This is a genomic window from Aquabacterium sp. (assembly GCF_049274795.1).
In the GTDB taxonomy this organism is placed as follows: Bacteria; Pseudomonadota; Gammaproteobacteria; order Burkholderiales; family Burkholderiaceae_C; genus Aquabacterium.
In genome coordinates, this window is sequence record NZ_JBASTH010000095.1 from 1 (window position 1) to 56,556 (window position 56,556).

51 protein-coding genes and 1 other RNA gene (1 of these 52 only partly in view) are annotated in these 56,556 nt (G+C 65.1%); 28 read left to right on the forward strand and 24 right to left on the reverse strand.

All coding sequences use genetic code 11. From position 1 onward, the window contains the following. From WAQ08_RS15490 to WAQ08_RS15515, 6 genes are all read left to right on the forward strand, one after another. A partial coding sequence (locus WAQ08_RS15490) for a hypothetical protein (RefSeq protein WP_422192696.1) occupies positions 1-2,032 on the forward strand: 2,032 nt, incomplete at its 5' end. A gap of 66 nt (positions 2,033-2,098) precedes the next feature. Continuing rightward, positions 2,099-2,560: an acyl-CoA thioesterase gene (locus WAQ08_RS15495; RefSeq protein ID WP_422192697.1), complete on the forward strand. Its 462-nt coding sequence runs from the start codon at positions 2,099-2,101 to the stop codon at positions 2,558-2,560. Between the two features lie 169 nt (positions 2,561-2,729). Further along, entirely contained in the window at positions 2,730-3,029 is a 300-nt protein-coding gene (locus tag WAQ08_RS15500; RefSeq protein ID WP_422192698.1) for a hypothetical protein, read from the forward strand. Between the two features lie 18 nt (positions 3,030-3,047). After that, on the forward strand, positions 3,048-3,677 hold the full coding sequence (locus WAQ08_RS15505; RefSeq protein WP_422192699.1) for a pectin acetylesterase-family hydrolase: 630 nt from the start codon (positions 3,048-3,050) through the stop codon (positions 3,675-3,677). Next, on the forward strand, positions 3,674-3,937 hold the full coding sequence (locus WAQ08_RS15510) for a hypothetical protein (protein ID WP_422192700.1): 264 nt from the start codon (positions 3,674-3,676) through the stop codon (positions 3,935-3,937). Before WAQ08_RS15505 ends, WAQ08_RS15510 begins: the two co-directional genes overlap by 4 nt. Before the next feature lie 91 nt (positions 3,938-4,028). Continuing rightward, complete coding sequence (locus WAQ08_RS15515) at positions 4,029-4,502, forward strand: glycine zipper family protein (protein WP_422192702.1); 474 nt, start codon at positions 4,029-4,031, stop codon at positions 4,500-4,502. Positions 4,503-4,527: 25 nt separating this feature from the next. Here WAQ08_RS15515 and WAQ08_RS15520 read toward each other — a convergent pair whose 3' ends face one another. The 3 genes from WAQ08_RS15520 to WAQ08_RS15530 form a co-directional block, all read right to left on the reverse strand. Continuing rightward, positions 4,528-4,857 carry a hypothetical protein gene (locus tag WAQ08_RS15520; RefSeq protein WP_422192703.1) on the reverse strand — a complete coding sequence of 110 codons (330 nt, stop codon included), beginning with the start codon at positions 4,855-4,857 and terminating at the stop codon, positions 4,528-4,530. 128 nt (positions 4,858-4,985) lie between these two features. Beyond that, the gene (locus WAQ08_RS15525) at positions 4,986-7,211 is read right to left on the reverse strand and encodes an ATP-binding protein (RefSeq protein WP_422192704.1); all 2,226 of its coding nucleotides are present in this window, start codon (positions 7,209-7,211) and stop codon (positions 4,986-4,988) included. 71 nt (positions 7,212-7,282) lie between these two features. Next, positions 7,283-7,873 (reverse strand): superoxide dismutase family protein, encoded by a 591-nt coding sequence (locus tag WAQ08_RS15530; protein WP_422192706.1) that lies wholly within the window; start codon positions 7,871-7,873, stop codon positions 7,283-7,285. A gap of 107 nt (positions 7,874-7,980) precedes the next feature. Here WAQ08_RS15530 and WAQ08_RS15535 point away from each other — a divergent pair, with 107 nt between their 5' ends. The 3 genes from WAQ08_RS15535 to WAQ08_RS15545 all read left to right on the forward strand — a co-directional run bounded on the left by WAQ08_RS15535 (position 7,981) and on the right by WAQ08_RS15545 (position 10,237). Next, entirely contained in the window at positions 7,981-8,442 is a 462-nt protein-coding gene (locus tag WAQ08_RS15535) for a DUF2127 domain-containing protein (protein ID WP_422192707.1), read from the forward strand. 63 nt (positions 8,443-8,505) lie between these two features. Further along, the gene (locus tag WAQ08_RS15540) at positions 8,506-8,784 is read left to right on the forward strand and encodes a YkvA family protein (RefSeq protein WP_422192708.1); all 279 of its coding nucleotides are present in this window, start codon (positions 8,506-8,508) and stop codon (positions 8,782-8,784) included. Between the two features lie 127 nt (positions 8,785-8,911). Beyond that, complete coding sequence (locus WAQ08_RS15545) at positions 8,912-10,237, forward strand: MFS transporter (RefSeq protein ID WP_422192710.1); 1,326 nt, start codon at positions 8,912-8,914, stop codon at positions 10,235-10,237. Here the strand turns inward: WAQ08_RS15545 and WAQ08_RS15550 are convergent. The 3 genes from WAQ08_RS15550 to WAQ08_RS15560 all read right to left on the reverse strand — a co-directional run bounded on the left by WAQ08_RS15550 (position 10,156) and on the right by WAQ08_RS15560 (position 14,772). After that, positions 10,156-11,901 (reverse strand): methyl-accepting chemotaxis protein, encoded by a 1,746-nt coding sequence (locus WAQ08_RS15550; protein ID WP_422192712.1) that lies wholly within the window; start codon positions 11,899-11,901, stop codon positions 10,156-10,158. The two genes, WAQ08_RS15545 and WAQ08_RS15550, sit on opposite strands and share 82 nt — an antisense overlap. Before the next feature lie 238 nt (positions 11,902-12,139). Then, the gene (locus WAQ08_RS15555) at positions 12,140-14,317 is read right to left on the reverse strand and encodes an ATP-binding protein (protein WP_422192714.1); all 2,178 of its coding nucleotides are present in this window, start codon (positions 14,315-14,317) and stop codon (positions 12,140-12,142) included. A 47-nt stretch (positions 14,318-14,364) separates the two neighbouring features. Further along, the gene (locus WAQ08_RS15560; protein ID WP_422192716.1) at positions 14,365-14,772 is read right to left on the reverse strand and encodes a chemotaxis protein; all 408 of its coding nucleotides are present in this window, start codon (positions 14,770-14,772) and stop codon (positions 14,365-14,367) included. A gap of 175 nt (positions 14,773-14,947) precedes the next feature. Here WAQ08_RS15560 and WAQ08_RS15565 point away from each other — a divergent pair, with 175 nt between their 5' ends. Continuing rightward, positions 14,948-16,798, forward strand: a complete 1,851-nt coding sequence (locus WAQ08_RS15565) for a putative bifunctional diguanylate cyclase/phosphodiesterase (RefSeq protein ID WP_422192718.1) — start codon at positions 14,948-14,950, stop codon at positions 16,796-16,798. A 64-nt stretch (positions 16,799-16,862) separates the two neighbouring features. Here the strand turns inward: WAQ08_RS15565 and WAQ08_RS15570 are convergent, their stop codons facing one another. Then, positions 16,863-19,076, reverse strand: a complete 2,214-nt coding sequence (locus tag WAQ08_RS15570) for a TonB-dependent siderophore receptor (protein WP_422192720.1) — start codon at positions 19,074-19,076, stop codon at positions 16,863-16,865. Between the two features lie 518 nt (positions 19,077-19,594). Here WAQ08_RS15570 and WAQ08_RS15575 point away from each other — a divergent pair. The 5 genes from WAQ08_RS15575 (at position 19,595) to WAQ08_RS15595 (ending at position 24,761) form a co-directional block, all read left to right on the forward strand. Continuing rightward, positions 19,595-21,118 carry a choice-of-anchor I family protein gene (locus WAQ08_RS15575; protein ID WP_422192721.1) on the forward strand — a complete coding sequence of 508 codons (1,524 nt, stop codon included), beginning with the start codon at positions 19,595-19,597 and terminating at the stop codon, positions 21,116-21,118. Positions 21,119-21,244: 126 nt separating this feature from the next. Further along, positions 21,245-21,874 carry a hypothetical protein gene (locus WAQ08_RS15580; protein WP_422192723.1) on the forward strand — a complete coding sequence of 210 codons (630 nt, stop codon included), beginning with the start codon at positions 21,245-21,247 and terminating at the stop codon, positions 21,872-21,874. 50 nt (positions 21,875-21,924) lie between these two features. Next, positions 21,925-22,851 (forward strand): metal-dependent hydrolase, encoded by a 927-nt coding sequence (locus WAQ08_RS15585; protein ID WP_422192725.1) that lies wholly within the window; start codon positions 21,925-21,927, stop codon positions 22,849-22,851. Positions 22,852-23,143: 292 nt separating this feature from the next. Then, positions 23,144-24,292, forward strand: coding sequence for a helix-turn-helix domain-containing protein (locus WAQ08_RS15590; RefSeq protein WP_422192726.1), 1,149 nt, complete (start codon positions 23,144-23,146; stop codon positions 24,290-24,292). After that, the gene (locus tag WAQ08_RS15595; RefSeq protein WP_422192728.1) at positions 24,279-24,761 is read left to right on the forward strand and encodes a DUF4411 family protein; all 483 of its coding nucleotides are present in this window, start codon (positions 24,279-24,281) and stop codon (positions 24,759-24,761) included. Before WAQ08_RS15590 ends, WAQ08_RS15595 begins: the two co-directional genes overlap by 14 nt. 22 nt (positions 24,762-24,783) lie before the next feature. Here WAQ08_RS15595 and WAQ08_RS15600 read toward each other — a convergent pair whose 3' ends face one another. From WAQ08_RS15600 to secA, 14 genes are all read right to left on the reverse strand, one after another. Then, positions 24,784-25,362 (reverse strand): hypothetical protein, encoded by a 579-nt coding sequence (locus WAQ08_RS15600; RefSeq protein WP_422192729.1) that lies wholly within the window; start codon positions 25,360-25,362, stop codon positions 24,784-24,786. A 338-nt stretch (positions 25,363-25,700) separates the two neighbouring features. Further along, positions 25,701-26,159: a hypothetical protein gene (locus WAQ08_RS15605; RefSeq protein ID WP_422192731.1), complete on the reverse strand. Its 459-nt coding sequence runs from the start codon at positions 26,157-26,159 to the stop codon at positions 25,701-25,703. A 217-nt stretch (positions 26,160-26,376) separates the two neighbouring features. Beyond that, a complete protein-coding gene (locus WAQ08_RS15610; RefSeq protein WP_422192732.1) occupies positions 26,377-26,673 on the reverse strand; it encodes a helix-turn-helix domain-containing protein in 297 nt (98 codons plus the stop codon). A gap of 8 nt (positions 26,674-26,681) precedes the next feature. Then, complete coding sequence (locus WAQ08_RS15615) at positions 26,682-26,924, reverse strand: helix-turn-helix transcriptional regulator (RefSeq protein ID WP_422192734.1); 243 nt, start codon at positions 26,922-26,924, stop codon at positions 26,682-26,684. 151 nt (positions 26,925-27,075) lie between these two features. After that, a complete protein-coding gene (locus WAQ08_RS15620; RefSeq protein WP_422192735.1) occupies positions 27,076-27,990 on the reverse strand; it encodes a hypothetical protein in 915 nt (304 codons plus the stop codon). A 114-nt stretch (positions 27,991-28,104) separates the two neighbouring features. Next, complete coding sequence (locus tag WAQ08_RS15625; RefSeq protein ID WP_422192737.1) at positions 28,105-28,377, reverse strand: hypothetical protein; 273 nt, start codon at positions 28,375-28,377, stop codon at positions 28,105-28,107. A gap of 803 nt (positions 28,378-29,180) precedes the next feature. Further along, positions 29,181-29,741, reverse strand: a complete 561-nt coding sequence (locus tag WAQ08_RS15630; RefSeq protein WP_422192738.1) for a hypothetical protein — start codon at positions 29,739-29,741, stop codon at positions 29,181-29,183. Between the two features lie 259 nt (positions 29,742-30,000). Next, positions 30,001-31,254, reverse strand: coding sequence for a tyrosine-type recombinase/integrase (locus tag WAQ08_RS15635; RefSeq protein WP_422192739.1), 1,254 nt, complete (start codon positions 31,252-31,254; stop codon positions 30,001-30,003). Positions 31,255-31,427: 173 nt separating this feature from the next. After that, positions 31,428-31,799, reverse strand: a transfer-messenger RNA (tmRNA) gene (gene ssrA / locus WAQ08_RS15640). Between the two features lie 89 nt (positions 31,800-31,888). After that, positions 31,889-33,118 carry a bifunctional glutamate N-acetyltransferase/amino-acid acetyltransferase ArgJ gene (gene argJ, locus WAQ08_RS15645; RefSeq protein ID WP_422192741.1) on the reverse strand — a complete coding sequence of 410 codons (1,230 nt, stop codon included), beginning with the start codon at positions 33,116-33,118 and terminating at the stop codon, positions 31,889-31,891. 72 nt (positions 33,119-33,190) lie between these two features. Beyond that, complete coding sequence (locus WAQ08_RS15650; RefSeq protein ID WP_422192743.1) at positions 33,191-34,000, reverse strand: LytR/AlgR family response regulator transcription factor; 810 nt, start codon at positions 33,998-34,000, stop codon at positions 33,191-33,193. Continuing rightward, positions 33,997-35,274, reverse strand: a complete 1,278-nt coding sequence (locus tag WAQ08_RS15655; protein ID WP_422192745.1) for a sensor histidine kinase — start codon at positions 35,272-35,274, stop codon at positions 33,997-33,999. Before WAQ08_RS15655 ends, WAQ08_RS15650 begins: the two co-directional genes overlap by 4 nt. A gap of 36 nt (positions 35,275-35,310) precedes the next feature. After that, positions 35,311-37,485 (reverse strand): TRAP transporter large permease subunit, encoded by a 2,175-nt coding sequence (locus tag WAQ08_RS15660; RefSeq protein ID WP_422192746.1) that lies wholly within the window; start codon positions 37,483-37,485, stop codon positions 35,311-35,313. 317 nt (positions 37,486-37,802) lie between these two features. Beyond that, on the reverse strand, positions 37,803-40,550 hold the full coding sequence (secA, locus tag WAQ08_RS15665; RefSeq protein WP_422192748.1) for a preprotein translocase subunit SecA: 2,748 nt from the start codon (positions 40,548-40,550) through the stop codon (positions 37,803-37,805). 163 nt (positions 40,551-40,713) lie between these two features. Between secA and WAQ08_RS15670 the strand changes: the two genes are divergently transcribed. The 3 genes from WAQ08_RS15670 to WAQ08_RS15680 all read left to right on the forward strand — a co-directional run bounded on the left by WAQ08_RS15670 (position 40,714) and on the right by WAQ08_RS15680 (position 43,836). Then, complete coding sequence (locus WAQ08_RS15670) at positions 40,714-41,151, forward strand: hypothetical protein (protein ID WP_422192750.1); 438 nt, start codon at positions 40,714-40,716, stop codon at positions 41,149-41,151. Between the two features lie 109 nt (positions 41,152-41,260). Then, complete coding sequence (locus tag WAQ08_RS15675) at positions 41,261-43,303, forward strand: TonB-dependent receptor (protein WP_422192752.1); 2,043 nt, start codon at positions 41,261-41,263, stop codon at positions 43,301-43,303. Between the two features lie 59 nt (positions 43,304-43,362). Then, positions 43,363-43,836, forward strand: coding sequence for a hypothetical protein (locus WAQ08_RS15680; RefSeq protein ID WP_422192753.1), 474 nt, complete (start codon positions 43,363-43,365; stop codon positions 43,834-43,836). 16 nt (positions 43,837-43,852) lie between these two features. On the opposite strand, the gene WAQ08_RS15685 is transcribed toward WAQ08_RS15680, so the two are convergent. Beyond that, a complete protein-coding gene (locus WAQ08_RS15685; RefSeq protein WP_422192755.1) occupies positions 43,853-44,839 on the reverse strand; it encodes a M23 family metallopeptidase in 987 nt (328 codons plus the stop codon). An 18-nt stretch (positions 44,840-44,857) separates the two neighbouring features. Here WAQ08_RS15685 and WAQ08_RS15690 point away from each other — a divergent pair, with 18 nt between their 5' ends. Then, the gene (locus WAQ08_RS15690) at positions 44,858-45,196 is read left to right on the forward strand and encodes a DciA family protein (RefSeq protein ID WP_422192756.1); all 339 of its coding nucleotides are present in this window, start codon (positions 44,858-44,860) and stop codon (positions 45,194-45,196) included. Positions 45,197-45,254: 58 nt separating this feature from the next. Here the strand turns inward: WAQ08_RS15690 and WAQ08_RS15695 are convergent, their stop codons facing one another. Continuing rightward, the gene (locus tag WAQ08_RS15695; protein WP_422192758.1) at positions 45,255-46,439 is read right to left on the reverse strand and encodes an NAD(P)/FAD-dependent oxidoreductase; all 1,185 of its coding nucleotides are present in this window, start codon (positions 46,437-46,439) and stop codon (positions 45,255-45,257) included. A 14-nt stretch (positions 46,440-46,453) separates the two neighbouring features. Further along, positions 46,454-46,618: a rubredoxin gene (locus WAQ08_RS15700; protein ID WP_125243245.1), complete on the reverse strand. Its 165-nt coding sequence runs from the start codon at positions 46,616-46,618 to the stop codon at positions 46,454-46,456. 786 nt (positions 46,619-47,404) lie between these two features. Between WAQ08_RS15700 and WAQ08_RS15705 the strand changes: the two genes are divergently transcribed. The 9 genes in view from WAQ08_RS15705 to WAQ08_RS15745 are tightly spaced (at most 58 nt apart) and all read left to right on the forward strand, a layout consistent with a single transcriptional unit that may run on beyond the window. After that, complete coding sequence (locus tag WAQ08_RS15705; protein WP_422192760.1) at positions 47,405-47,863, forward strand: diguanylate cyclase domain-containing protein; 459 nt, start codon at positions 47,405-47,407, stop codon at positions 47,861-47,863. Positions 47,864-47,921: 58 nt separating this feature from the next. Next, on the forward strand, positions 47,922-50,279 hold the full coding sequence (locus tag WAQ08_RS15710; RefSeq protein ID WP_422192822.1) for an SLBB domain-containing protein: 2,358 nt from the start codon (positions 47,922-47,924) through the stop codon (positions 50,277-50,279). A 3-nt stretch (positions 50,280-50,282) separates the two neighbouring features. Beyond that, positions 50,283-51,461 (forward strand): GumC family protein, encoded by a 1,179-nt coding sequence (locus tag WAQ08_RS15715; protein WP_422192762.1) that lies wholly within the window; start codon positions 50,283-50,285, stop codon positions 51,459-51,461. 43 nt (positions 51,462-51,504) lie between these two features. Further along, positions 51,505-52,770, forward strand: coding sequence for a lipopolysaccharide biosynthesis protein (locus WAQ08_RS15720; RefSeq protein WP_422192764.1), 1,266 nt, complete (start codon positions 51,505-51,507; stop codon positions 52,768-52,770). Then, the gene (locus WAQ08_RS15725) at positions 52,757-53,440 is read left to right on the forward strand and encodes a DapH/DapD/GlmU-related protein (protein ID WP_422192766.1); all 684 of its coding nucleotides are present in this window, start codon (positions 52,757-52,759) and stop codon (positions 53,438-53,440) included. Before WAQ08_RS15720 ends, WAQ08_RS15725 begins: the two co-directional genes overlap by 14 nt. Beyond that, positions 53,437-54,153 carry a class I SAM-dependent methyltransferase gene (locus WAQ08_RS15730; RefSeq protein ID WP_422192767.1) on the forward strand — a complete coding sequence of 239 codons (717 nt, stop codon included), beginning with the start codon at positions 53,437-53,439 and terminating at the stop codon, positions 54,151-54,153. Before WAQ08_RS15725 ends, WAQ08_RS15730 begins: the two co-directional genes overlap by 4 nt. Further along, positions 54,153-55,289: a hypothetical protein gene (locus WAQ08_RS15735; RefSeq protein ID WP_422192769.1), complete on the forward strand. Its 1,137-nt coding sequence runs from the start codon at positions 54,153-54,155 to the stop codon at positions 55,287-55,289. Before WAQ08_RS15730 ends, WAQ08_RS15735 begins: the two co-directional genes overlap by 1 nt. Continuing rightward, positions 55,286-56,146 (forward strand): alpha-1,2-fucosyltransferase, encoded by an 861-nt coding sequence (locus WAQ08_RS15740; RefSeq protein ID WP_422192770.1) that lies wholly within the window; start codon positions 55,286-55,288, stop codon positions 56,144-56,146. Before WAQ08_RS15735 ends, WAQ08_RS15740 begins: the two co-directional genes overlap by 4 nt. Then, on the forward strand, positions 56,147-56,556 hold the 5' portion of the coding sequence (locus tag WAQ08_RS15745) for a glycosyltransferase (protein WP_422192772.1). Its footprint extends 376 nt past the window's final position; 410 of the gene's 786 nt are visible here — the first part of the coding sequence; the start codon lies at positions 56,147-56,149; its stop codon lies beyond the right edge, outside the window.

Sequence of the window (56,556 nt, forward strand, 5' to 3'; positions counted from 1 at the left end):
GGCCGCCGTGCCGGCGGACGACGCTGCCGAGGCTGGGTCGACGACGCCAGCAGCCAGCGTGCTCGACGAACTGCGTGACCGCCTCACTGCCGCCCCCGACTGCATGCCCCGCTGCGCCGACATCGCCCGCCTGCTGGTGGTGGCGCAGGGCGAGCGCATCCAGCTGAGGCTGGAGGTGCATGCCCTGGCCGATGTGGCCGTGCCCTTGCCCGGGCAGGGCGGCGCATGGCGGCCATCGCAGATCACCGTGGATGGCCGCACGGCCACGGCCCGCCGCGATGGCAGCGGCGCCCTGTGGGTGGCCTTGCCGCGTGGCGTGCACCAGGTCGTGCTGGAGGGCGATGCCGGCCAGTCCGCCAGCGTGGACATCGCCCTGCCGCTGCCTGTGCGCGAGGTGCGTGCTCAGGCCGAGGGCTGGACGCTGTCCGGTCTGGACAGCCGCGGCCAGGCCAGCGGTGCGCTGAGCCTCTCGCGTGCGCAGGTGGCTTCCGCCAGTTCGGATGGCGGCACCCAGCGCGATGCCCTGCCGCCGTTCGTGCGGGTGCAGCGCACCGTGCACCTGGGCCTGCGCTGGACGATCGAGACCCGCATCGAGCGGGTGGCCCCCAGCCTGGCACCGGTGCGTGCGCGCGTGCGCCTGGCGCCAGGCGAATCCGTCAACGATGAGGCCGTGCAGGTGGAGCAGGGCGTGGCCACGGTGCTGCTGGGCGCAGGCGAATCTGCCGGCTTCAGCAGCACGCTGGCGGTCGGCCCGCGCCTGGTGCTGGACAGCACGCGCGAGCCCAACCAGATCGAGGTCTGGACGCTGGATGCCTCCACGCAGTGGCACACGGCACTGTCGGGCATCGCGCCCGTGGTGCATCAGGCCGAGGGGCGCTGGCTGCCCACCTGGCAGCCCTGGCCGGGCGAGCAGGTCGTGATCCAGGTCAGCCGCCCCGCCGGGGTGGCGGGCCAGACCTTCACCATCGACCAGGTGCGCACCGATGTCACACCCGGCGCACGCGCCACCGATGTGTCCGCGCACGTGAGTCTGCGTTCCAGCCAGGGCGGCAACCACCGCGTCGAGCTGCCGCAGGGTGCCGAGTTGCTGGGCGTGTGGGTGGACGGGCAGCAGTTGCCGGTGCAACTGGCCCAGGGCGTGCTGATGGTGCCCGTCACGCCGGGCACGCACGCGCTGCGTGTGGATTGGCGCGAAGCGCATGGCATGGGCCCCCGCTTCGTCAGCTCGCGCCTGAACCTGGGCGCCGCCGGTGTGAACGACAGCGTCAGCATCCACGTACCGCAGGACCGCGTCGTGCTGGCCGTGGGCGGCCCGGCGGTGGGGCCGGCCGTGCTGTTCTGGGGCGTGCTGCTGGTGATCGTGGCGGTGGGCATCGCGCTGGGCCGCTGGCAAGGCTCGCCGCTGGGTGCCGTGGCCTGGGTGCTGCTGGGCCTGGGCGTGGCGCAGATGTCGCTGGCCGGGCTGGCCGTGGTGGTGGGCTGGTTCCTGGTGCTGGAGGCCCGTGGCCGCTGGGGCCCGCAACTGGGACCGCGCAGCTTCAAGGCCGCGCAGGTGCTGCTGGCGCTGTGGGGGCTGATCGTCGCAGGCACCCTGCTCGAAACCGTGCGCGTGGGCCTGTTGGGCTACCCCGACCTGATGGTGCTGGGCAATGGCTCGGACGCTTCGCACCTGCGCTGGTACGCCGACCGCTTCGCGCAGTCCACAGCCTCCGCCTGGGTGGTGTCCATGCCGGTGCTGCTGTACCGCGTGCTGATGCTGCTGTGGGCCCTGTGGCTGGCAGCCTCGATGCTGCGCTGGATCCGCTGGGGCTGGGAGCGCTTCAGCGCCGGGGGGTACTGGCCCGAGAAGAAGGGCAAGCCGGGCGATGCGACGGAGAAGGCACCTGCATCGCCTGCCGCCGCTACCGAAGCACCGGTAGCGGCGGCCACGGCATCATCCACCCCCACGCCATCACCGCAAGGCCGTGTCGAGGACGATTTCCTCGATGACTCCTTCCCGGATGACGACGAGCCGCCACGCGGCAAGGCCTGAGCGTGCCGCAGGGGCTTGCCATGCGCTCAGGCAGGCCCCAGGCGCGGCCCGGGTGACAATGCCTGCATGGACAGCACACCGACCTGGGATCTGCCCGCCTCCTTCACCATCGACGTGACGGTGGGCGACGAGCACATCGACATGATGCGCCACACCAACAACGTCGTGTACCTGACGTGGCTGGAGGATGTGGCCTGGGCCCACTCCGTGCAGCTGGGCCTGGGCCCGGCCGACTACGAAGCCCATGCCCACGGCCTGGTCGTGCATGAGCACCGCCTGCGCTACGAGGCCGCCACGCGCTTTGGCGAGCAGTTGCGCCTGGGCACCTGGATCACCCATGTCGATCGGCTGACGCTGCACCGACGCTTCCAGTTCGTGCGTGTGTCCGATGGCAAGACGGTGTTCCGCGCCGAGACGCACTATGTGTGCGTGGACATCGCCGAAGGCCGCGTGCGGCGCATGCCCGGAACCTTCCTGGACGCCTACACCCCCGCGCTGACCTCGGTCCCCGCCGACGCCCAGTTCTGAAAGGGGCTGCCGACGACGTGCGCCGGGGCTGTTCGCGACATCACCGCACCGTCAAGCGGGGCCACCCGCTGCTCCCCTCTGATCGGTGCCAGGTTAGTCATTGTGGGTAACGTGAAATGAGGGCTGGATACTCCGGGCGCACAAGCCTACGAACAACCGGAGACGCCCCATGACCCGTTCCGCCTCGACCGCATTGCTGCCCACCGCCCTGGGCCTGGCCGCCTCGATATCCGCCTTGGTGGCCGCTTCGGGGGCCATGGCCGCGGCCACCCCCTGGACGCCCAACACCACCGGCAATGTCGGCCCCGCGCCCACGGCCTTCATGAAGGGGGATTCCATCGAGATGCCGGCCTCCACCGGTGCCAGTTGCGGCAACGGCACGCCCTACCGCTTCTTCGTCAACCGCTCCACCGACACCGCCAACAAGAACAAGACGGTCGTCATGTTCGAAGGCGGCGGCGCCTGCTGAGGCCAGAACTCCTGCCAGATGAAGGACGGCGTGCTGGGCGCCACCAACTACAACGGTGTCGCGGCCAACTACATGAGCGGCGGCGGCCTGGCCCTGTTCGGCTGGATCACGCCCTTCACCGCCCACGTGCACCCGCTGCAGAAGGTGCAGACGCAGAGCTGGAACATCATCTACGTGCCCTACTGCACGGGCGATGTGCACACCGGCAACAAGATCAACCTGTACGGCGATGCAGACCCGGCCAAGCCCATCACCTACCACCACAAGGGCTTCAAGAACGGCGAGGCGCCGGCCAACTGGATGAGCCGCTACATGGCCAAGCCCGACCACCTGCTGGTGACGGGCTTCTCGGCCGGTGGCGCCGGCTTCACCGGCATCTACGGCCTGCTGCGCCTGGCCGTGCAGCCCAAGAAGTCGGCGCTGCTGGCCGATTCGGGCCCGCTGTTCCAGGTCAACCGCACCGATTCGCCCGAGCAGTCGCCCTCCGTGCACCTGCACAACAAGATCCGCGAACCCTGGGGCCTGGACGGTGACGACGGCCTGGCCAAGGTCTTCCCCGAGATCGAAGCCGCGCCCGTGGGCAGCAGCGCGACGCGCTGCTCAATGCCAAGTGGACCAAGGAAGTGGCCACCTGGGTGGGCGCCATGAAGCCGCAGGCCAACATCGGCTACTACGTGTCCTATGGCCGTGATTTCCTCAAGGCGCACACGTTGACAACGGCCACCTTCAGCGGCACGGCCCTCAAGGAGGCCGACATCAAGGACGTGGGCGCCTTCACCGACAACCTGCTGGACAGCTCCAAGCCGCTGATGCCCGCCTACGAGACCCAGCGCACGGTGCAGAACTCCAATGGCATCGGCCTGTTCAGCACGATCAGCAACGCGTTCTACGCCCTGCTGGGTCTGTGATCCCGCGGCCCCTTTTAGGGGGTAGAGCGGCAGGGCTGCTGGGTCTATAGTGCGGGCGATCGATCACCCGCCTTTGCCACCGGAGTCCTGTATGCCTGCCTTGTCCGCCGTCCTGCCCCGTGCCACCTGCTGCGCCCTGGTGATTGCCGCCGTGGCGGGCCTGGCCGCGTGTGCCAGCACCGGGCCGCAGTCGTCGTCCGCGCGGCCCGTGCTGTATCCCAACGATGCGTTCAACCGCATGGGCTCGCAGGCGGCTCAGGCCCAGGTGCAGGCCTGCGAGGGCAAGGCCGTCGATGCGGGCCTTACGCCGCGCATCGAGGACAACGCCGTGGGCCGTGGCGCCGCACGCGGTGCGGCCGTGGGCGGCACGCTGGGCGCCGTGGCCGGCATTTTCAATGGCGGCATCGGGCGCGTGGCTGAGAACGCGGCCAAGGGCGTGGTGGCTGGCGCCGCCACGGGTGCGGTCAGCGAATCGTTCAACAACGACAAGCCCAACCCCATCTACCGCAACTTCGTGTCGCGCTGCGTGCAGGAGCGTGGGCTGGAAGTGATCGGCTGGAACTGAGCGAGCGGTGCCCTGAGGCTGGTGTTCATTCCGCCTCGGGAATGGCCACGCAGTTGAAGCGCACCTCGAATTTGGGCTCGATCGGCTTGCCGGGAGCGGGGCGGTCCTCGCTGGTGTCCTGCACCTTCAGGCCCTTGTTGAGCGAGGCACAGTAGTGATCGGCCTCACGCAGCGCATCGGCCTTGGCCTGGGCAAAGCCCGGCTCATGCGGGGCCACCGGGCGCGAGACGACGAAGGTCTCCTGGCTGTCGAGCTGGGCCGTGGGCGGTTGCGCCTTGTCAGGGGCGGGCGGCGCGCCAGCGGCGCAGGCGCCCAGCAGCATCGCGCTGGCCAGGGTGGTCAAAACACACTTCATGGATGATCCAGCCCGTCAGGGTGTGGCCCTTCGGGTGTTGTGAACATGCGGGCCATCTTAGCGACGAGCCCATCAGGCCGCTTTGACCCATTGGCCAGCAGGGTGGCAGCACGGGCCACGTGCGGGCGTCAGGCCTGTCCGCTGGCGGGTGTCGGGGCGCTCGGGACGGGCCGCAGCGGCAGGCGGATGCTGAACACCACCAGCTCATCGGCATGGCCATAGGCGATGCTGCCCTGATGGCTCTGCGCAATCTGTGACGCGATGTACAGGCCCAGGCCCATGCCGGTGCGGTTGCGCGGGTTGGCCAGTGACTGGCGCTTGAAGGGATTGAACAGGTTGCCGACATCCTCGGCCGGGATGGGCGGCGCCGGGTTGCTGACCTGCAGCACGGCCTGGTCACCTTCCTGGCGCAGCAACACGTGTACCTGGCCCTGGCCGTGGTGCCGGGCGTTGCTGAGCAGGTTGGACACCAGTTGCGACAGGCGCCCCGGATCGGCCTGCAGACGCAACTGGGTGGGCAGCTCATGCGTCAGCCGCATGTCGGGGTAGCCCACGGAGGTCTCTTCGATCAGTTGTTGCACCAACTGCACCAGGTCGATGTCCTCCTGGTGCATGACCAGGCCCAGGCCGTTCTGCAGGCGGCTGATGTCCAGCACATCGCGCAGCAGGCGCTGCATGCGCCCGGCCGAGTTCTTGATCACGTTGCTCATGCGGCCGCGCTGCTCGCCCTGGTCCAGCACATTGGCCGCGATGCTCAGCGATTGCAGCGGGTTGCGCAGGTCATGGCCCAGCACGGCCCACAGTTGGGAGCGCAGGCGGTCAAGCTCCATCGCGCGGTCGGCGTGCACGCGGCTGAGCGCATCCAGCAACTGCGAGGCGATCTCCATCTGCGTGTCGTTCCAGGGCACGGCGGTGCCGCGCACGGTTTCGCGCCATTCGTCGAAGGAGCCGCGCGGGGTCAGGCGCGAGCCCAGCGGGCCGTGGGCGATGACCTTGTCGGGTTTGCCGCCCCAGCGGATGGTTTCGATCTGTTCGCGGCGCAACGCCACGATCCAGCCTTGCTGACTGGCGTCGAAGCGCAGGGCCAGCACGCCGCAGAAAGGAGGCGGCTCGCCATCTTCGTCATGGGGGATCTGATCGCAATGGCTCAGGTGCAGCACGGCCTGCCCTTGCGTGGTGAGCCAGGCCGGCAGCATGGCCGCCCAGGCCTGGTCGGCCTCGGTGGCGATGCCGTGGGTGCGCACCTTGCCGTCCAGCGAGACCAGCAGGGCATCGGCGTCCAGTACCTTGGCCAGCGGCTCGGCATGGGCCTGCAGCACTTCCAGCGGGTCATCACCATGGGCCACCTGCGCAATGATTTCACTGCGCAGCCACGCCGCCTGGGCCACCTCGGCTGCGCGGGCCTGGGCTGCGATGGATTGTACCGACGAGGCCAGCAACTGGGCCATCACATCGGCGGCCATGCGGATGGAATAGGGTACGCGCTTGGGCGCCATATGGTGGCAGGCGATCATGCCCCACAGCTTGCCGGCCACCACGATAGACACGCTCATCGAGGCACCCACACCCATGTTGCGCAGGTACTCGACATGGATGGGCGAGACGCTGCGCAGCACGCTGTGGCTCAGGTCCAGCGGCTCGGCCCGGGCGGCATCGGCCAGCAACGGCACCGGGGTGTAGCCGATGTCGGCGATCAGGCGCAGCGTGTTGATGGTGTAGAGGCGGCGGGCCTGGGCGGGGATGTCGCTGGCCGGGTAGCGGCGGCCCACGTACGGGTCCAGATCCTCGCGCACGGACTCGGCCACCACGTCGCCGCTGTCGTCATGGCGGAAGCGGTAGGCCATCACGCGGTCGAAGCCGGTCATCTCGCGGATGGCCTGCACGGCGCCTTCCAGCAGGCGCAGTTCGGAGCGCTGGCGCTTGAGCACATCGAGTGAGCGGTAGGCCTTTTGCGCGAAGCTGGCGACCTCGTCGGCATCGCCTTCGCGCAGTTCGAACTCGCAGATCACCAGGCCCAGGTGGGCGTGCACCACCACATCGAAGGCCTGGCCGTTGAGTCGGGCCTCCGTGGACGCGGGGATGACTTCGTCCAGATGGACATCACCCAGAGCCTGTGTGATCAGGGCATGCACGCCCTCATGGCTTTCAAGATCGGTGTGGGCCAGGGCCTGCCCGAACACGGGTTGCCAGCCCAGCAGGCTGGCCACGTTGGCACTGGCGTGGCTCAGCCGGCCCTGTGCGTCGAAGGCGATCAGGGCTCCGTGAGGCTGGATGGAGCCTGGGATGTGGATGGGCTCCTGGGCGCAGTTGTCCAGCGTCAGGGGGCCGCCCTCCAACGGCGAGGGGCTGTGCATGCGGCCATTGGATCACATGAACATGGCGCCCGGCATGGGGCCTGTCAATTTATCGGCCACCTGCCAGCGCTTCACTGGATGGCTACCACCGCACAGGCCAGCCGCGCCCCCGCGTTGCCGGCGGGCTGGCTGCGAAAGTCGTCCGGATCGGCGTGCACGATCACCGAGCGCGCGTCGATGCTGGTGGGCCCGGGGCTCAGGCTCACGCCCTGGATGATGAACTTCTGGTCGGCCACGCCGTTGCCGTCGGCCTTCAGGTTGGGCATGTCGCCAGCGTGGTGCTCTGCAACCTGCGGGCCATGCGCGGCCTTGGCAGGGTTGAAGTGGCCGCCCGCGCTGGTGCCGTCGGGGCTGGCGCACTGGCCGTTCTCGTGCAGGTGAAAGCCGTGCTCGGCGTTGGGCTTGAGGCCGATCACGCGCGCATGGACCATCACGTGCTGCGCGTCCATCTCGCGGAACAGCACCAGGCCCCGCACTTCCTTGCCCTGCGTGGGCGTGAGCGAGGCGGCGGCCAGCACCGGACCGGCGGTGTCCTGCTCCTGGTCGGCGGACAAGGCGATGGGGCTGTGCTGATGGGCGTGCTCATGCGCGGGGCGTGTGGCGCATCCGGCCGCGGCCAGCACGGTGGCGGTGAGGGCAAGCGTGACGGGCAGTCGTGACATGATGGTCCCCCGGGGTGAGTGATGGCCTGTCAGGCTAGCCGCCTGGCGCGGCCCTGGGCCTGGAAGGGTCTTGGGCGTGTTTTGAAAAAAGCTGCGAGAGGGCAGGGATGCGGTTGAAGCGGGGCTTGAAGGTGGTGGCGGTGTTCGAGGCCGGCAAAGGCCTGCTGGTGCTGCTGGCCGGCTTCGGTCTGCTGACGCTGCTGCACCGCGATCTGCAGCACATCGCCGAGCAGTTGGTGCGCCTGTCGCACCTCAACCCGGCTAGCCACTACCCGCGCATCTTCATCGACATGGCCGCGCGCACCACCGGCCAGCGCCTGTGGGCGCTGGCGGGCATGGCGTTTGCCTATGCGCTGGTCCGCCTGGTGGAAGGCTATGGCCTGTGGCGTGGTCGCCGCTGGGCCGAGTGGTTCGCGGCCATCGCGGGGGGCATCTATGTGCCGATGGAACTGGCGGAGTTTTGGGCGCATCCAACCGCCTTGAAAGCGCTTGCACTGGTGGCGAACGTGGCGGTGGTGGCCTTCATGCTGTGGTCGCTGTGGCGCTCACGCAGGGCGGGGGCCTCTTGAAATCGGGGTTGGCGCCCTTCACCTACGGTTCATGTTTGGCCCGAGGCCGAGAGAGGTGTGAGCATGTGGAAACGACTGTCGATGCTGTGGCTGCTGATCAAGGGCGACGCGCGCCGCCTGTGGTTCGCCCTGCGTCACCCCCTGGCGCCGACCTGGCTCAAGGTGGGCACGGTGGGCGTGGTGTTCTACCTGCTGTCGCCCATCGACATCGTGCCCGATTGGATCCCCCTGCTGGGCGTGGTCGATGACGTGCTGGTGGTCTCGACGGTGATCCGCCTGATGCTCAACCGGCTGCCCGCCGCCGTGCGGGCCGATGTGGACAGGCGTGCTTCACGGCAGTGACGGTGGGCCATAACTGGCCATAACGCGCGGCCCTGACGCCCTCAGTCCGTGACGTACGGCCAGCGCGGGATGGCGCTGTCGGGCTAAGATCCGAGGTTTGCTTCGATGCTCCCTTGAGGATCTTTCCATGACGCCGACCCACATGGCCTCTGAGGCCGCTCAGGCCAGTGCCGCGCCTCAGCCGCCGCGCAACAAGCCCGCCACGGTGCTGTTTGCCAGCCTGATCGGCACCACCGTCGAGTTCTTCGACTTCTACATCTACGCCACCGCCGCGGTGCTGGTGTTCCCCAAACTGTTCTTCCCGTCGTCGGACCCGACGGCGGCCACGCTGCAGTCGCTGATCACGTTCGCGCTGGCCTTCTTCGCGCGGCCGGTGGGCTCGGCGGTGTTCGGCCACTTCGGCGATCGCATCGGGCGCAAGGCCACGCTGGTGGGCGCGCTGCTCACCATGGGCCTGTCCACCGTGGCCATCGGCCTGCTGCCCACCTACGCAGCCATCGGGACGCTGGCGCCGCTGCTGCTGGCGATCTGCCGCTTCGGTCAGGGCTTCGGCCTGGGCGGTGAGTGGGGCGGCGCCGTGCTGCTGGCCACCGAGAACGCCCCGCCCGAGAAGCGCGCCTGGTACGGCATGTTCCCGCAACTGGGCGCGCCCATCGGCTTCTTCCTGTCGGGCGGCATCTTCCTGTGGCTGGGCGAGACGCTCACGGAAGAGCAGTTCTTCAGCTTCGGCTGGCGCATTCCCTTCATCGCCAGCGCGCTGCTGGTGCTGGTGGGCCTGTGGGTGCGCTTCAGGATCACCGAGACGCCGGTGTTCCAGAACGTGCTGGACCACGACACCCGCGTGAAGGTGCCCGTGGTGACGGTGTTCAAGGAACATACGCGTGTGCTGGTGCTGGGCACGCTGGCAGCGCTGGCCACCTTCGTGCTGTTCTACCTGATGACGGTGTTCGCGCTGAGCTGGGGCACCACGGCCCTGAAGTACACGCGCCGCGAGTTCCTGGAGATCCAGCTGTTCTCGGTGCTGTTCTTCGCGCTGTGCATCCCGCTGTCGGCGGTGCTGGCCGACCGCTTCGGCCGGCGCCTGACGCTGATCGTGGTGTCGGCGGCCATCGTGGTCTACGGCTTCATGATGGCGCCGATGTTCGCCTCGGGCAATGTGCTGGGCGTGACCCTGTTCCTGTCAGTGGGCCTGGGCCTGATGGGCCTGACCTACGGCCCGCTGGGCACCTACCTGTCGGAGCTGTTCCCCACGGCGGTGCGCTACACGGGCTCGTCCATGACCTTCAACTTCGCCGGCATCCTGGGCGCCTCCCTGGCGCCATACGCTGCCACCGCGCTGGCCAGCACCCATGGGTTGGGCGCCGTGGGCTATTACCTGTCGATATCGGCGGGGATCAGCCTGGCCGCCTTGCTGCTGGCCGGGCGTTCCAGCGAAGGCGACTTCAACGCCTGAGACTGGCTGTACGAGGGCAGGGGGCGCGCCTCGGGCTGACGGCCCACGGGGCGCGCGGCATACAGCAACTCTGCCTGAGACGCGTGGTGGTGCAAGGCCATGCCGGTGTCGCGCAACTTGAAGGCCGAGATCACGCTCTGCAGTGCGGCTGCTTGCTGACGCAGGCTTTCCGCGGCGGCGGCGCTCTCTTCCACCAGGGCGGCGTTCTGCTGCGTGCCGTGGTCCAGTGAGGCCACGGCCTGGTTCACCTGACCGATGCCCACGCTCTGCTCGGTCGTCGAGGCGTTGACCTCGGCGATCAGGTCGTTCATGCGGCGCACCTGGGTGACGATGTCGTTCATCGTGGTACCCGCCTCGTCGACCAGGCGGCTGCCGGTCTCGACCTTCTCGTTGCTGTCGGTGATCAACTGCTTGATCTCCTTGGCGGCCTGGGCGCTGCGCTGGGCCAGCGAGCGGACCTCGCCGGCCACCACGGCAAAACCACGGCCCTGCTCGCCGGCACGCGCGGCTTCCACCGCAGCATTGAGCGCAAGGATGTTGGTCTGGAAGGCGATGCCATCGATCACGCCGATGATGTCGGCGATCTTGTGGCTGGCCTGGGTGATGTCGCCCATGGTGTGCACCACGCGCTCGACCACCTGACCACCGCGCCCTGCCACATCGGCGGCCGATGCGGCCAGGGCGCTGGCCTGACGGGAGCTGTCGGCGTTGTGCTGCACGGTGCTGGTCATTTCCTGCATGGAGGCGGCCGTCTGCTGCAGGGCGCTGGCCTGGCGTTCGGTGCGGCTGGACAGGTCCATGTTGCCGGTGGCGATCTCGGTGGACGCGATCGCGATGCTGTCGGCGGCCTGGCGTACCTGGCCCACCATGCCCACCAGGCTCTCGTTCATGCTCTTGAGGGCATTGAGCAACTGGCCGGTCTCGTCGCCACGGTCCACGACGATGTCGGTGCGCAGATCGCCGGCGGCCACGGCCTCGGCCAGGCGCACGGCGCGGTTGAGCGGGCGGGTCACGCCGTTGCTGAGCATCCAGCCCATGACGCCGGCGGCAGCCAGGGCAGTGAGGCAGGCGGCCAGCATCAGGGCCTGGTCCTGGCTGTAGGCGGCTTCGGCGGTCTTGGCGCGGGCCACGGCCTGGTCGTGCTCATGCTCGACGAAGTCGTTGGTGGCTTTGAGCAACTGCGCCAGCAGGGGGCGGCATTGCGTGTTCATCTGGGCCACGGCTTCCTCGCGCTGGCCCTTGAGTTCCAGGCCCACGATCTGGCCGGCCACGGCCCGGTACTTCTCTTCGATCTTGGCGATGGTGTCCACCATGGCGCGATCCTCCTCGGTGGCGTCACCGGTGGAGACGGCTGCGTGCAGGTTCTTGACGGCCTCGTCCACATCTTCCTGGGCCTTGGCGATGGCGGTTTTTTCCAGCTCGCGGTCGGCGGGCTGCGTCACCAGCACCAGGTTGCGGGCGGCGATGGCGCGGCGCGTGGCGGCACCGCGCACGGCCGTGGCCAGGCGTTCGCGCTGGTTGGCGCCTGCAAGGTAGTCGGAGAAGCGGTCGTTGGCACGGCTCAGCGAGCTCAGGGCCAGCGCGGAGACCAGCAGCACGACGGCCGCCAGACAGATGAACCCGAGCATCAACTTGGTCTTGATGCGCATTTGATTGAATGCCATGGCGGGGGCTCCTGGTCGCGCGGTTGCGCTGCGCCCGGTGGAGAACCTCGCCATGCGTGGCGGCCGGGCGGCGCCATCGCGGGGCATGCCTGGGCGACTGTGCTCAGGCAACCTTCGTGCTATCGGACATTTGAACCCGGGGTTGACCCTTAAACAGAACGTTTAAGGTTTTCAATGTGTATGCAGATGTTGCGGTTCAGGATGGGTAAAGAAATCCGGACGGCATGTGGCCCGTTCTTCATGCCACCGTCTGCCGCAAGCCTTCGAGCAACTGAGCCAGGCGCTCGATGTCCACGGGTTTGACAAGGTGTTCGCAAAAGCCGCTTTCGCGCGAGCGGCGGCGGTCCTGCTCCTGGCCGTAGCCTGACAGTGCCACCAGGGGCGTGTCCCCCTGCCGGGGCAGGCGGTGGATAGTCTGCGCCAGTTCGTAGCCGTCCATCACCGGCAGGCCGATGTCGAGCAGGCCCAGGTCTACCTGCCGGCTGCCCAGCATCTGGAGTGCCGAGGGGCCGTCGTGCGCCACCAGCGTGGCATAGCCCCAGCTTTGCAGCAGGTCGGACAGCAGGTGCGCCGCGTCCTCGTTGTCATCGACGACCAGCACCGCCAGGCCCAGGCCGCGTGGCGTACCAGCGGGGGTGTCGCTGTGGCCTGGTGAGTCCGGGTCCTCGGCAGGCATCAGCGGCAGCGTCAGATCAAAACGGCTGCCCTGGTCCGGGCCTTCACTGTGGGCCGTGAGTGTGCCGCCGTGAATGGTGGCCATGGTGCGGGCGATGGTCAGGCCCAGCCCCAGGCCGCCCTGGGAGCGGTCCAGGCCCTGGCTGCCCTGGGTGAACAGGTCGAACACCCGTTCCAGGTCCTTGCTGGAGATGCCCATGCCGTTGTCGATCACACTGAGCACCACATCGCCGTTGTCGCCCGGGGCCGCGGCGACGCGGATCTGCCCCTGCTGCGGGGTGTAGCGTGCCGCATTGGTCAGCAGGTTGGCGATGACCTGGGCCAGGCGCACCGGATCGGCCATCACCCTCAGGCCCGTGGGCGGCACGTCAAGCGCCAGCGCATGGCGACGCTGCTCGATCAGGGGGGAGGCGGTTTCGACCGCCCGGTGGACGACCTGCCACAGCTCGGTGGGCACAGGCTGCAGCGTGACATGGCCGCGGATGATGCGGGCCACATCCAGCAGGTCGTCGATCAGGCGGGTCATGTGATGCACCTGCCGGCCGATGATGGCGCGCTCGCGCTGTGAGGCGGTGTCGCCCCGCATTTCCATCAGGTGCAGGGCGATCTGGATGGGCGCCAGCGGGTTGCGCAGTTCATGGCCGAGCATGGCGATGAACTCGTCCTTGGCGCGGCTGGCCTGGCGCAGTTCTTCGGCCGTCTGGCGCAGCCGGTGCTCGATGCGCGAGCGCTCGATGAACTGTGCAGCCTGCCGGGCGTACAGATCGAGCATGCGCAGCGCGTGCCCGGACGGTTGCGTGGGCAGCCGCCAGTGGGTGGAGAGCATGCCCATGGGCGAGCCGTTCTGCCCGAGCAGCGGGGTGCTCTGCACGGCCTGGTAGCCGGCCTCGCTGGCCACCTGGCGCAAGGTGCTGGACGCGGATTCGTGCTTGATGTCGGGGATGACGACGCGTTGGCCCAGGCGCAGTGCCCGACCGCAGGCTGATTCGTGCGCATCATCGACCTCGGAGAAGTACCGCAGAAATTGCTCGTCGAAGCCGCGTTGCGCGCCGATGCGCAGCGTGCGGTGCTTGGCATCGAACAGCTGGATGTTGCCTTTGTCGGCGTCCATCAGCGAGATGGCCGCGTCCAGCACCTCGTGCAGTGCGCTGTCCAGATCCTGTGCATGCACCAGCCGGGCCACCAGGTCGTTGAGCCGGGTCATCGATTGCAGGTCTCGGGCCAGGGCCTGTTCGGCCTGCACGCGCCGGCTCACGTCGGTCAAGGTCACCATCACGCCCAGGATGTCGCCCTGCGGGCCGCGGACGGGGCTGTAGCAGATGCTCAGGCTCAGCACACGCTCTCCGCCATCGAGCTGCAGGCGGTAGGGTTGGTCTTCCAGGTAGACGCTGTCGCCCTGCGTCATCACGCGTTCGTAGATCGGGGCGTTGAAATGCCAGACCTCGGGCCAGCAGTCCTGCGTGGGACGCCCCAGGTAGGTGGGGTGCTTGTCGCGCATCAGGCGGGCGTAGGCATCGTTGTAGATCTGCAGGAGTTGCGGGCCCCACAGCAGGATCATCTCGAAGCGGCTGTCGAGCACCGAAGACACCAGGGTGCGCAAGGTGTCGGACCAGGTCGCGATGGGGCCGAGCCCGGTGTCGGCCCAGTCCCTGGCACGGATCATCCGGGCGAGTTTACTGTCGCCCGGCGGCCAGTCTGGTGCGGCGTGGGCTGTGCGAGGGGCCATGTGTTCTGGCGTCATCCATCACCTCGTGTGGTGGCGCAGGGCATGCGGGCAGCCCTGTCATGTCAGGCGGGCTGGTCTTCGGGGTCTTCATCCTCGTCGGCTGCCAGGTTGTCGAGGTCGACAGCCTGGGGGTCGTCCAGGGACACCAGCTCGGCCGAGGTGTCCAGGGCTTCCCGGGCGGACAGCACCACGCGGTCAGGGGCGATGTCGCCGGCCTCGCGCCACGCCTCGGGCACGGCCGGGCCGCGCTCGCCGGTGCCTGCGGTGTCGCTGTCAGCATCGAGGGCCGTGTTGCCTGCCCCCGAGATGGCAGCGGCGCGGCCCTCGAAGTCGTCATCGGTTTCCAGGTGCAGCTGGCCCTGGATGTCGGCGCCGCTGTCGGAGCTGTCGCTGGGGCCGAGCAGGTCGGCGTCACGCCCGGCGGCGAGGGTGGGGGCGAATGTGGCGCCCAGGATGTGGTTCTTGGCCATGGTCGTCTCCTGTATCGACGGGATGTTTGACACAGGGCAAACGGCGTGCCTTAGGTTCGGCGGCATCCGGTCGATATGACTGGGTGAACAGCGCCCCGAGTGGCGCAGGGGTGACATGACCGACAAGGGTGGCCAAGGCGTGACGGAACATCAGGCATCAGCACAGGGGGAAAAAGTGGAAAAACGCCGTCTGGCGTGGCTGCCATTTACCTTGGCCTTGCTGGTGGCGGCCTTGCTGCTGGCCTGGCAGCGCCTGTATTTCGAGATGCAGGATGCGCACCGTACCGCCCTGAGCGAGGCCGAATCGATCATGACCGTGGTCGAGTTGTCCCGCGCCATGAGTTCGACGGATGTGTCGCCGTGGCTGACCAGCGCGTCCAGCCGATTCCGTGAGGTGGTGTCGTCCAGCTATTGCGTGGGCCACCAGTGCACAGCCCACTATCGTCAGGGAGTGGCACCGCTGTGCTCGGAGGGTGAGCTGTGGGGATCGGTGTGCGCCCAGTCCTTCCCACGGGGCGCGGGAACGTTCATCGAGGTTCGCCATTCCCTGATGCCGGCCTACCTGGCCACGCTGCGGGACATGGTGATGGTGGGCGTGGTGGCTTTGCTGGGGCTGGGCACGTGGTTCAGTGCCGAGCAACGCCTGCGCCAGCAGGTGCTGCGCCGTGAAGACCAGTTGCGCCACGCTGCCCGGCACGATGCGCTGACCGGCCTGCTCAACCGCGCGGCCTTCGATGCCACGCTGGCCGAGCATCTGTCACGGCCCAAGGCCGAGCGTGGGCCGGCCACCTTGCTGTACATGGACCTGGATGGGTTCAAGCACCTCAACGACACGCATGGCCACCACATGGGGGACCAGGTGCTCAAGGAGGTGACCCGCCGTTTTGCCAATGCATTGCCCGAGGCCCGCGCCAGCATGGGCCGCCTGGGGGGCGATGAGTTCGCCGTGATCCTGGCCAATGTGAGCGAGCCGCTGGCCGTGGCTGCCTCGGTGGATGCGATCACAGAGAGCTTGCTGTCGCCCTTCGAGGCCGAGCAGATGTCGGCCCAGTTGGGTGTGAGCATCGGCGCGGTGGTGCTCGATGCCGAGGTGCACACGGCCGAAGAGGCATTGCGCCGGGCGGACGTGGCCATGGACGAAGCCAAGCGCCTGGGCCATGGCAAGCTGGTGCTGTTCGATGATCTGCTCGGCTCGCGTGCGCGGCGTCGCCAGTTCATCCAGTCGGAGCTTCGGCCGGCCATCATCCAGGGGCAACTGTACCTGGAGTACCAGCCGCAGGTGGGCATGGATGGCGGCATGCGTGGCGTGGAGGCTCTGGTGCGCTGGCGTCATCCCCGCTTCGGCGTGATCCGGCCGGACGAGTTCATCGGTGTGGCCGAAGAGACCGGCCTGATCCTGCCCTTGGGCGTGACCGTGATCGAGATGGCCTGCCGTGATCTGGTGGCCTTGCGGGGCGAAGGTGTGGCTTTGCCTTACGTGAGCGTGAACGTGTCGCCCCGCCAACTGGCCGATCCGCAACTGGTGCCTGCGCTGATGAGCGCTCTGCGCCAGCATGGCCTGGGCCCGGCCGACATGGAGCTGGAGGTGACCGAGGGCGCGGTGATGGAAGTCAACGGCGCGGAAAGCTCGGTGCTGGACCACCTGTCGGCACGTGGGTTCCGCATCGCCATCGATGACTTCGGCACGGGCTATTCATCGCTCAGCCGCCTGCAGCGCATGAAGGTGGACAAGCTCAAGATCGACCGCTCCTTCATGGACGGCCTGGGCGAGGCGGGGCATGACCCGGTGCTGGTGGACATGATGCTGTCGCTGGCCAAGCGCCTGGGCGTCAAGAGCGTGGCCGAAGGCGTGGAGACCCAGCAGCAAGCCGACTGGCTGCGCGATGCGGGCTGCCAGATGATCCAGGGCTACCTGTACGCCAAGCCCATGCCGCCGGCCCAACTGGCCGTGTGGCTCAAGGACCGCGCCGGGGATCACGACGAGGACGAGGACGTGTGGTCGCCGACCATCTCCGCGGAGTTGTGAGCCGCGCATGAAAAAACCCGCCCTTGCGGGGCGGGTTGGTTAGCTGCGTCGCTGTTCAGGGTGATCAGAACGCGGCGCGCAGCGTGAGCATCACGTTGCGGGGATCGCCGTAGTAGTTGGCGATGCCGGTGGGCGCGTACTTCTTGTAGTAGATCTTGTCGAACAGGTTGTTCGCGTTGAGCTGCACGGAGAAGGTCTTGTCGATGCGGTAGTTCATCATCGCGTTGTAGACCGTGTAGCCGCCCTGGCGAGCCGTGAGCCCACCGCCGGTGACGTAGGTGCCGCTCTGGATCTGTGCGCCGCCGCCGACCGTCAGGCCCTGCAGTGCGCCACCAAGCTCGTAGCTGGTGAACAGCTTGAACAGATGGCGAGGATCCTGGCTACGCAGGGGCTGGTCGATGTTGGCGACAGTGGGGTCTTTGGCGTACTTGGTGCGGGTGTTGGTGTAGCCAGCCATGACCTGCCAGCGCGGCAGCACCTCGCCGGACAGCTCGGCTTCCCAACCTTCGCTCTGCGTCTTGCCGCCTGCCACGTAGAAGCAGGTGGTGCCGGAGCAGGGCGTCGGCGCACGAGGGTCCGTCAGCGCGCGGCCCACGTTCTCGATGCGGAACAGGCCCAGCGATGCATTGAGCTTGCCATCAAAGAAGGCGCCCTTGAAGCCGGCTTCCCAGTCTTCACCACGGATCGGATCCAGCACGTTGCCGTCGATGTCACGACTCGATTGCGGTGTGAAGATCTCTGTATAGCTGGCGTAGGCGCTGATCGACTTGGAGATGTCGTACACCACGCCGGCATACGGCGTGATCTCGCGGTCGATGCTGTAGTTGGCCGTGAGGCTCGTTGCGTTGCGGGGCTGCTCGGTTTCCCACCAGCTCATGCGGGCACCCAGCAGCACGTTCAGCGGATCGGTGATCGACAGGCGGGTGGTGGCGTACACGCCCTGCTGGCGGATGTAGGTGGGGGCGCCCGTGGTGGTGGGCATCGTCACGTCACGCTCGGGGTAGCTGGTGTACGGGTTCCAGGTGCGGATGTCGACGTACTGCGGATAGAGGCTGCCGCTGCCGACCGTGCCCACGTTCTTGGAGCTGACGCTTTCCGTGCCGACCACCAGTTCGTGCTTGCGGCCCAGCAGGGTGAAGGGGCCGTTCGCCGTCAGGTTGATGGCGCGCTGGTCGATGGCATCGCCGCTGTACTGGGCCGTGGTGACCTTGAAGCGGTAGGGATCGGTTTCACCCGTATCGCGCTGGAAGTACGACTGCTTGAAGCCGTTGTCCTTCATGCGCATCTTCGTGTAGGCGGCGCTGAGCTTCACCGTCCAGTCGTTGTCGAACTGGTGCTCCAGCTCGGCGAAGGCCTGCTGGTTGTAGCGGTTCCACTGGTTCCAGTCGGTGCCCAGGTAGGTGCTGCGCGGCAGGTCCATCGACGAGCCATCGAGGTTGGCCGGCAGGTTGCCCCAGGCGCCCGTGGCGTCCAGATCAGTGTGCTGCAGGCTGGCCGTCAGCTTGGTGCGCGAGGTGACATCGGCTTCGACCACGCCATAGAACACCTGACGGTCTTCCGAGCGCGCCCGCTGGAAGAACTCCTTCTTGTCGGTCACGGCGACCACCCGGCCCCGCACGGAGCCGGAGGCATTGAGTGCGCCGGAGATGTCGCCCACCAGGCGGCGGCGGTCCCACGAGCCGATGGTGGCTTCGACGGAGGCCTGGAACTCGCTGGTCGGGCGTTTGCGCACCATGTTCACGGTGGCGGAAGGGTTGCCGGAGCCACGGATCATGCCGGAGGCGCCACGCAGCACTTCCACGCGGTCCAGCACGGCGGTATCGGGCTGCACGAAGATCGAGGCGAACTGGTTGATCGTCAGGCCGTCGATCTGCAGTGCGTCGATCTGGTAGCCGCGCGAGTGGTAGGACACCCGCTCGCTGTCGGTGTAGTCCACCGTCACGCCCGGTGTGTTCTGGAGCACATCGGTGAGATCGAACAGCTTGCGCTGGTCCAGCAGTTCGCGGGTCAGCACCGTCACGGGTTGGGGAATGTCGCGCAGCTCTTGCGCGGCTTTGCCCACCGTGGCCTTCTTGGCGGCGAACGAGCGGGTTTGCTCGGTCGTGGCGCTTTCGTTGCGCTCGGCCTTGACCGTGATGTTGGGCAGCGCTTCTGCGGCGGCGTTGGTGTCAGTGGCTTGCGCCTGAACCATCAAGGGATAAGCCAGCATGGGCGCCGCGGCGCACAGCAGGGCGGTGCGGGCGGCATGGGCCAGCGCATGCGGTCGAAGCCTGTCCACCGGCGCGCTGTGCCAGCGCTACGGCGGCATGGGCCAGCGCATGCGGTCGAAGCACGGGGCGGGAGGTGGCGCCGCGCTGGGCATGAGGGATCGACATGGGGTACTGCTCTTGGAGGAGTTGACAGAAGGTTTTCCGTTCGCGTGCATGACCGGGCTGGCCCGACCTGTGCGTGCTGGGGAATGGGGGTATTGCCTTCGGGCACGTGTGGAACCGTGCTGGGCGTTGGGAAGATCCTTGCCGAGCAAACACGCTCACCGTCACCTGTCGATCCAGGTGCCTTCTTGAGGTGAGAGCGCATCCAAGGAAATGAGAATTTGTCTCATTATATATCTGAATACGTATTAATGTGAAGCACCTTGACAGGCCTCCGTTTGTTTGAAACTACGGTGCAGCGTCAGCGAGCACGTCATCTGCAGGCCCCCCTGTTTGAGTGCCATATACCCCATGCGACGTCACGGGACTGTCACGCGGCGTGCGCACCATCCATGCCCACCGACAACTCAATGCACCGCAGTCCATGAACCGCACGCCTTCCTTCGCTCGCAGCCTAGGCATCGCCCTGACCTCCATCGCCCTGGCCACAGCCACAGCCACCGCTTCGGCCGGCCTCCTGGACGATGCGTCCAAGAGCTGGAGCTACCAGCACAGCAGCACGGGCGGCTTCCTCTCGGAAATCGTGGGCTTCGATGCCGCCACCAGCACCTTGTGGGTGGCCGGCGTGAGCGGCGTGGACGTGCTCAACGCCCGTACCGGCGCCTTCATCGACCGCATCGACACCACGGCCTACGGCCAGATCAACAGCGTGGCTATCAACAACGGGGTGGCGGCGTTCGCGATCGAAGCGACCGTGCGCACCAACCCGGGCGTGGTCACGCTGTACGACACCAGCACGCGCTCGCTGCTGGCCGGCACCAGCCCCATCACCGTGGGGGCTCTGCCCGATATGCTCACCTTCACCAAGGATGGCAGCAAGATCCTGGTGGCCAATGAAGGCACGCCCAGCACCTATGGCACCCGCCTGGCTGATTCCAACGGCCATCGCAACTATGGCCCCGCCACGAACGACCCCGTGGGCAGCGTCAGCATCATCGATGTGGGCACCCGCACCGTGACCTACACCGCCACGCCGGCCGGCGTGCAGCAGACGGGCACGCACGTCCGCACCAACACCGGCATGGACTTCGAGCCCGAGAACATCGCCGTGAACGCGGCCGGCACCAAGGCCTACGTGACGCTGCAGGAGGCCAACGCCATCGGCGTGCTCAACGTGCAGACCGGCCAGTTCGAGAAGGTGATCGGCCTGGGCGCCAAGGACTTCAGTCAGCCTGGCAACCGCATCGACCCGCTCAACAATGGCACGCCCAACCTGATCTCGGCCAACGTCAAGGGCCTGTACATGCCCGACGGCATCGCCGTGTACGACAAGAACGGCCAGACCTTCATCGTGATGGCCAACGAAGGCGACTTCCGCGAAGACGATCAGGACCGCTCGGCCGCCAGCAGCTTCGGCGGCACGGGTGATCTGGCCAACATCCGCGTGTCGAACACCGACTCATCCGTCGGCGACCTCTACGCCGCTGGCGCCCGCTCCTTCTCGATCCGCGATGAGAACGGCAACATCGTCTACGACAGCGGCGAGATCCTCGACCGCGAAGCCATCGCTCGCGGCATCTACGACGATGGCCGCAGTCGCGACAAGGGTGTCGAGCCCGAAGGCGTCGAGTTGATGGAGATCAACGGTCGCACCTTCGCGCTGATCGGCCTTGAGCGCACGCTCAAGGCAGGCATCGCCGTCTTCGACATCACCGATGCGGCCAACGCGACCTTTGTCGACATGATCGTGTCCGATGGTGACCTGGCGCCCGAAGGCCTCAAGGGCTACTTCCTGGACGGCAGTTACTACTTTGCCTTCTCCAGCGAAGGCAGCAACACCACCTCGGTCTACAAGCTGGCTGCCGCCGTGCCCGAGCCCGAGACTTACGCCATGGTGCTGTCGGCCCTGGCGGTGATGGGTGCGATGCGCGTGCGCCGTCGCCGCTGATGGCTTGCGTTGGGAGGTGCACGCTCGGCACCTCCCATGTTCTAGGGGCCTGCGGGCTGGCATGGGGCGGCTACATTGAATTGATCCAGACCTGCGGCCCAGCCCGCCATCAATTCAGGAGCAAGCATGACCGAGCCGCAAAAGCCAAGCTCAAGCTGGTGGCAGACCCTGCCCGGCGTCCTCACGGCGCTGACCGCCACCATCACGGCCATCAGCGGCTTGATGGCCCTGCTGTTCCAGAACGGGGTGATCGGCCACAAGGCCGAAGCCAAGGCAGACAGCGCGCCGATCCCGCACGTGGCCTCCACGGCGCCTGTTGCGCCGACAGAGGCCTCGTCGCGCCCAACAGGCTCCACGGGCAGTGCAAGCCCACCCAGTGCCGCGCCCAACAACACCGCAGCCACCACCGCCAAGGCCACACCCCGGCCCTGGGCCGATGCCGAAGCCGTGCTGCTCAAGCGCGATGGCAGCACCGTGCGGGTTCGGGCCAACTCCTTCAGCAACTGCATCTCGGTCAACCACGAGATCTCGCTGGACAACGGCCAGTCCATCGCGTTCGAGAAGATGTCCGGCTTCGACGTGATCCAAGCCGATGACCACACCAATGCCAACGCGAAGGCCAAGCTCAAGCTGCTGCTGGCAAACGGCTCGGAAGTCTCCGGTACCGTGGAGGCCAACTGCGACCTGTTCGGCACCAACGACATCGGCCGGGTCACGACCTACTATGATCAGCTCCGAGGTGTCCGCTTCGAGTGACTGTGAGCGCGTGAGGCGGGCGGTGATGTTCTCCGCCGGGTGAGGAGCCCTTGGATTCAATTTCCCAGGCCGTTCTGGGCGCGGCCGTGCAAGGCGCCCTGCTGGGCAAGGTTCAGGGGCGCCGCGCCTTGCTTTACGGTGCCGCCCTGGGCACCTTGCCGGATCTGGACGTGTTCGTGCGTTACGCCGATCCGGTGTCCTCCATGACCTACCACCGGGGCTTTTCGCACTCGGTGTTCGTGCTCACGGCGCTGGCGGCGCTGATGACCTGGCTGGTGCGCAGGCGCTGGCCGCATGCCGCCTACAGCACGGGGCGCTTCTTCACGGCGGTGTGGCTGGTGCTGATCACCCACGTGCTGCTCGATGCGTTCACTGTGTACGGCACGCAGATGTTCTGGCCGCTCGCGCCCACACCGGAGAGCTGGGCCGCGATCTTCATCATCGATCCTGTCTACACCGTGCCGCTGCTGCTGGCCGTGCTCATGGCACTGGCCATTGGCCTGGCGGGCAAGGGGGGCGGGGTGCTCGTGGGGGCGTTGGTGTTCAGCACGGCCTACCTGGGCTTCGGGCTGGGCGGGCGTCTATTGGCTGAGCAGCGGGTCGGTGAGGCCCTGCGTGCGGTGCCCATGCCGCTCAACACCCTGGTCTGGCGCGTGATCGCCCTGGGCCCTGGCGGGCAGCAGATCGAGGCTGTGAGCAGCCTGTTCGACCGCGAAGCGCCCGAGTGGGTGCGCCTGCCACCGCAAAGCGATGTGAGGCACGTGCTGAAGGGCGTGCCGCTGTATGAGCGGCTGCGCTGGTTCACGGGAGATTGGCTGCGGCTCGATGTGATCGGCGACGCACTGGTGGTCAGTGACCTGCGCATGGGCATCGCAGGGCAGTACACCTTCCGCTTCCAGATGGCGCAGTGCGATGCGTCGACAGGGCACTGGCAGGTGGTGACGCCATCGGCCTGGCCCTCGGTGCGACCTGGATGACCCTTGTTGTGGTGCCTTCACAAGATCGCTGTTAAGACGAAAAAAATCCCTAAGTCGTTGATTACTTAGGGATTTTGGGGTCTCAAGAACCGTCTTGAGACCATTGAATGGGCCGGGGTCACTTTAACTGTCGTCTGGAAGCCGCATAAACATTGGTTTTTTCTCTGGGGCCTATTGTTAGATACCCCCAAAAGTACCCCCAGGCCGCTACAGTAGGCCCATAACCACACGTCGGACGTCCTAGGTGCATGTCGGCATATCAGCCCGGGCTAGGCCGCCTAAAATTTGAGTAGTGGAACGAATCGACAACGTCAACCGTGACCGAATTCTTTGGTGTTGCCAGGATCAGGGCATCACCGTGGATGAACTCGCCTCGGAAACCGATGTCGCTCCTGCAACCATTCAAAAGTTCTTGGCCGGAGAAGGTGGCTTCACCTTCAACCAACTCCAGAAGATCGCTGACTACTTCGGACGCGGCGTCCTGTTCTTCCTAGAGCCTGGTCAGGTCCAACCTGAGGTTGTCCATACCTTTCAGTTCAGAACGCTTGCCAATAGCAAGCCTGAGCTTTCGCCAAAGCTCCGTGCACTGATCGAACGTGTGGAGCACCAACGTGATGTCTATTTGGCCCTGCTTGAAGACATTGATGCAGAAGACAGGCCGACATTCACACCGCCGGATGTCGCAGGACGCTCGCCTGAGGAGGCTGCTGCAATTGCCCGACGTTGGTTGAACCTCGGGCCGCAGAACAGCTTTGACTCGTATCGGCAGGCCATAGAGGCCAAGGGCGTACTGGTGTTCCGTTCGAACGGGTACGCCGGTCGGTGGCAGATAGCCAAGGAAAACCCAATCCTCGGTTTCTCCATCTATGACGAGCGCTGCCCCGTCATCGTGGTGAAGAAGCAAGACTTTCCTGCCCGCCAATCCTTCACTCTTGCCCATGAGCTTGGGCATGTACTGCTGCATCGCACAAGCTGGATCGATGATGAGAGGGACTTCGACTCTCATGAGGCTGGTGAGCAGCAGGCGAACGCTTTCGCAGGTTTTTTCCTTGTGCCAGACGAAGTCTTGGCCATGGTGGACGATCGTGCCAGGCCAGCGGACGTGGCGGCCTATGAAGGGTGGCTTGATCTGCCAAGGCGCCGCTCCGGCGCAAGTGCCGAAGCCATACTGCGACGGCTGTTGGGCGTAGGTAGGCTCAGTCAAGAAGACTATGGGGCGTACCGTCAATGGCGGCAAGCGGTCCAGGTGCCGGCGGATGACAGTGGCAATCGCCAGTACAGGTACCGAGAGCCCCGACACATATTCGGCGACCGCTATGTGCGCACGGTGCTGGGTTCGCTGGAGGCGGGAAAGATCACCCTTGCAAGGGCGAGCAGCTACCTAGACAGCCTCAAGATCCGAGACCTGCGTCAGCTCGAACAGTTCTATGCGGGCCATTGACGCGTCATCGATCATCTATGCATGGGATAACTACCCAGCAGACCAGTTTCCACCGATGTGGGGCTGGATTGCGGAGGAGATCAAGGAAGGGCGCCTTCTTATCGCTTCCGTAGCCTTCAAAGAGGTTCGAGATAAGACGCCCGAGTGTGCGCGCTGGCTCACTGACTGCGGCATCTCCATTTTGGACATTGGCAACGCAGAGTTGAACGAGGCACTGCGCATCAAGCAATTGATCGGGGTGCAGGGTGATAACTATCACCCGAAGGGCGTAGGGGAGAACGACCTCTTGATCATCTCGGCCAGCAGGCTGAGACATTTCATTCTGATCTCGGATGAGGAACGTCAGCCAAATTTGCCTAATGTTCCTTCAAAGATGAAGATCCCTGCTGTGTGCGGCTTGGCGGAGGTGAAGGTTGAGTGCATCAACTTTCTGACGTACCTGAAGCAGTCTGGCAGGGTGTTTGGGTAAGCCGGGTTTTGCAGCTTTGCGGTTATAGAGTGAATCCAAGACGCGCGGCGCAAGCGTACAGCGCCTCTTCTCTCGCCCACTCGATCTGCCAGTACCTCTCCCGAAGCCCATCGTAGGTCCTCTGGCGCATGAACTTCGGCTTCGATAGCCGATCCCCAAGCCGCTTCTCGATCTTGGCCTGTGCGCGCCACAAGCGGCCGATCTCATCCTCACTCTGGCTTTGATAGCTGATCCGCTGGCACTTTCGGCAGGCGAAGTGACCACCGCGCAGAAACAGCTTGGCGCAGCGCGCGTGGCAGTTGGGGCACTGAAACCAGAGCCTCGAGCCGCCGAAGGTGCAGGAGGTGGTCGTAAGCTCGATGGTGGGCTGGCGCTGCTCACTGCCGACCGTATAGCTCAAGGTCACAGATTGAGCAGCAGGGTGGACGCCGATGCTGGCGGTTTGCTGGCCAGTCTCTGGATCGCTCCACTGCCAGCCGAAGTACGAGCCCCGGAGCAGCCCGTCCCGATGCCAGCGGCGCACATCAATCGAGCGCGTGTGAACGTCCTTGATCCGATAGCCTGGTCGACCTGCTCCGAATCTGCTTCCACCTTTGGCCATGTTCAATCCTCACGAAACCTTGCACTGAAAACGAAATCATTTGCCGATGTGACCCAGGCATGCCTGCTTGCTTCCTTGGCTCCTGGTCTGCTTTGCTTCGCATAGGGATGGCAACATGTATAGGGCTACAGGAGCTGTAGTAGTGGTGGCCTGAAAGCGTGTTGGGCAGTCAGAGGCGAAGAAACCAATAGCCATGCGGGTTTGCGGGCAGTTTTGGTGTCTTCTGACTACTACAGGAGCTGTAGTAGTGCGGCCTTCACTGCTACAGCTCCCGTATCGAAAAAATGGTCGATCAGTACGGCGCGCGTACTGGATCAGTACGGGAGCCGTACTTACTTTTATTTTGCTCGGGGTGGTTTGCCTTTGGGTTGGTTGGCGCGGCAGGCGGCTGTGCGGGCTTCCTCTAAGGTCTGAAAGCTCCGCCATTCGTTGGTGGCCGATCGCGCGTTGACACCTATACGCGGCTGATCGAAAACAGGCTCGTCCGTGAACCTGTACAGGCTGCAATGCTTCACCCCTTGAGCGATGCCACCTTGCCGCGTCTTGTCGATGAAGCCCAGTGCCTGGAGCACGCGCAGCCCCTTGGCTAGGGTGGCCGGGCTGGTGATATCGGCATGGCGCAGCGTTGCGATGGTCGCTTCGATGTTGCCATTGTTGGTGCCCTTGAGCTTGCGCCGCATCGCGATATACAAGCCCTGGTCCACCCATCCCAGGGCACGCCAGGCGGGAGAGTCGATCATCGTCCAGTACAGCCGGATGTGCCCACCGCGTGGGTCTTCTGGTTTGCGTCGGCTCATCCATGTGTCCCCGCCATGCAGGTTAAGGTGTCGATGGCTGCCTGAATGGCTTTGGCGGCGGCGTGTGCAGCGGTTAGTCCAGCCGCGAACTCGCCACGGGCCACCAGCGTGAGCGCCGTGGCCGACGACTGCCAACCAAGATGGAGGGCTGATGCCGCAGCATCAGGCGAAAGGTCCGCATCGGCGCCAAGGGGTGGTTTTCTGGGTTCGACCATGCTCACCCCTTGGCCAAGTAGTAGACGCCCACACGGTGCTGTTTTCCGGCCTCTGTGAGCACATGGCGCATGGTGGTCTCGATGGGATAGCCTTCGCGAATCAACTCCAGCTTGCGGGCTGGCGCGTGATAGACGTCTAGGAAGCGCGAGGCCTCGAAGGTGCTGACGTGTTGCAGCGATTGGATCGCGTTGATGAGGCGAGCACGCTGGGCTGCAGCTTCAATGCCGGCGAAGCTGTCGCGGATCTTGTGCAGGGCCGCGATACGTGCGGGCGTGATCGGGTGGTGTTGCTTGGCCATGCTGCACCTCACTTCGCCAGCGATTGCAGAAAGGCCTTGATGTCCCCAGCCCGCCACCGAGTGCAGCGCTTTCCCTGGCGGATGGCCTGAGGGAAGGTCGGCGGCGTGGCCGACATCCGGGTGTAGATCGTGGTGCGAGACAGGCCGGTGAGGGCACTGACCGTGTCCAGTTTCAGTAGAGCGTCATCGACGTGGATGACTTCGAAGGGCTGGGCTTGCTTGGCTTTGATGTTGGCCGCATCTGTTTGCATCGGGCTGCCTTTCAACGGCGTGAGCCGTAGTTGTCGATGCGTGCAACTATCGATAAGAGAAGGCGGCGTGTCTAAGGTCTAAAACTCCAGTCATCAGGCAATCTTGGTCGGGAGCAAAAGTAGCTTCATGTGACCATTTTTCGTCCCGGTGTCAGCGCTGACTTTTCTGTCTTTTTGTGCCGGTAAAGTCGGCGAACATACGCTCAATCGTCCTCTCGTTGTATTGATGGTCGATGCTGTCGATGTACATGAGGTCTCTTACTACCGCAGCTGGAAACCCCCCCCATCGCTTGTTCATTTGCCAGTACCGATACACCAGCAGTTGCTCTCTGATGCGTTCTCCTCGTCTCTTGATCGGGTTATCCATCCACCTGGGGATGGGGCTACGATTGAACAAGGACCGATGAGCAGATTTGGCTCGATTGTCCGAGGCAGAGTAGCTAAAGATGTCTCCACCAAGCGCCTTTGACAACTGAGGATCTGAGCACTGAACTGCAGTCAGAGTCGCCATGAATTCTTCGACGGCTTTCTGGGCCTGTTCATACTTCGTGACGAGTGCAGGCCTTAACTCCAAGGTTTGCTTTGCATGGTCGGTGTAGAAATACTCGAGAAGTGCCCTGGCATTTAAGTCAGACCACGTGATGCTGCTGCTCCACAGCCTGTCGAGAAGCGGGGACACTGCTGTATCAAAGCGAGTGTCACTAAAAAAACTCTTGTCTGTTCTGAATCGGTCGATGAGAAGTTCTGCATCAGCCGATGCACGGCTCTCAGTGGCCTCCTTGTCCAGAACCAAACGTGTTCGGCGCTTTTTTCGGAGACGAAATGCAGTCTCGGCAGCCGATCGGTAGTTTGGTTGCTGACTGAGCCATTTCGCGTAAGGCAGTTGTGGCTTGAGGTGCGCATTGATGTTTCCCCATTCAAGCCAGAAGTTGTTCACAAAGGAGACAACTTCCTTTTTTGTGGGCACCTTCTCATGCCAGTGCGCGGGCGCTTGAGTGCTTTCCGGGCGATGAGAGGCGTAATAATTTAGGTAGTCGGTGAACTCTGTAAGGCTCGGTATGGTCACGGCACCCCTCGTGCGCCCCTGCTTGAAGAAACCACGCCCAGCCCGTCAGGGAAACGGGTTTTCGGGGATCAGCCTAGGGCGTGGCGAAAACATTATGCAGATAGCCCGTCGCTACTAAGCTCCGGCTTGCCGGTGGCGTCTGTCATAGATCCCCCAAACGGTGCTCTCGATGTAGGTCGCTATGAGCCCCGAGATTTTTGAGCCGCAACTCTCTGAGAGCCCTGTTAAGAGTTCAGCAGTACTGGAGGCTAGGAACTGCTGAGCGGCCAAAGGCGGCATGTGATCGATGCGGCACGCCCATGCCTGCGCCAACTGACGAATGGTTGCCAGCAGCGCATCGGTACTGACACCGCCGGATTGAGCGATTTCGTCTGAGTCATTGCTCACGATGATCCTCCTATCTCTCCGGGGAAGCGCAGCGCCGCAGCGATGAGCTGGAAGTCAGGCAGTTCCACGACTCTGCATGACCTTCGGGGTTGGCTGGCTCGTTGATCCAATGAACGTGAATGGGGCGGCTGACAGCCCGAGCGTGCCAATGATCCAGTCTCCGCCGATCGCGTTCGATCAACTGAACTATGCAGCCGTGGTTGCGCTGGTCTATGGGGTTCCAGAGTACGCAGTAGACACCGGGGTAAAGGCGGTTGCCCGTGTACATGCGGGTAACACTGCGCGGATAGCGTCCACGCCACCGCATGTTGACCACGGGGGCACGCTCCCCATCGAACATGCAAACCACGTTGTCGGCCAACCGGCGACGCTCAGCCTTCGGTTCGTCGTTTGCCACCGGCTCGGCTGGCAGGATGATGTATGGCCAGCCGAGAGGGGGGTTGATGTGCTCGGGTCTATCGACAGACGCCAGTAAGCCATTCCCGAATGGGATGGGTTGGTTTGCCATGGTGGCTCCTTGTTTGCGGTGTCAAACCTGCCAACCTCCCCGCCAAGAGAGGGTGGCAGACCGTGCAGGGTTGGCGGACCGGAACAAGGAACCGGCAGGGGCAAGCCCCTCCCCGCACGGCCCGCCAAAACGGGAGCCATGCGGCAGCTACGCAGACATGAAAAAGCCGCGACCAACGATGCATTGGGCGCGGCTAGCTGCGCCTTGTTTCCCAGGCCGCCAAGCCTGGCCCCTGAATGTGCAGGGGTAGTAGCAGATTAAGGCCTGTCGGATCGACCGTCAAGCACTGGTAACGCTAGGCCGTGCGCCACACGCGGCAATGCTCTGGGCCGCACTTGCGTACGGTGAACATGACGCCCGGGTGGTCCTTGCGATAGGCGTATTGCGCGTGGGAGGCTGCGTCCTTGGCGTCCAACGGGAATAGCACGCTGTCGCCAGGTTCCATGCGGCCGAAGAGTTCTGGCCAGGCGCTGCCCTTGCCGAGCCTGTTGTCCACCACTGGAATGCCTGACTCTACGACCAGCGATGTGAAGTCGATGACGACTGGTGGCTTGCGGCTGGCGCGCCTTGCCTTCTTGGCCTCTGCCAAGGAAATGGCAAAGGGCTTGGGGACGCCTCGCTTCGAGAAGTTGAGGCGCCATACCGATACGCTTTCGCTGTTGAGTTCGCGCACGATGTGGCCGGTGGACACGACGTGCCGCAGGGCATCATCGACTTGAACGGGGTCGATGTCGAACTTCTCCGCGATGTCGTGCCGCGTCAGTTCCTCCGCTGGGTTGGCCTCAAGGAAATCAACGACACGCCAGGAGATAGGTTCTTTCCGGGGCTTCTTGGGTGTGGACGTCTGTTTGGACATGATGCTTCTGATGGATTGCCGTGTGACGGTTGTTCACCACCCAGGACGTCCGGTAGGTGGCATCAAGTCGCCGCCAACGGCCCCGGCCAAGTGATGCGACCGTGGGTATAGGTCGGCCGGCCACGGGCTGCAGCCAAGCCAATGAAAAGAGCGTGAGCAGAGGTGCTGGCGCTGCTTAGGGGGCGGCTACTCGCTGTAGCGTCTGCGGCAGGGCAGACAAGCGGTTGTACAGACGGACACCGTTTAGCGCTAGACAAGCTCAGGCGGTCTTGAGTGGGATGACATCCGCGCCTTGGCGGAGCTTGTCCAAGTAGTCCGCCCACGTTTGCATCATGGTGCGGCGCTGGTCCACGAACTCGGTGCGGTTGTAGGCTCGACCCAAGCTGTCCTTGACGGTGTGGGCGAGTTGAGCCTCGACGGTGTTTTCATCGATGCCCAGGCGTTCCACCATGATGGTGCGCGCCATGGCCCGGAAGCCGTGGCCGCTCATCTCATCCTTTTCGAAGCCCATGCGGCGCAAGGCAGACAGCACGCCGTTTTCGCTCATGGGCCTGGTGCTGGTGCGCGGGCTTGGGAACACGTATTGGCGGTGGCCGGTCAGCGGCTGCAGGTCACGCAGGATGGCCACGGCCTGGGAAGACAGCGGCACCAGGTGGGCGGTGCCAGAAATCTTCTGTTGTTTACTGCGCTTCATGCGGCCGGCGGGAATGGTCCAGACGCCCGCATCGAGGTCGATCTCAGACCAGGCAGCGTGCCGCAGTTCACCGGGGCGCAGGAACACCAGCGGAGCCAGCTTGAGGGCTGCGCGAGTAACAGGATGGCCCTGGTAGTCATGGATGGCACGCAGGAGGCGGCCTACTGCCTTCGGATCTGTGATGGCGGCATGGTGCTTCACGATCACGGGCTTGAGCGCGTCTTTCAAGTCGGCTGAGGGATCGCGTTCGCACCGACCTGTAGCGATGCCGTAGCGGAACACTTGGCCACAGGCCTGCTTTACCCGGTGGGCGGTTTCGATGGCGCCACGTGATTCGACCCGCCGCAGCACTTCCAGCAGCATGGGTGCGGTGATCTCTGCCATGGGTAGGGCGCCGATATAGGGGAAGGCGTCTTGCTCCAAGCGGATCAACGTGCGGGCGGCGTGACCCTCACTCGTCTTCACTGTGTGGATGAGCTTGTGCCATTCACGGGCCACGGCTTCGAAGGTGCCTTCGGCCTGGCTGGTGCGGCTCGACTTCTCCGCCTTCTTGGCTTCGCTGGGGTCGATGCCCTTGGCGATCAGCTCGCGTGCGGCCTGGCGGCGTTCACGGGCGTCCTTGAGTTTGATCTCGGGGTACGTGCCCAGCGCCAGCAGCTTCTCCTTGCCGCCGAACCGGTACTTGAGGCGCCAGAGCTTGCCGCCCTCAGGCTTGACCAGCAGAAACATGCCTTCGCCGTCGAACAGCTTGAGCGGCTTGGCGCTGGGCTTGGCGTTCTTGACTTCGGTGTCGGTCAGTTTGTTGGTGAGAGTGGCCATCGGGGCGTCTGGGGGTATCGGTACCCCCGGGATAGTGCTGTACCCCCAACAATACCCCCACCTCTGGCCGGCTGCAAGCGGCGCTTTTTGGCCGTTAGCGGAAAGAAAAAGGCCCTAAGTGTTTGATTTCTTAGGGCCTTTTTGCGTTCGGTGGATGTCGCCGGACGTTTGATTGGTGGAGCCGGGGGGAATTGAACCCCCGTCCGCAAGCCATCAACAGGTAGATCTACATGTTTAGCTGACTGATTTGGATCTCATGGTCACCGTCGCGCAGCAGCACGCTACGGAGCCCACCAGTCACTTGATCTCGACTTCAGCGGAGTGACCCCGCTCAAGCCCAGCCTATGTGAATAACCTCGCAGCCCTTGTCTTGCGACTCAAGCCCAGCCCATAGGCCAGCTGTTGCGAGGCTCACCGGTATTAAGCGGCGAGTGCGAACGATTCGTCGTTGGCAGTTAGTTTGTTTCCAGATGGATTTACGAGCTCACTGGCGCTCGACATGCACTATCCCGCATCCGCACCCACGTCGAAACCAAGTCGGCCCCGGGAAAAAGTCTGACCATTGTAGGGCGGATCGCCGCCTTGCGCTGGCCTTCATGGATCCATGTCGGGCCGGCAGGGTGGTTTTCAAGCCTCAGCTGCGGTAATCCGCGTTGATCGTCACGTAGTCGTGCGACAGGTCACACGTCCACACGGTGGACGTGGCGGTGCCGCGCGACAGGCCCACGCGGATGGTGATCTCGCTTTGCTTCATCACGCGCTGGCCGTCTTCCTCGCGGTACTCGGGGCGGCGTCCGCCCTTGGTCACCACGTGCACGTCGTCCAGATGCAGGTCGATCAGGCCCTGGTCCAGATCGTCGATGCCGGCATAACCCACGGCGGCCAGGATGCGGCCCAGGTTGGGGTCGCTGGCGAAGAAGGCGGTCTTGACCAGGGGCGAGTGGGCGATGGCGTAGGCGGCCAGGCGGCACTCGGCCTCGTCGCGGCCACCTTCGACGGTGATGGTGATGAACTTGGTGGCGCCTTCGCCGTCACGCACGATGGCCTGGGCCAGCTGCACCGACACGGCCAGCACGGCTTCACGCACGGCGCGGCCTTCGGGGCTGTCCCAGCTGGTGATCTCGGCGTGGTCGGCCTGGCGGGTGGCGATCACCACGAACGAGTCGTTGGTGGAGGTGTCGCCATCGATGGTGATGCGGTTGAACGAGGCATCGGCCGCGTCCTTGGCCAGGCCCTGCAGCAGCGCGGGCGCGATCTTGGCGTCGGTGGCCACGTAGCCCAGCATGGTGGCCATGTTGGGCTTGATCATGCCGGCGCCCTTGCTGATGCCGGTGACGGTGACGGTGGTGTTGCCCACCTTGACCTGGCGCGAGGCGGCCTTGGGCAAGGTGTCGGTTGTCATGATGCCTTCGGCGGCCAGGGCCCAGTTGTCGGCCTTCAGGTCCGCCAGCGCGGCGGGCAGGCCAGCCTGGATGCGGTCGATGGGCAGCGTTTCCATGATCACGCCAGTGGAGAAGGGCAGCACCTGCTCGGGGGCAATATCAAGGTGGCGGGCCAGGGCGATGCAGGTGGTCTGCGCGCGGATCAGGCCGTCTTCGCCGGTGCCGGCGTTGGCGTTGCCGGTGTTGACCAGCAGGGCGCGGATGTCGGTGCAGCCGGCCAGGTGCTTCTGGCAGATCTGCACGGGGGCGGCGCAGAAGCGGTTCTTGGTGAACACGCCGGCCACGGCCGAGCCTTCGGCCAGGGTCACCACGGTCAGGTCACGGCGGTTGGCCTTGCGCACGCCAGCCATGGCGACACCGATTTGCACGCCGGGCACGGGGTGCAGGTCTTGGGGATTGGGGGCGGACAGATTGACTGGCATGGGGTGGCTCGCTCTCTGGCGCGGCGTGAAGCACCGCTGGAAGCCTCGGATTGTGCCGCACCCTGGTGACGCCTACATGGCCTTGAACAGATGGGCGTACATGCGGCTGACTTCCAGCGTCTCCGTGCGGTTGCGCAGGTGCACACGCAGGCGGTTGTTGGCGCGGGCGTCGCGGCTCACGCGTTCGATGGCGCGCACGTTGACCACGGCGCTGCGGTGCACCTGCCAGAAGCGCTCGGTGTCCAGGCGGGGCATCAGTTCGCGCAGGGGTGTGCGGATCAGCAACTCGGGGCCCTGGTCGCTGTTGGCGGTGATCAGGCGCACGTATTTGTCGGCGGCTTCGAAGTACAGCACGTCATCGACCGGCACCATGACCAGGCCTTGTGCGGTCGAGACCTGGATGATGCTCAGTGGCGGCTGGCCGGCAGTGGCCGGGGGCGGCGCATGGCGCAGGGTCTGCAAGGGGGGCTGGGCCGGGTCGTCCTGTTGGGCGGCGCGCAGGCGCAGTTGCTGCTGCAGGCGCTCGCAGGTGCCGGCCAGGCGTGTGGCCTGCACGGGCTTGAGCACATAGTCCACCGCGGCCTGCTCAAAGGCAGCCAGGGCGTATTCGTCGTAGGCGGTCACGAACACGGTGAGCGGCAGGGGGCGCTGCTCGGGCCAGGCGTCGGCAATGGCCTCGGCGGCGTCCAGGCCGTCACGGCCGGGCATCTTGATGTCCAGGAAGAGCACGTCGGGCTGCTCGGCCACGGCCAGTGCCACGGCCTGGTCGCCATCCTGTGCCAGGGGCAGCAGGCGCAGTTCGGGCCACAGGCGGCCGAGCTGGGTGCGCAGGGCGTGCGCGAGCACGGGTTCGTCTTCCGCGATCAGGGCGGTGGCAATCATGGGTGGAGGGCGGTGGCGGAATGGGGCGGGGTGGCTGGCGGGGTGCTGTGGCGGGGCTCGTCGTCCGGCAGCGGCAGCACGCTGGGCCCGAAAGGCGAGACGGATTCTGTGCTCAGGGCGGGCGCGGGCGTGGCCTGGGTGCCCAGCGGCAGGCGCAGGGTGACCACGGTGCCGGCGTGTCCGATGCTGTCCTGCATGCTCAGGCTGGCGGCATCGCCATAGGCCGATTGCACACGGTCACGCACGCAGGCCAGTCCGAAGCCTGGCGGGCCTTGCCGTGCGGCCTCGGCGGCGCGCAAGCCGCGGCCGGTGTCGATCACGCGCAGCACCAGGGCATCGGCTTCGATGCGGGCACGCAGGGTGAGTTGGCCGCCGGGCGGGTTGGGCTCCAGCCCATGCTTGACGGCGTTTTCCACCAGGGGCTGCAGCAGCAGGGTGGGCACGTGGTGGCCGGCCAGTTCGGCCGGCAGGTCGAGCGTGACCTTCAGGCGCGGGCCCATGCGCACCTGCATCAGCGCCAGGTAATCATCCACGCGGGCGAACTCGGTGCTCAGCGGGTGGGTGGTGGTGCGGCTGCCGCCCAGCGTGGCGCGCAGGAAGGTGATCAGGCGCGCCAGCATGTCCTGCGCGCGTGCCGGGTCGGATTCGATCAGGGCGTGCAGGTTGGCCAGGGTGTTGAACATCATGTGCGGCTCCAGCTGGGCCTGCAGCAGGCGCAGTTGGGTCTGCAGGGCTTGGCGCTGGGCGGCTTCGGCGCGCACCTCGTTGGCAGCCAGGCGCACGCGCAGGTAGTCGATGGTGAAGGTCAGGATGGCGATGCTGTAGCTCAGCACCAGCGACACGCCGAAGGGCGGGCGCTCTTTCGGGATGTCCATGGGCCACCACGGGAAGGCCAGGATGGCCTGGGCCAGGAACACGCCGAACACGCAGGCGATGGGGATGCCGACGATGGTGCAGAAAGCAATTGCCGGCCAGCCGACCAGCCCGTACACGCCGCTGCGCTCGAAGCGCGCGCGGGCATCGGGCAGCTTGGGCCAGCGGCGCCGGGCCTCGGCCAGCCACACCATGCCGACGATGGTCCAGCACCAGTAGCCCAGGCACATGGCGTAGGCCAGGTTCACCATCAGGCCATAGCGCTGGTCCTCGTCGCGGCCCGCCCATTCGATGGCCCACAGGAACAGCGCGATCGACAGGCTCCACAGCAGGTTGAAGCGCCCCGTGCGCGGGATGGAGCCCAGCAGGGTCAGGTCCTTGGGGTGGTCGGCGGCTGACATGGCGGGGCGGGTCTTCTCAGGGCGGGCGCAGCAGGGTCATCGAGGTGGCGGGGCCGTCCAGCCTTGCAGCCAAGCGTTCAGCGCCGGGAACTCCTTGAGCAGCAGCGGCGCGAAGGACACCAGTATCAGGCCCAGTGTCATCACCGCGCAAGGCAGGAGCCAGCGCTCATACCGGCGGTAAAAGGACTGGTTGGCCACTTCCTTGTCGGAGGCATCGATCAGGTCCTCGCCCACCACCTGGCGGGCCAGCAGTTGGTTCAGCGCCACCGGCGGCATCAGGTAGCCCAGCTCGAAGGCCACCAGCACCATCACCCAGAAGTGCACCGGGTCGATGCCGCTCTTGTAGGCCAGCGGGGCCAAGGTGCCTGACACCAGGAAGATGGCGCCCAGCGGCTCCATGAACATGCCCAGCACCACCAGCGCGGCCGCCATGAAGGCCATGGCCGTCCAGGCACTGCTGAACACCTCGGGGGCGTAGTGGATGATGCCCGAGCGCTCGATCACGCCGCCCGCGGCCTGCGACAGCAGGATCAGGAACAGGTAGCCGCCCAGGTGGCCCGTGGTCTCGACCGTGGCCGCGCGGATGGACGATTCGACGCCACGCTCGCGGTGCATCGCGAAGCTGAGTTGCTGCGAATCGGGGCCGATGCCGCGTGCCAGCAGCAGCTTGTCGAACACCACGATCATGATCATGATGACCGGCATGATGATGGGCGCCGAGATCTCGTTGAGCGGCGTGTCCAGCACCGTGTCGTAGAAGGCCACCACGGCCAGGATCACGGCGATGTAGGGCAGCAGGGCGGGCACCTGGCGCAGCATGGCCGGCACGCCCACTCGGGGCGAGACCACGTCGATGGTGTGCTTCTCGCGGCGCAGTTGCGAGGCCGCGAAGAACAGGGTCGACGTCATGAAGAAGACGTACAGGCCCCAGTGGAAGAGCTCGTCACTGGTGACCTCCTTGTTGACGGCCACGATGGCCACCACCAGCAGGCTGGGCCGCAGCACCACGCCCAGCGAGCCGGACATGGCCGTGGCGGCCAGCGCGAACTGGCTGGAGCCGCCTACGGCGCGTACCTCGTGGTAGATGATGGCGCCTGCCGCCATCACGAAGGCGCCGGAGCCGCCGGTGTAGGCCGTGGGGATGGCCGCGGCCAGCAGGATCACGTAGGTCAGGGCCTCGGGCGAGAGCTTCCAGGGCCGCAGCAGGTTCATGAACAGGTCGACCACGCGCGTCTGCTTGAACAGCATGCCGCCCCAGATGAACAGGGCCAGTTGCAGCGGAATGTTCGGGAACTCCATCAAGGCGTTGATGTAGATCGCCAGGCCCGAGGGGTGGCCCTGCTCCCAGAAGTAGTGGCCCGAGGTGATCGTCATCAGGCCGGCCAGGGGGATGGTCTTGAGCGCGTGGCCCCAGGTGCCATCACCGATGCCTTCGGCAGGCTTGTGCGGGCGCACGCATTGCCAGGCGCTGGCGATCAGCAATGAGCCGAACAGCACCATCCACGCGAAGTGGATCAGGGGCTCCTCCACCGCGACGCCCGAGGCCACGGAGATCTGGTAGTAGCGGATGCTGGAGTACAGCGCCACGGCACTGGCGATCAACATCGTCCAGGCCTGCACCTTGTAGTCGCGCCCGAAGCGGGGCGGCACCAGGCTGATGTGGTGGTAGCCCACGGTGGTGGCCAGGATGGTGAAACCCATCAGCAGCAGCAGGATCATCGGCCGGTTCTCGCTGCCGAAGCGGAACAGGCCGAAGAAGCCGGTCTCCACCGTACGGTAGGCCTTCACGGCCCAGGTGTTGTGCGAGGCCACACGTTCGTACCAGGCGTGCCGTTCCTGACATTGCGCCAGCGTGTCGCGCAGGGAGTGGCGCAGCTTTTCCGGGTCCACTGCCTCGTCGGCGAACAGGCTGTCGATCACATCGGCGCTGCCACCGGTGGGCTGGGCGGCCATGCGCCGGCCTACTTCGGCCTCGATGTCCATGCTGGCATCGCAGGTGGGCTTGATCGGCTCGGCCCGCAGCATGAAGTACTGCACCTGCTCGGCCTTGTTGCCGAAGAAGCTTTCGCCGAAGCGCAGTAACTGGCCGTGGATCATCTCGCCGGTGCCGATCACCAGCACCAGCAGCAGCATGGCGATGGTGGGCAGCCCGATGCACCAGTCGGACATGGTGCGCTTGCCCGAGGTGGGCAGAACGTTGGCCTGGCTCATTTCGTGTCTCCTGTCTCGCGGCGCATCAAGGCACCGTCTCATGTGGCAGTGCGCCGAATCTAGGGGCGCCAGGCCGGGCGCGAAAGCGCGATGCGATGGATGGCCCAGTTGTATCGCCAAGTGACGTGCCGGTGGCGCCAGTGAGCGGGGGGGCACGCAAATAAGTGGGCCCGGATGGGCCACCGACAAATCGTTGTGTCAGGGTTGCCACCAGGTTTCGCCTTTGTGCGGTGCACAAGCGGCTGATGTGCCCACAAAGCACATCGGGGCCCGAAGGCCCCGATGTCGACTGCTTGTTGATGCGTTAGCGCTGGTGATCAGGCCAGCTTGCCGTGGCAGTTCTTGTACTTCTGGCCGCTGCCGCAGGGGCAGGGATCGTTGCGGCCTGCGCGGGGCACATCGCCAGCGCTGGCGGACTGGCCTTCCTTCTCGGTGGCCACGCTGCCATCCTCGTTGGGATGCGTGTACGTGACATTGGAGAAGGCGTCGCCCTGGTCTTCGATGGCCTGGGCCGCTTGCGCGGCTTCTTCCTGGCTCTGGATGCGCACGGTCATCAGCAGGCGCGTCACGTCCATCTTGACGACGCTGAGCAACTGGCCGAACAGCTCGAAGGCTTCGCGCTTGTACTCCTGCTTGGGGTTCTTCTGGGCGTAGCCGCGCAGATGGATGCCCTGGCGCAGGTAGTCCAGCGCGGCGAGGTGCTCGCGCCAGTGGGTGTCGATGGATTGCAGCAGCACCATGCGCTCGAAGGAGGCGAACTGCTCCTTGCCCACGCTGGCGGTCTTGGCGGCGTAGGCGTCTTCGGCGGCCTTGAGCACGCGCTCGAGCACGTCGTTGTCATCGACCGCGCTGCTCGATTGCACCCACTGCACCAGGTCGAGATCGATCTGCCATTCGTCCTTGAGCACCTTCTCCAGGCCGGGTAGGTCCCATTGCTCTTCCACGCTCTCGGCGGGCACGTGGGCACGCACCACGTCGGTGAAGGCACCGCCACGCAGGGCGGCGATGGCTTCGGCCACCTCTTGCGATTCGAGCAGTTCGTTGCGCTGCTGGTAGATCACCTTGCGCTGGTCGTTCGACACATCGTCGTACTCCAGCAATTGCTTGCGCATGTCGAAGTTGTGGCCTTCGACCTTGCGCTGGGCGCTTTCGATGCTGCGGCTGACGATGCCGGCCTCGATGGCTTCGCCTTCGGGCATCTTCAGGCGGTCCATGATGGCGCGCACGCGGTCACCCGCGAAGATGCGCATCAGCGGGTCGTCGAGCGAGAGGTAGAAGCGCGAGGAGCCGGGATCGCCCTGGCGGCCGGCACGGCCACGCAGCTGGTTGTCGATGCGGCGTGATTCGTGGCGCTCGGTGGCGATGATGCGCAGGCCGCCCAGCTCCTTGACCTTGGCGTTCAACTCGGCCTGTTCGGCCTTGAGCTGGTCGATCTTGAGCTGCTTGGCACCGTGGTCGAGCGATTCGTCCTGCTCGATGGCCTGCACCAGCTTCTCGATGTTGCCGCCCAGCACGATGTCGGTGCCGCGGCCGGCCATGTTGGTGGCGATGGTGATCATGCCGGGGCGGCCGGCCTGGGCCACGATGTCGGCCTCGCGGGCGTGCTGCTTGGCGTTGAGCACCTGATGGGGCAGCTTTTCGCGTTCGAGCAGCTTGCCGACCAGCTCGGAGTTCTCGATGCTGGTGGTGCCGACCAGCACAGGCTGACCACGGCCGTGGCATTCCTTGATGTCGGCGACGATGGCGTCGTACTTTTCCTTGGCGGTCTTGTAGACCAGGTCGAGCTGGTCCTTGCGCAGCATGACCCGGTTGGGCGGGATCACCAGCGTCTCCAGGCCATAGATGCTCTGGAACTCGTAGGCCTCGGTGTCGGCCGTGCCGGTCATGCCCGACAGCTTGCCGTACATGCGGAAGTAGTTCTGGAAGGTGATCGAGGCCAGCGTCTGGTTCTCGGCCTGGATCTCGACGCCTTCTTTGGCTTCCACAGCCTGGTGCAGGCCGTCGGACCAGCGGCGGCCCGACATCAGGCGGCCGGTGAACTCGTCGACGATGACGACCTCGCCCTGCTGCACCACGTAGTGCTGGTCCTTGTGGAACAGGTGGTGGGCGCGCAGCGCGGCGTACAGGTGGTGTATCAGCGTGATGTTGGCCGCGTCGTACAGGCTGGCGCCCTCGGGCAGCAGACCGGCCTCGGTCATCAGGCGCTCGGCGTTCTCGTGGCCGTCGTCCGTCAGGGTGATCTGGCGGCTCTTCTCGTCGGCGGTGAAATCGCCCGGCTCGATCACGCCTTCACCGGTGCGCGGGTCGGCCTCGCCGATCTGCTTCTTGAGGTGCGGCGCGATCTTGTTGATGGCCAGGTACAACTCGGTGTGGTCTTCAGCCTGGCCGGAGATGATCAGCGGCGTGCGGGCCTCGTCGATCAGGATCGAGTCCACTTCATCGACGATGGCGTAGTTCAGGCCACGCTGCACGCGGTCGCCCACCTCGTAGACCATGTTGTCACGCAGGTAGTCGAAGCCGTACTCGTTGTTGGTGCCGTAGGTGATGTCGGCGGCGTAGGCGGCCTGCTTTTGCTCACGGGGCATCTGCGGCAGGTTGATGCCGACGGACAGGCCCAGAAAGTTGTAGAGCTTGCCCATCCACTCCGCATCGCGGCGCGCCAGGTAGTCGTTGACGGTGACCAGGTGCACGCCCTTGCCGCTCAGGGCATTGAGGTAGACGGGCAGGGTGGCGGTCAGCGTCTTGCCTTCGCCGGTGCGCATTTCGGCGATCTTGCCGTTGTGCAGGCCCATGCCGCCCAGCAACTGCACGTCGAAGTGGCGCATCTTGAAGACGCGCTTGGAGCCTTCGCGCACGACCGCAAAGGCTTCGGGCAGCAGGTCGTCCAGCGTTTCGCCCTTGGACAGGCGGGCGCGGAACTCGTCGGTCTTGGCGCGCAGTTGCTCGTCGCTCAAAGGCTCGAAGGTGGGCTCCAGCGCGTTGATTTTCGCCACCGTGCGCCGGTACTCCTTGAGCTGGCGTTCATTGCGGCTACCGAAAATCGTCGTGAGAATCTTGGGCAACATGGAGCGGTCTATCCAATCGGTCAACAGTCGGTCGGCGGCCTGCTGAAGGGCACCGGGCGGTTCGAGGGGCACTTTCCCCAGTGAACCAAAAGCCAAAAAGTGTAGCACCTGGGGTGTGACGGGCCGGGACACCAGGGTTCCCCCTAAAATGCGTGTCTCAGCCATGATCCGCCCAGCTTCACTGCGATCTTGGTGGTGGGCCACAGGTTCCACCGCCGCTTCGATCGGGCACCGCCAGCCCAGGATGGGGTTCGCGGTGCTGCTGGCGCTGGCCATGCTGTGGGCGCAGGTGGCCGGCGTGCTGCACCGCATCGAACATGCGGGCGGCGTACCCCAGGGGCATGAGGCCACCCATGCCGGGGTCCATGCCTGGGCGACGTCTGTGGAAGCGTCGGGCCAGGCAGCCGATGACGCCTCGCTGTCATCACTGCACTCCTGCGTGCTGTTTGATGGCCTGTGCATGGCCGATGGCTTGGCCGCGGCCGTCCTGCCGGCTGATGCGCCGCATCTGCTGGATGCCGTGCCTGCTGCCCAGGGCTTCCTGCCCTGGGATTCGTTTTTCGTTGGGCATTTCCTTTCGCGCGGCCCTCCGGCTGCCTGAGCGTTCCTTCCCTTCGCTTTTCTGGCGCACCCGCGTGTCGCCATCTCTGTGATCTGACCCGTCGCGGCCATGTGCCGCTGGTCGGATCCGCTCGGTTTCAGGAAATCTCATGCAGCACCAACGTTCCCTGTTGGCCGGCGCGGCTTTGTCCGCCCTGGCTTCCTTCGCTGTCGCCCAGACGGCGCCTTCTACGTCTTCCACGCCCTCCACTGTTCTCGCGTCTTCTGCCGCCACCGTGCAGGCCCTGCCGACGGTGACCGTCACGGCCGCGCCCTTTGGCGCCTCCGAGGGCGATCAGATCCTCACTCCGGCCAAGGTGCTCATGGGTGACGAGCTCAGCAACAAGCTGGGCAATTCGCTGGGCGACACGCTCTCGCGCGAGCTGGGCGTATCGGCCTCGGCCTTCGGGGCGGGCGCGTCGCGGCCCATCATCCGTGGGCTGGAAGGCGGCCGTGTGAAGATCCTGCAGAACGGCATGGGCGTGGCCGATGTGTCCACGCTGTCCAACGACCACGCTGTGGGCACCGGTGGCCCCACGGCCCAGCAGATCGAGATCCTGCGCGGCCCGGCGGCCCTGCTGTACGGCTCGGGCGCCATCGGCGGCCTGGTCAACGTGGTCAATGACCGCATCCCCACCACGCTGGAGGCCCAGCCCACCGGCGTGTTCGAGCTGCGCCACGGCACGGCCGACAAGAGCGGCACGGCTTCGGTGTCGGTGGATGGCTCTGCCGGCCAGATCGGCCTGCACCTGGACGGCAGCGTGCAGGATGCGCGCAACTACCGCATCCCGGGTGACCGCATCGACAGTGATCCCAGCTCGGGTTCTGGCCGCCTGCCCAACTCGTACACGGGCGAGCACGACATCGGCCTGGGCGCCTCGCTGATCGGCAACTGGGGTCACTTGGGCGCTTCGGTGGGCCAGCTCGACAAGCTGTACGGCATCCCCACGGACGAAGGCGCCTCCATCGACCTCAAGCAGACCCGCTACGACGTGGATGCCCTGGTCAACAACCCCTTCGGCGTGTTCCAGGCCTTCAAGTTCAAGCTGGGCTACACGGATTACAAGCACACCGAGATCAATGGCGAAGGTGACCCCGAGACCGATTTCAAGAACCGCGCCCTCGAATCGCGCTGGGAACTGCAGCACGGTGACGTAGCCGGCTGGCGTGGCAGCATCGGCCTGCAGACCGAGCGCAGCACGTTCTCGGCGCTGAGCGCGGAAGACGGCAGCCCTGGCACCGTGCCCATCACCAAATCGACCTCGACCGCCGCCTTCATCGTGGAAGAGCGTGACCTGGGCCCCGTGCGCCTGAACGCGGGCTTGCGTGTGGAGAACGTCAAGCGCAAGCCGCAGGATGGCAGCGCGGACCGCTCCTTCAACCTCACCTCTTACTCGGTGGGCGGCCTGTGGCCGTTCACGCCGGGCTATGGGCTGGGCGCCACCTACTCCGTGGCCCAGCGCGCGCCCAGCACGGAAGAGCTCTATTCCAACGGCCCGCACGAAGCCACCGAGACCTTCGACATCGGCAACGCCGATTTCAAGAAGGAGACCTCGCACAACATCGAGCTGAGCCTGCAGAAGACCGCCGGCCTGGTGCGCTGGAAGGTGAACCTGTTCCAGAACCAGGTGAAGGACTTCATCTACGGCCAGCTCACCGGCAACACGCTGGATGAGGATGGCGTGGCCGGCGGCGAGTTCAACGAGCGTGTGTTCGGCCAGGCCGATGCCACCATCCGTGGTGCCGAGGCCGAGGCCAGCTACAACCTGCATGGCGAAGGCCTGTCGCTGCGCGGCTTTGCCGACAGCTCACGCGGCAGCCTGGACGATGATGGTGGCAGCCTGCCGCTGCAGCCGGCCACCCGCGTGGGGGCCGACATCGGCTTCAAGCGCGGCCCCTGGCGCACCGGCGCCTCGGTGACGCATGCCAATGCGCAGGACCGCCTGGCCGCCTCGGAAACGCGCACGCCCTCGTACACGCAGGTCGATGCCAACCTGTCCTATGTGCAGCGCTTCAAGGGCAGCGACATCACCTGGTTCCTGCTGGCCAGGAACCTGACGGACGAGGACATCCGCCTGTCCACCTCGGTGCTCAAGGACCAGGTGCCGCTGGCGGGGCGCAACTTCGTGATCGGGATGCGGACGCGGTTCTGAGTGCCCGCCCACCGGGCGGCAGGTCGCTTAAGCTGTGCGTGAACGCAGCAAGCCCCTTCATGAGCATGTCCTTCGATCTCCAATCCGCCCGAGAAGTTTTTGATGACTTCCTGCTGTGCATGGACGACCAGATCGAAGGGCTGCAGCGTGAGGCCTTCAGCCATGGTGTGGCGCTGGACCTGACGGATGCCAGCGTCGAGCGCCTTGAGGTGTTGTTCGATGTGGTCGTGCCGCTGTCGGCCCCTGCCGATGTGCAGCGCGGCCATCTGGTGACCTTTGGCCGCTACCTTGGTGAGGTGATGCGGCTGAATCACCAAGGGCACTGGCACCTGCCACTGGATGATCCGAAGAACATCTATTTCAATCAGCCGGTGATCACGGGTCACAGGCCGGATGCCGTGCTGTTCGCGCCCATTTCGGTGATGCGCGCTTATGCGGTCCGGCGAAAGGCTGGCACGGTCAGCACGGCATTCCGCAACCAGGCGGCCCCCACCGCGATGCCCTTGGATATCAGCGATCTGGCCGAGGAATAGGTAGGCGACTGCCTGCTCAGCGCGCCGGTGTCTGGGCCTGAGCGATGTTCTGCGGCGCCTGGCCCTTGCCCGCCAGGAACTTGGCCGGATCCTGCTGCACGCCTTCCACCAGTACCTCGAAGTGCAGGTGCGGGCCGGTGGAGCGGCCGGTGGTGCCCACCTCGGCGATCTTCTGGCCGCGGCGGATCAGATCCCCCTGCTTGACCAGCATCTTCGAGGTGTGGGCGTAGCGGGTGATCAGGCCGTTGCCGTGGTCCAGCTCGACCAGCAGTCCGTACTGCGGGTGCGGGCCGGCCGAGGCCACCACGCCGCCCGCTGCAGCCAGGATGGCAGTGCCGGTATCGGATGGGAAATCCAGCCCGGTGTGCAGGGTGGGGCGGCCCGTGAACGGGTCGGAGCGGAAGCCGAAGCCCGAACCCACCGCCACATTGGCCACCGGCGCGCTGCTGGGGATCATCAGATCCTGCAGGCGTTTTTCGAACAGGCGCGATTCGATCAGCGTGAAGACATCGGCATTGCGGTCGCTGAGGTTCTGCATGCGCTCCATCAGCTGGTTCATGTCGTCGAAGCCGCTCACACGCGTGGGCTCGCGCAGGGCGGGCAGGGCGCCGCCCCGGCCGCTGCCGGCCGCGCCGGGCGGGGTGGGTTCGACTTTCTTGAGCTCTTCGGGCTTCATGCCGGCCATGCCGGCCACGCGCTCGCCCACGGCCTCCAGGCGCATCAGGCGGGCCTGCAGATCACCCACCTTCACGGCCATGGCGTCCAGGTTCTCGCGCACGAAATGGTCGCGCTGGGCCTGCTCCTGGCGCTCCACGAAGCGCACGGCGTCAGAGATGATGGGCCACTGCTTGCGCGCCGCTTCCAGCACGACCGCGTGGTAAAGCGCGACGGACAGCCCCATCAGCGGTACGATCAGCGCAATCGCCGCAACCACCAGCGAGAGCGCTGTGAACTGGTACACCCGGGTGGGTGACGATGGGCCGGCGGTGATCAGAATCTGCATGTTTTCAAACCTTTCGCGATGAGCTCGCCCAGACGCTTCCGCCTCGACCTGTTCCGGCCCGCCGTTGCCGACGTGCCGCCGGTCACGACCGCACTGGCGCGCTCCGAACCGCTGTCCAGCCTGATGCAGCGCTTGCGCGCATCACAGCAATGCCTGGAGGCGGTTCGATCGGTACTGCCGACGGGCCTGGCCATGCATGTGCAGGCTGGCCCGCTGGATGACGAAGGCTGGACCTTGCTGGTCGCCAACGCCGCGGTGTCCTCCAAGTTGCGCCAGCTTCAGCCGCGCCTGATGGAGGCCCTGATCAAAAAGGGGCTCAAGGTTAACGCAATCAGGCTCAGGGTACAAACACCGTGAGCCTGATTGGCAACGGACGGCCGCCGGGCCGCCCAGTTTAAGAGGGGCTGAGGGGCGCTCAGCCCAGCAGGGAGGGCACCTGCCCGGCCAGCGCCTGGCGCTGGCTCACGGCCTTGCCCTGCAGCACGAAACCCAGCAGTTGATCCGGGTTGGCGCTGGCGACGAAACGGGCCTCGATGGCCTCGTCCGAGGCCTGAACCTGCCATTGGCCCTCGGCGCGGGCGGGCGGCGGGCACACCACGGTGGGCCAGGCCGGGGTCTTGACCACCACGGGCATGGCCGGGTAGGCCACCGGGGTGGGCTTGCCGGACAGTGTGGCCGCCAGGGCGCGGGCCTGCTGCATCAGCGGCATCACGTAGGGCAGGCAGTGGCCTTCAACCTCGGCGCAATCGCCCAGGGCGTACACGTGGGGGCGGTTGGTGGCCAGTTGGCGATCCACCATGATGCCCTGGCCGGTCAGGATGCCGGCTTCGGCGGCCAGATGGGTGCGGGGGCGCAGGCCCACGGCCGACAGCACCAGGTCGGTCTCGACCGTGCTGCCGTCGCTCAAGGTCAGGATCAGGCCATTGGGGCCACGGTTCACGGCCGAAATCCCCGTGCCGAAGCGGAAGGTGGCGCCGCCGGCCTCCAGTTTGGCCTGCAGGCGGGCGCTGGCTTCAGGGGGCAGCAGGCGGGGCAGGACGCGCTCGGCCAGGTCGAACACCGTGGGCTGGATCTCGCGGGCCAGCAGGTCGTTGGCGAACTCGCAGCCGATCAGGCCGGCACCCAGGATGGCCACGCGCTTGACGGGCTGGCCGCCGGCCGCGGTGTCCAGTGCCTCGGCGAAGCGGGCGAAATCATCCAGATCGTTGACCGACAGCACCGTGTCGGCCGCATCGCCCTGGATGGGCAGGCGCAGCGGATCAGCGCCCAGGGCCAGCACCAGGTCACGGTAGGGCAGCACCTCGCCATTGGCCAGGGTGAGCGTCTGCGCGGCGGTGTCGATGGATTGCGCGCCGGTGTTAGACACGATCCGGGCGTTGATCTCGGCGGCCATCTTGGCGGCGTCCTTCATCACCAGCGTGGCGGGCGTTTTCTTGCTGGCCAGCGCATTGGAGAGCATGGGCTTGGAGTAAAAGCCCGCCGCATCGCGGCTCACCACCACCAGGGGCACCTCGGCGTCGAGCTTGCGCAGCTCGCGCGCCACGTTGTAACCCGCCAGGCCGGAGCCAACCACCACCACTGCATTGCCTGCTGAAGACATCGTGCCTGCCTCGCTCAGATCTCGATCATTTCGAAGTCGCTTTTGCCGACGCCACAGTCGGGGCACTCCCAGGTGTCGGGCACATCGGCCCACAGGGTGCCGGGGGCGATGCCGTCTTCGGGGCGGCCCTGGGCTTCGTCATACACAAATCCGCAAACAACGCACTGAAAAGTCTTCATGGGGGAACTCGTCGAAAGAGGGGAGATTTTGAGGCATCCGGCGGTGCCGGGAAGATTTTGCGGCGCCAGCAGGGGTGCCTGGGCGTCAAGCACGCAAGAACCGTGGCGTTTTGCAAGGGTGGCGCTTAAAGGTTTTCACTGATTGAAAGACCGTGACATCCTGCTCACCGTGCGGTGGCCTCGCCTTGGCGCGAAACGATAAGATCCTCTGCTAACTTTTTCGCTGTCGATCTTGCTTCTGCTGCGCGTGCGCAAGTACGCCCCGCTGGCCAACTGATGCCGGCCTCCCTGCTGCAGACAGATGCCCTGCTCGCCAAGGAGGCCTCCTTCCAGTTCTGGCAGAGCCTGATGTCCGGCCTGGGCCTGTGCCTCACGGTGTAGGCCCTGGTGGCTGCGGCGCTCAACCGCGAGCGCCTGTATCTGTGGTTCGCGCTGTTCGCGGCCAGCCATTCGCTGTCGTGGTTCTCGTACTTCGGGCTGGCTCACAGCACTTCTGGCCAGACAACGGCGCGCTCCGCTCAACTCCAACGTGTCGCTGCTGTTCGCCTTGATGCTGCCGCTGCTGTTCGTGCTGGGTTGGGTGGGTGAGCACGTGGTGGGCCCCGTTATCGGCCTGGTGGGCACCTTGCCCTTCCTGCTGGTGCTGCCGCTGGCCATCCGCCGCGATGCCGCTCGGCACCGCGAAGAGCGTGACCGCCTGCTGGTGGCCCTCTACCTGATCGATCTGGTGGCTTCAAGCCCATCAACGACCTGCACGGCCACGATGCGGGCCATGAGGTTCTGGCGATGGTGGCCCAGCGCCTCAGGCATGCCGTGCGCGCGGGTGATCTGGTCTGCCGAATCGGGGGCGACGAGTTCGTGGTGGTGGCTGCCGGCCTGCAGCAACCGCCCCTTTGTGCTCAGCCAGGCCAACTGGGCATGACCATCGGCTATGCGGTCGCCCCGCTGGATGCCACCGATGCGGACAAACTGCTCAAGCAGGCCGATGCCACGATGTACCGGGGAAACAGGCCGGTAAACAACAGGCAAGGCGGGCAGAGCAGCCCCTTAGCCCCCCTACAATCTGGCCCAGCTTCACAAATGGAAGACCGGGCTCATGACGCAAGCGCGCCGTTCGCAGACCTACCGCCACGCACTGGTGCTGGCCTTGTCGCTGACACTGGCCTGCCCGCCTGCGGTGTTCGCGCAGGGGATGCGCAACCTGCAGGGCGCCAACCAGTCTTACGGCCTGCAGGACGGGATTGAGGACCAAGGCAGCCTTGGTTTGTCCGGTCAAACCGGCTATGGCGGCAGTTTTGGCCGCATGGATTCGGGCCTGTCGGGCGTGCCCACCATTCGCCAGGGCGTGCAAGGCCAGGCGCCCGATGGCTACGGCACGGGCGCATCGCGCATCGGCGCCCAGCAGGGCGCTTTCCTGGCGCCGCCCAAGCCGCTGCCCCCCAACGAGTTCCAGAAGTTCGTGCTGGAAAGCACCGGTCAGGCCCTGCCCCTATTCGGCGCCAGCTTCTTCGACACTGCCCCTGATCTGTACGCGCCGCAGGCCAACGCCCCCGTGTCGGGCGACTACCGCCTGGGCCCGGGTGACGAACTGCAGATCCGTGGCTGGGGCTCGGTCGACATCGACGTGCGTGCCATCGTCGACCGCAACGGCCAGATCCACATCCCCCGCGTGGGCGCCGTGCCCCTGGCCGGCGTGCGCTCCGCTGAAGCGGAAAGCGCCATCCGCAGCGCTGTGGGCCGCTACTACAAGGATTTCCAGCTCAGCGTGACGATGGGCCAACTGCGCGGAATCACCGTGTACGTGGTGGGCCAAGCCCGCAAGCCCGGCGCCTACAACCTGAGCGGGGCCTCCACCCTGGTGTCGGCCTTGTTCGCCAGCGGCGGCCCCAATGCCACCGGCAGCATGCGCCACGTGCAGGTCAAGCGCGGCGGCCGTACCGTGACCGAGCTGGACCTGTACGACTTCCTGGCCAAGGGCGACAAATCCGCCGACATCAAGCTGCAGGATGGCGACACCATCACCATCCCACCGGCGCGCGGCTACATCGCCCTGACGGGCAAGGTGGGCTCCCCCGCCGTGTACGAACTGGATGGCGAGAAGGACACCATTGGCAGCACCCTGGCCCTGGCTGGTGGCCTGCCCGTGGTGGCCGATCCCAACCGCGCCTACCTGGAGCGCGTGGACCCGACCAAGAAGCCCGCCCGATCGGTGGAGAGCTTCGCGCTGGACGCCGCTGGCCTGAACCGCCCGCTGCGCAATGGCGATCTGCTTTCTGTGATGAGCCTGAGCCCCGAGTTCGGCAACGCCGTGACCTTGCGTGGCAACGTGGACCAGCCCGTGCGTGCGCCCTGGCGTGAAGGCATGAAGGTGCGTGACCTGATCCCCAGCAAGGCGTACCTGATGTCGCGTGCCTCGGTGCAGCGCCAGAACAGCGTGTTGCTGACGGACGAAGAGAAGTGGCGCATCGAGGATGGCTACCAGGCTGCGCGCCGTGCGCAGGAGGCGCCTGTGCCGGGTGGAGCATTGCAAGGCGCGAACAGGCTGCCGGGTGAGCGGGATCAAGCCACGCAACGCCAGGAGCTTGCACGCCAAGGCGAGCGCCCCCGTGGTGATGCCGGCGTGCGCGAAGTGCGTGACAACGCCGACAGCCTGGCCCAGCGCATCGGCAACCTGGTGGATGAGATCAACCTGGAATACGCCGTGATCGAGCGTGTGGACAGCAAGAACGTGAAGGTGCAGTTGCTGCCCTTCAACTTGGGCCGTGCCCTGGAAGACGCCAACAGCCCCGACAACCTGGCGCTGCAGCCGGGCGACATCGTGACCGTGTTCTCCGTGACCGATGTGCGCGTGCCCCAGGCCAAGCGCCAGGTGTTCGTGCGTGTGGAAGGCGAAGTGCGCCGGCCCGGCATCTACCAGATGAGCCCTGGTGATGGCCTGCCCGAGTTGCTGGAGAAGGCTGGCGGCCTGACGCCTGATGCCTACCTGTTCGGCGCTGGCTTTTACCGTGAAGAGGTCAAGCAGACACAGCAGAAGAACCTGGATCAACTGGTGCGCCGCCTGGAGGCGCAGACGCAGACACAACTGAGTTCTTCCGCAGCGAGCGTGTCGGCCATCAGTGGCGATGCATCGGGCACGGCCCGGCTGCGGCTGGAGGCAGAGGCCAAGGCGCAACAGCAGGCGCTGGAGCGTTTGAAGAACCTGAACCCCTCGGGCCGCATCATGTTGGGGCTGCAGCCTGACAACACGGCGGTGGATGCCTTGCCGGAGGTGCGGCTGGCCAACCAGGACAGGCTGGTGATCCCGGCGCGCCCCGATTTTGTCTATGTGCTGGGCTCGGTCAATACCGAGGCATCGATGCTGTGGCGCCGGGGCGGCACAGTGCAGGATTATCTGAACCAGGCAGGGCTGACCAGTGGTGCAGACAAGGATGAGCTGTTCATCATCCGTGCCGATGGGAGCGTGGCTTCACGCAACAACGGCGGCTGGTTCAACCGCAGCATCAACGGCGCGGCGGTGCACCCTGGCGACCTGATCGTGTTGCCCGAGAAGACCGATCACGAAAGCGCATGGAGCGTGTTCACACGCAACGCCAAGGACATCACGCAGATCATCTACCAGTTCAGTCTGGGGGCTGCGGCAATCAAGACGTTGAGGAATTGAGTCATGAAGACCGCTCATGAAGCTCCTCCTGAACACCTGACCGAGCGCATAGCCGATTCTTCCGAGCCGACATGGCTGGAATTGCTGGCGGCGGTGGGAGAACACAAGTGGCTTGCTGCGGCAGTCTTTTTACTGATTGTGGGGCTGGGCGGGGCGTACACCTTCACGCTGCCCCGCCTCTACACCTCGTCGACCTTGCTGTTGCCACCTCAGCAGCAGCAAGGGGCCGCGTCCGCCGTGCTGGCACAGCTGGGCGCGTTAGCCGGGGCTGCGCCCGGCATGAAGAGTTCTGATGAGATGTATGCCGCGTTCCTGCGCACTCAGACACTTCAGAACATCCTCATAGAGCGGTACAAGCTGGTGGAGTGGTATGGAGAGGAGAACAAGACCGATGCGCGGCTGACCTTTCAGCAACTGACGAGGGTCAGTGCCGACAAGAAGACAGGGCTTGTCACGGTGGAGGTCGATGACCGTGACCCGCAGATGGCCGCCACGCTCGCCAATGCACACGTCCAGGAACTGGCCAAGCTGTTGGCAAGGCTGGCCGTCACCGAGGCCCAGCAACGCGTGCTGTTTCTCGAGGATCAGGTCGGCAAGGGGCGGGATGAGCTGGCCAAAGCCGAACTGGCCTTCCGCAAGGCCCAGGCCGAGACGGGCTTCGTGGCGAGCCAGGCTTTGGCGGAAACAGGGGTCAAGGCAGGGATCGAGCTGCGTTCGCTGATCGCTGCCAAGGAAGTGGCGCTCAAGTCCCTGAGCCGGTTCGCGACGCCTCAGAACGCCGAAGTACAGCGGCTCGCTTCGGAGCTGGCGGCCCTGAGGGAGCAACTGCTCAAGATCGAGCAGGGTAGCGGTCCCGGCAAGAACAGTTATACGGAAGGCAGCGGCGCGCTGTCGGCGTACCGGGAGGTCAAGGCCCGGGAAGCGGGGCTGGAGTTCCTCGTCAAACAGTACGAGATCGCCAAGGTCGACGAGGCCAAGGAGGGCGCCACGCTGCAGCAGGTGGAGCGTGCCTTGCCGTCCGAGAAGCCATCGCGGCCCCGGCGTTTGCCCATGCTGGTGATGTTCGTGCTGGTGGGCCTGGCCGCTGGTGTCTTATCGGCCTTTGTGAGATCCCGCCTGAAGCGCTCGTATGCAGAGCGCCCGGAAGTCTGGCGCAGACTGTCTGCTGCTTGGCGTAGCTGATTTCATGCGCGTGTCCAGGCCGCTCCTGGCCTCGTACGCGGCCATGGCCGCCTCCACGACGCTGCCGCTCCTGGCCATGCCTCTCTGTGCCACGGCACTGGGCCCCAAGGGCTGGGGCCTGGCGAGTTATGCCTTCCTGCTGCAGCTGGTGGCGACGCTGATCGAGCAGGGGTTCTCCCAGGCGCTCGTGAAGGAGATGGCGGAGGCGCGCTTGAGTGGCAAAGGGGGGTTCCGCTCGCTGTTGAAAGGGCTGGAGCGCTTCTACGGGCTGGCGGTGATCGGCATCGCCGCCTGTGTGGCTGTCGCGTCTCATACCCTGGCGCTCGGGGTGGCTGAGCGCAGCGACCTCGACGTCGGTCTTGCCCGTGAGGTCGTGCTGCTGTCGGGCCTGCTCATTGCCGTGCAGCTTCCCGGGGCGCTGTACAGGTCTGCATTGATCGCCTCCGAATGGCACGTCGCCAACAGCCTCCTGATCATCGTTGCCCAGAGCTTGCGGCATGGCGGCGGCATCGCGGTAGCCGTCATGTTCGGGCGGCCGGAGCTGTACCTGATCTGGATGGTGACGGTGGCATTGATTGAGACAGTCGGGCGCCGGTGTGTGCTCTTGTGGCTCGTGTCCAGGGAAGCCTGCGCACAGGCGACGGCATCTCACGATGGAGATGCGGGCGCAGGCCCCCGCATCGCGGTGAAAGATGTCATCCGGCGCAGCGCCAAAATGTCACTGGCCGTGCTTCTGGGGTCTCTGGCGGTATATATGGACCGGTTCATCGTGGGGCAGAAATTGCCGGTGGAAAGTCTCGGCATCTATACCCTGGCTTCCACGGCGGCCATCGGAGTCACCCAACTGGTGTATCCGATATGCCAGCTGAATCTCCCGAAGCTGGTACAGGTCGGAGAAAACCGGGCGGCCCGGTGGGCCATCAATCAGAAAATGCTGCTCCAGATGCTCGCGATGGTTTTGGTCGCCGGCGGGCTGTATGCGGCCATCGGAATGCATGTGGTCAGCTGGTGGCTGAAATCGGATGCCCTGATCCTGCAGGTGGCGCCTTTGCTGCCCTGGCTGTTGTTGGGCTCAGCCTTGAACGCACTTTACAATGTGGGCTACCTGAACTGGATTGCGGACGGCAATCACGGTGCCATCATGAAAGTATATGGTTTCTGCTTGGTGGCAGGGCTGGCAATCGTGCCTTGGTCCATCGAGAAATATGGCCTGTCGGGTGCGGTGGTGGGCTGGCTGTTGATCAATACCATCTGCTTTTTCTCGTCTTTCCAGTGGGTATTGAACGGTTGGCGCCATGGGCATCATTAAGAAAATCATTGCAAACCCCGTGGTTCGATACTACAGGGATTTGCTGGTCACCTGGAAAAGCAGTAGCGTCCATCCCAATGCGACTATCCTGCCGGGTGCGGTATTGCGCTCCTGCCATATATCGGAGTGGGCAACCGTTGGGCACGACGTCAATCTCGTCAACGTGAATGTCGGGCGCTATTCCTATATTTCCATAGGTTCCCGCCTGGCGAATTGTGCGATCGGCCCCTTCTGCTCCATTGGCGGCAATGTCGTCGTGGCGCCGGGCAGGCATCCCTTGAATTTCGTCTCGTCCCACCCGTTTTTCTATTCCAACGAGCACCCACAGTATCCGCCGGCGAACAGCAGCGTCGAGTTTCTCCAGAATGAAACCGTCATGATCGGAGCCGACGTCTGGATAGGACTGAACGCCGTGATACTCGACGGTATGTCGATTGGCGATGGTGCCGTCGTGGCGGCCAATGCCGTGGTGACCAGGGATGTGCCGCCGTATGCGGTGGTCGCGGGCGTGCCGGCCAGGATCGTTCGCTATCGCTTCGACGAAGAGACCCGGGTGGCATTGCAGCGGTCCAGATGGTGGGACAAGGATGACCAATGGCTGGCAGCCAACAAGAACAAGTTCACGGACGTTCAGCGCTTCGTGAACGAGATGCATGAGGGTGAAAAATGAGCCTTAAATCCTTCGTCCGGGCAGCATTGCGGATGGATGACAACCTCCAAAGCCGCAGGCGCTGGCTCAAGAAGGCGCTGGGCGATGTGCCTGCCGGCTCGAAGATCTTGGATGCCGGGGCGGGAGAGCGCCAGAACCAGGCGCTCTGCGGACACCTGCAATACGTCTCCCAGGACTTCTGCCAATACCCAGGCACAGGGCCTGAGATCGGCCTGCACAAAGGTGAGTGGAACACCAAAGGGATCGATATCGTTTCAGATATCACGGCCATTCCCGTTGCCGATGCGGCCTTCGATGCCGTGCTCTGCAGCGAGGTGCTGGAACATGTTCCCGATCCGCTTCAGGCCCTGAAGGAGTTGTGCCGGGTCACCGCACCCGGCGGGGCCCTGATATTGACTGCGCCTTTCGCATCCGTGGTCCATTCGGCGCCGTACTACTTCACTTCCGGCTTCAGCAGGTACTGGTATGAGCATCACCTTGCTGCCAATGGCTTCGACATCATCGAACTGTCCAGGAATGGCTCCTGGCATGACGCGCTGTGGCAAGAGGTGGTGCGGCTTCCATCGATGCAGCGGCATGCCTCGATCGTTGCCTTCCTGGCGGCCATCGTTTTCCTGCCCGTGGCCTACGTGATGCTGCGGCCCTTCGGCAATTGGAAGGACCGGGAACTGAGTTGCTTCGGGTGGCACTGCATCGCCAAGAAGAGAGCCTGATGCGACTCATCGTCTTGTCCTTGTTGATGTTGTCTGCCGTGGGGATGAGTCTGCTGCAGGTCACCCTGGCAGGCAGTCCCTACAGCGGCTTCTCGATATTGGGCGAAACGGTGCATGCGGGGTTGCCATCGCTCTACCTGCAGGCGGCAGTTTTCCTGGGGATCGGTTTCTTGCTGGGCATCCCCCATTTTTCAAGGCGCCAGTATTTTCAGTACCAGCTGAAGGCAGAAGACATCAGGCGTGACCTTCGCATCCTGATCGTGCTCAATTTCGTCGTGATCGCCGTCAGCCAGTATTTCATGGGGGCGGCCGGTGTCCTGGGCATCATCTCCGGGGCGGTGACGGCGCAGGACATCGAGGCTGCCCTGGATGCATCCCCCTTCGGGATCCACGGGGTGAAACTGCTGTGCGGGTACTTTTCAATCGTGATGCACCGGGCGTCCTATTCCTTGAAGGATGCCAGGCTGCTGAAGACGATACTGATCATCGAGGCGCTCTTCATCTTTCTTTCCAGCGCCAAGATGGGCGGCATGCTCTTCTTCTTCGCGAGCTTGCTGACCCTGGAGCAAGGCAAGAGCGCCAAGGTCATGCTCAAGGGGCTGGTCGCGACTGTCGTTCTTCTGGGCGTCTTCCTGGTCACGCGGTTGGCCCGCAATCCGGACATGCAGGTGGGTGACATCGGTGCGTTCCTGATGACCTTCGTCCTAGGGCTTTACTTCGGCTCACCGGTCGTCAACACCAATTACGTCATGGCGCACCCTGAGGTGGAGGGCAAGATCATTTTCCTGATATCGCATCTGGTGCCGCAAAAGTTGCTGCCGTCCACGCTGAAGGACGCCATGGTGAGCTTTCCCGACCCCACCTCGCCGCTGGGCCTGATCGGCTCGATGTATGCCGCCTACTCGCTTGTCGGGGTGGCCCTGGGGTGCCTCTTCGCGGGGTTCCTGGCATCCAGGCTGGCTCCTGGCGATGGCGGGAATCCCGTCAAGACGCTGTTCCTTCCCTTTCTGCTGGTGGCATCCGGGTTCTCCATCATGTACCACCACTTCTTCAATCTCAATTTCTTCTGGATGCCGCTCTTCATGGCTTGGTTTGTATCCCTGAGGTATTTCAGGCAATCGGAACGCGCCGCATGAAGTTGGTCAGGTTGCAAGGCGGTCTGGGCAATCAGATATTCCAGTATGCCCTCTGCAAGAAGCTGGAAAACCAAGGCGCCACGGTGATGCTCGACCCGCGGCATCTGCACCGGTATCAGCCTCCCCGCGATCTGGTGCTCGACCAAGTGTTCCGTGATGCCGGGCGGTATGTGCTTCCTGTCGGCAGCGATGTCGATGCCGGTTTCAGGACGCGCTGGCTGGGCGGGAACATCCTGAGCTCCAGGCTTCTTGCCGCGCTCGGGGGGGCGGATGTCCTGGTCGAGCGAGGTGGGTGGTCGCTGGCCGATCTGGAAGGCTCGGCGCGCTACTACGTGGGTTACTGGCAGTCAGAGAGTGTGGTGCAGTCCGTGGTGCAGGATCTGAAGGGGGACATCCTCCATCTTTCGGAGGGCGAGATCCGGTCCTTCGGGGTGGGCGACGTGCGTGATGAGGATGTGGCCCTTCATGTGAGGCGAGGCGACTATGTGACCCACGCCAGAGCGGCGGGTCACCATGGTGTCCTGGCGATGAGCTATTACGAAAAGGCGCTGGCGCTGTGCGCGCAAAGAGGCTGCAAGAGGGCCGTCATATTCTCGGATGACATCGAATGGTGTCGCAAGGCGCTTGCAGACAACTCCATCGAGACGGTGTTTGCAAGTTCGCCGAAGCCGGCGGACGATGTCGCCGAATTCAAGCTGATGCTCGAATTCAGGAACCATGTCATTGCCAACAGCACCTTCAGTTGGTGGGGTGCCCGGTTGGCCAGGGACAAGGACAAGGGGTTCACCATTGCTCCGCGCCAATGGTTCGTGAACTCCGGTTCGAGTTTTATTCCTCAGGCTTGGGACGTACTGTAGATGACTGATCCAAACACACCGCAGGATGGGGTGTCGGTGCTCTTGTGTAGCAACAAGGCCGATGACTACATGGACATCGCCGTACAGAGCATTCTGGCGCAGCAGTACGAGAACTTCGAACTGGTCATCGTCGCCAACGGGCAGGGCGCCGCTGCTATCCAGCAGAAGTACGGTGACGCCGATCCCAGGATCCGGGTGGTGACCACCGCGTTCAAAGGCTTGACGACCAATCTGAACATCGGTCTGTACTTCTGCAAGCATGAGCTGATCGCCCGGATGGATGCGGATGACATCGCTCGGCCTGAGAGGCTGGCCGTGCAGGTACGCCGTTTCCGTGAAGCCCCGCGTCTCACGGTCTGCGGCTCGTCCTACGAGTTGATCGACCTGGAAGGGCAATTCGTGAAGCGGAT

Excerpts from the sequence above, each read along its gene's own strand:
- WAQ08_RS15495 (WP_422192697.1), top strand. The coding sequence starts at position 2,099 with ATGGACAGCACACCGACCTGGGATCTGCCCGCCTCCTTCACCATCGAC.
- WAQ08_RS15500 (WP_422192698.1), top strand. The coding sequence starts at position 2,730 with ATGACCCGTTCCGCCTCGACCGCATTGCTGCCCACCGCCCTGGGCCTG.
- WAQ08_RS15505 (WP_422192699.1), top strand. The coding sequence starts at position 3,048 with ATGAAGGACGGCGTGCTGGGCGCCACCAACTACAACGGTGTCGCGGCC.
- WAQ08_RS15510 (WP_422192700.1), top strand. The coding sequence starts at position 3,674 with ATGAAGCCGCAGGCCAACATCGGCTACTACGTGTCCTATGGCCGTGAT.
- WAQ08_RS15515 (WP_422192702.1), top strand. The coding sequence starts at position 4,029 with ATGCCTGCCTTGTCCGCCGTCCTGCCCCGTGCCACCTGCTGCGCCCTG.
- WAQ08_RS15520 (WP_422192703.1), bottom strand. The coding sequence starts at position 4,857 with ATGAAGTGTGTTTTGACCACCCTGGCCAGCGCGATGCTGCTGGGCGCC.
- WAQ08_RS15525 (WP_422192704.1), bottom strand. The coding sequence starts at position 7,211 with ATGCACAGCCCCTCGCCGTTGGAGGGCGGCCCCCTGACGCTGGACAAC.
- WAQ08_RS15530 (WP_422192706.1), bottom strand. The coding sequence starts at position 7,873 with ATGTCACGACTGCCCGTCACGCTTGCCCTCACCGCCACCGTGCTGGCC.
- WAQ08_RS15535 (WP_422192707.1), top strand. The coding sequence starts at position 7,981 with ATGCGGTTGAAGCGGGGCTTGAAGGTGGTGGCGGTGTTCGAGGCCGGC.
- WAQ08_RS15540 (WP_422192708.1), top strand. The coding sequence starts at position 8,506 with ATGTGGAAACGACTGTCGATGCTGTGGCTGCTGATCAAGGGCGACGCG.
- WAQ08_RS15545 (WP_422192710.1), top strand. The coding sequence starts at position 8,912 with ATGACGCCGACCCACATGGCCTCTGAGGCCGCTCAGGCCAGTGCCGCG.
- WAQ08_RS15550 (WP_422192712.1), bottom strand. The coding sequence starts at position 11,901 with ATGGCATTCAATCAAATGCGCATCAAGACCAAGTTGATGCTCGGGTTC.
- WAQ08_RS15555 (WP_422192714.1), bottom strand. The coding sequence starts at position 14,317 with ATGACGCCAGAACACATGGCCCCTCGCACAGCCCACGCCGCACCAGAC.
- WAQ08_RS15560 (WP_422192716.1), bottom strand. The coding sequence starts at position 14,772 with ATGGCCAAGAACCACATCCTGGGCGCCACATTCGCCCCCACCCTCGCC.
- WAQ08_RS15575 (WP_422192721.1), top strand. The coding sequence starts at position 19,595 with ATGAACCGCACGCCTTCCTTCGCTCGCAGCCTAGGCATCGCCCTGACC.
- WAQ08_RS15580 (WP_422192723.1), top strand. The coding sequence starts at position 21,245 with ATGACCGAGCCGCAAAAGCCAAGCTCAAGCTGGTGGCAGACCCTGCCC.
- WAQ08_RS15595 (WP_422192728.1), top strand. The coding sequence starts at position 24,279 with ATGCGGGCCATTGACGCGTCATCGATCATCTATGCATGGGATAACTAC.
- WAQ08_RS15600 (WP_422192729.1), bottom strand. The coding sequence starts at position 25,362 with ATGGCCAAAGGTGGAAGCAGATTCGGAGCAGGTCGACCAGGCTATCGG.
- WAQ08_RS15605 (WP_422192731.1), bottom strand. The coding sequence starts at position 26,159 with ATGAGCCGACGCAAACCAGAAGACCCACGCGGTGGGCACATCCGGCTG.
- WAQ08_RS15610 (WP_422192732.1), bottom strand. The coding sequence starts at position 26,673 with ATGGCCAAGCAACACCACCCGATCACGCCCGCACGTATCGCGGCCCTG.
- WAQ08_RS15615 (WP_422192734.1), bottom strand. The coding sequence starts at position 26,924 with ATGCAAACAGATGCGGCCAACATCAAAGCCAAGCAAGCCCAGCCCTTC.
- WAQ08_RS15630 (WP_422192738.1), bottom strand. The coding sequence starts at position 29,741 with ATGTCCAAACAGACGTCCACACCCAAGAAGCCCCGGAAAGAACCTATC.
- WAQ08_RS15635 (WP_422192739.1), bottom strand. The coding sequence starts at position 31,254 with ATGGCCACTCTCACCAACAAACTGACCGACACCGAAGTCAAGAACGCC.
- argJ (WP_422192741.1), bottom strand. The coding sequence starts at position 33,118 with ATGCCAGTCAATCTGTCCGCCCCCAATCCCCAAGACCTGCACCCCGTG.
- WAQ08_RS15650 (WP_422192743.1), bottom strand. The coding sequence starts at position 34,000 with ATGATTGCCACCGCCCTGATCGCGGAAGACGAACCCGTGCTCGCGCAC.
- WAQ08_RS15655 (WP_422192745.1), bottom strand. The coding sequence starts at position 35,274 with ATGTCAGCCGCCGACCACCCCAAGGACCTGACCCTGCTGGGCTCCATC.
- WAQ08_RS15660 (WP_422192746.1), bottom strand. The coding sequence starts at position 37,485 with ATGAGCCAGGCCAACGTTCTGCCCACCTCGGGCAAGCGCACCATGTCC.
- secA (WP_422192748.1), bottom strand. The coding sequence starts at position 40,550 with ATGTTGCCCAAGATTCTCACGACGATTTTCGGTAGCCGCAATGAACGC.
- WAQ08_RS15670 (WP_422192750.1), top strand. The coding sequence starts at position 40,714 with ATGATCCGCCCAGCTTCACTGCGATCTTGGTGGTGGGCCACAGGTTCC.
- WAQ08_RS15675 (WP_422192752.1), top strand. The coding sequence starts at position 41,261 with ATGCAGCACCAACGTTCCCTGTTGGCCGGCGCGGCTTTGTCCGCCCTG.
- WAQ08_RS15680 (WP_422192753.1), top strand. The coding sequence starts at position 43,363 with ATGAGCATGTCCTTCGATCTCCAATCCGCCCGAGAAGTTTTTGATGAC.
- WAQ08_RS15685 (WP_422192755.1), bottom strand. The coding sequence starts at position 44,839 with ATGCAGATTCTGATCACCGCCGGCCCATCGTCACCCACCCGGGTGTAC.
- WAQ08_RS15690 (WP_422192756.1), top strand. The coding sequence starts at position 44,858 with ATGAGCTCGCCCAGACGCTTCCGCCTCGACCTGTTCCGGCCCGCCGTT.
- WAQ08_RS15695 (WP_422192758.1), bottom strand. The coding sequence starts at position 46,439 with ATGTCTTCAGCAGGCAATGCAGTGGTGGTGGTTGGCTCCGGCCTGGCG.
- WAQ08_RS15700 (WP_125243245.1), bottom strand. The coding sequence starts at position 46,618 with ATGAAGACTTTTCAGTGCGTTGTTTGCGGATTTGTGTATGACGAAGCC.
- WAQ08_RS15705 (WP_422192760.1), top strand. The coding sequence starts at position 47,405 with ATGGTGGCCCAGCGCCTCAGGCATGCCGTGCGCGCGGGTGATCTGGTC.
- WAQ08_RS15710 (WP_422192822.1), top strand. The coding sequence starts at position 47,922 with ATGGATTCGGGCCTGTCGGGCGTGCCCACCATTCGCCAGGGCGTGCAA.
- WAQ08_RS15715 (WP_422192762.1), top strand. The coding sequence starts at position 50,283 with ATGAAGACCGCTCATGAAGCTCCTCCTGAACACCTGACCGAGCGCATA.
- WAQ08_RS15720 (WP_422192764.1), top strand. The coding sequence starts at position 51,505 with ATGGCCGCCTCCACGACGCTGCCGCTCCTGGCCATGCCTCTCTGTGCC.
- WAQ08_RS15725 (WP_422192766.1), top strand. The coding sequence starts at position 52,757 with ATGGGCATCATTAAGAAAATCATTGCAAACCCCGTGGTTCGATACTAC.
- WAQ08_RS15730 (WP_422192767.1), top strand. The coding sequence starts at position 53,437 with ATGAGCCTTAAATCCTTCGTCCGGGCAGCATTGCGGATGGATGACAAC.
- WAQ08_RS15735 (WP_422192769.1), top strand. The coding sequence starts at position 54,153 with ATGCGACTCATCGTCTTGTCCTTGTTGATGTTGTCTGCCGTGGGGATG.
- WAQ08_RS15740 (WP_422192770.1), top strand. The coding sequence starts at position 55,286 with ATGAAGTTGGTCAGGTTGCAAGGCGGTCTGGGCAATCAGATATTCCAG.